Genomic DNA, 56,514 nt, shown 5'->3' with positions numbered 1-56,514 from the left:
TCTTCGGAGTGCTGTCGATCATCCGGCTCCGCTCCGACGCCGTCCAACACGAGGAAGTCGCCTACTACTTCACCACGCTCGTCCTCGGCCTCATCTGCGGTCTGCCGCGCCTCGGACTCGCCATGGCCGCCACGTTGAGCGCCGTACTGCTGCTTGTGGTCTACGCGGCCGACCACCCCCGGCTGTTCGCCCGGGCCCGGCGCACCGTCATCACGCTCGACACCGTCCACAGCAACCCCGCCGCCCTGCGGGCAGACCTCGCGCGGCGCCTGGGCGAGCCCCTGCACTGGACCGTCATGGAGATCGACTTCGTACGCGACCTGATGGTCGTGGACGTCCGCTACCGCGAACCCGAACCGAGGCCGGGCGTCGAACAGGCCGACACCGCCGAGGCGCTGCGCCCGGTCACGCCCGCGCTGGACGCCGCATGACCACTCGGACGACCACTCGGACAACCGGCCCGTCGGACCGCGGGGCATCGGCCGCCTCGTGCACCGCGCAACCGACCGCTCAGACGGCGCCGCCGGTCCCGCAAGCCGTACGAGCCGTCGGCGGGGCGGCGCACGCGGCCGACCCCATCTCGCTCACCGAGCTCAATGAGCGTTCCTCCCTGCTCACCCGCTTCGACCGCAGCTATCTGGTGCCCGCGCCCACCTTCCTGCGGGTGATCGGCCGGCTCACCGACGCCCAGCACCCCGGCGGGCCCTTCCGGGCCCTGGCCATCGACGGGCGCCGCGCCTTCCGCTACCACTCGGTGTACTACGACACCCCGGGGCTGCGCTCCTTCCACGACCACCGCCAGGGCCGACGGCTCCGTTTCAAGATCCGCGAACGTGTCTACGAGGACAGCGGCGAGCGGCAGTTCGAGATCAAGCTCAAGGGCGGCCGCGGCGACACGGTCAAACACCGCCGGGCGCTGACCGGCACGGACAGCCCGCTCGGCGCCGCGCATCGGGCCTTCCTCGCCGACACCCTGCACCGCGCCTACGCGATCGAGGCACCCACGTCGCTGCGTCCTTCCCTCGCCACGGACTACCTCCGCACGACGTTCGTGGCCGACGGGCAGCGCATCACCTGCGATGCCGGTCTGGTCTGCGTCGACCTGCGCAGCGGCAGCACCGTGCGCAGCCGCACCGGGCTCGTCCTGGTGGAGACGAAGTCCGCCGAGCACCTCACCGTGGCGGACCGGCTGCTGCACGCCCATCAGGTGCGGCCCGCCGTGTTCACCAAGTACTGCGGCGCGCTGGCCGTGCTGCGCCCCGGCCTCCCCGCCAACCGGTGGCGGCGCGCCGCACACCAGGCCTTCGGGCCGCACCACACCGACGACTTGGCACGGTGACCCCGGTCCGGTCGGCTCGTTCCGGTCGGTGGGACCACCCCGTCACCACATCGCCGGCCTCCGGCCACGCGCGGCACTTCTGCCCGCAACCGGGCCACCCGTATGGTGAGCCGTCATGTGTGTCCGGCCAGAGGGGAACTGATGGTGCGTAGAACCATGATCATCCGACCTGCCGCGACGTTCGCGGCCGCCCTGCTGCTCGGCGCCGGGCTCGCCCCGGCGGCCTTCGCCGACGGAACCCCGGCAGCGCCGAACCCGGTCGCGGCCGAGCTCGGCGCCTACTGGACCGCGGCCCGGATGACGGCCGCGCTGCCCGGCGATCCGGGCCGGGGCGCCGGTGCCGGGGCCCATGCCGCCTCCCCCGCCGTGGACGGGCCCCGGCCCGGCGAGCACATCCCACCGAGCCGCAGCTTCGACGGCATCCCGCAGGCCGGCACGTTCTTCTGGACCGACGCCTCCGGTACGGGACGCACGTGCAGCGGCTCCGTGGTGCGCAGCCCGGGCCACAACCTGGTGCTCAGCGCCGGACACTGCCTCAAGGGGTACTCCGGCACCTCCCCCAAGCGGCATCTGGGCTTCGTGCCGCAGTACCACGACGGGCTCAAGCCCTTCGGCATCTTCCCCATCAAGAGCAACGGCGTGTACGTCTCGCAGCGGTACTACGACCTGGGCGAGCACGCGGGAGCCGAGTACGACTTCGGGTTCGCCGTCACCGAGCCCAACCAGAACGGCACCCGGCTCCAGGACGCGACCGGCGGGGTGCAACTGCTCACTGGCACAGGGTACTTGCACGCCCCGGTGCGGATGATCGGGTACCCGGGCGGTGCGCAGAAGCCGCTGGAGTGCTGGAGCTTCACCACCAAGTGGGCCAGCGACGACCCGGCCGACCCGGGCACCTTCCCGCGCATCGCCTGCGACGCCTTCGTGGGCGGCACCAGCGGCGGGCCCATGCTGGTGCCGTGGCCGGACGGCTGGGCGGTGATCGGGGTCATCGGCGGCTACCACACCGGCGGCAACACCCCGCAGATCTCCTACAGCGCCTACTTCGGCGCCGCGACCGAAGCCCTGTACGACGCGGCGACCACGGGCGCCCCGCCCGCGCGACCCGCCTCCTGAACCTTCACCTGAAAGGGCGGGGCCGGGGCCGGATCCATAGGTGATTCAGAGGAAACTCAGAGGGCCCCGGTCGCCCGTGGGCGGGGCGCCCGGGGGATGCTGTGGGCACCATGGAAAACCCATCATCACCTCCCGTGCTGCGCAGGTCCGACGGCAGCCCCGTACGGATCCTCGTCGTGGACGACGAGCCCGACCTGACCGAGGTGCTGTCCGGCGCCCTGCGCTCCGAGGGCTGGGACGTCCGCTCGGCCGCCGACGGGGCGAGCGCGCTGAGCACGGCGTACGCCTTCCGTCCCGACGCGGTGGTCCTGGACTGGATGCTGCCCGACATGGACGGTCTGCGCCTGCTGCGCGAGATGCGGGCCGACCTGCCGGGCGTCTGCGTCCTGTTCCTGACCGCGCGCGATTCCGTCGAGGACCGCATCGCGGGCATCACCGCGGGCGGCGACGACTACGTCACGAAGCCGTTCAGCCTGGAGGAGGTGCTGGCCCGGCTGCGCGGGCTGCTGCGCCGGGCGGGCATGGCGCGCGAGCCCGGCGGGAACCGGCTCGTAGTCGGTGATCTCGTGATGGACGAGGACGCGATGGAGGTCAGCCGGGCGGGCCGGTTCGTGGACCTGTCCCGGACCGAGTTCGAGCTGCTGCGCTTCCTGATGCGCAATCCGCGCCGCGTGCTGTCCAAGGACCAGATCCTGGACCGGGTCTGGTCGTACGACTTCGGCGGCCGCGCGCACATCGTCGAGCTGTACATCAGCTACCTCCGCAAGAAGATCGACGCGGGCCGGACACCGCTGATCCACACGGTGCGCGGGGCCGGCTACGTACTGAAGCCTGACCCTTCGTGAAGCGGCGGGCCCTCCCCCGCACCCTGCGGGCCCGGCTCACCGCGGGCCTGGTCCTGCTCCTGGCGCTGGCCTGCCTGGCCGTCGGGGTGACGACCGTGCTCGCCCTCGAAGGCTTCCTCGTCAGCCGCCTGGACCAGCAACTCAGCGCGTCCGGCGGCCGGTTCGCGGCCAGCCTCGAACGCGGCGAGAAGCCGGACGCCGACAACCAGCCGGACACCCGTGGGCAGTCGAACGGCACGTTCGGCGCGCGGCTGCTGCGCGGCGAGACCACCCAGGCGGCCGTGGTGCACGACCAGGCCGACGCCGCGGTGCCGCTCACCGCCGCGGACCGCGCGTCCCTGGCGGCGGTGCCGGTGGACGGGCGGGGCCACGACATCCGGCTGTCGACGCTGCGCCACTACCGGGTGCTGGCGGTCCCGGGCGACGACCGCGACGTACTTATCACCGGTCTGCCGCTGGAGCCGGTGGAAGAGACCGTGCACCGTCTTGAGATCGTCGAGGCCGTCGTGTTCGGCGCGACCCTCGCCGCCACCGGCATCGCGGGTGCGTTGTGGGTACGCCTCTCACTGCGGCCGCTGCGAAAGATGGCGGCCACCGCGACCGAGGTCACCCGGCTGCCGCTGGCCAGCGGCGAGATCGCCATGCCCGCCCCGGTCCCCGACACCGATCCGGGTACCGAGGTCGGCCAGGTCGGCGCCGCGCTCAACCACATGCTGGGCCACGTCGGGGACGCGCTCGCCCAGCGGCAGGCGGGCGAGGAGCGGCTGCGCCACTTCGCCGCCGACGCCAGCCATGAACTGCGCACCCCCGTCGCCACCGTCCGCGCCCACGCCGAACTGGCGCTGCGGCACGGCGGGCCCGTCCCGGGCGAGGTGCGGCACGCGCTGGAACGCATCCAGTCCGAGACGCAGCGCATGACCGTTCTCGTCGACGACCTGCTCCTGCTCGCCCGCCTGGACGCCGGCCGGCCGCTCGCGCGGGAATCCGTCGACCTCACGCGGATCGTGCTGGACGCGGTCAGCGACGCGCAGGCCGCGGCCGCAGGTCACCGCTGGCTGCTCGACCTGCCGGAGGAGCCCGTCACGGTGACCGGCGACGAACACCGACTGCACCAGGTCGTCGCCAACCTCCTCGCCAATGCCCGCACGCACACCCCGACCGGCACCGAGGTCACCCTCAGCCTTGGCGAAAACGCCACCGGAGCACCGGAGTTGAGCGTGACGGACACCGGCCCCGGCATCCCCGAAGACCTCCTGCCCAAGGTCTTCCAGCGCTTCACCCGGGCCGGCCACAACCGCGCCAGGGCGGCGGGCGGTACCGGTCTCGGCCTGGCCATCGTCTTCGCGGTCGTCCACGCCCACGACGGAACCGTCGACGTCGTCAGCCGCCCCGGCCGCACCGCCTTCCGCGTGACGCTGCCCCGCTGATGCCGTTCCCGTGGCGGACCCGGTCCGGCCGATCCCCCCGAGGGCCGGGCCCGGTGCCTACACTGAGGGCGCGCCCGAGCACGATAGGTGACCGGGCCGGGACGGGAGGGCGGTCGGCATGGCAGCGGACAGCGGCGAGTTCACCGACCCGTCCGCCGAGGTCCTCAGGGACGCCGCCGCGACGTTCGGCCTGCTGGCCTCGCCCGCACGCCTGCACATCGTGTGGGCGCTCGCGCAGGGCGAGAGCGATGTGTCGGGCCTCGCGGAGCGGCTCGGCGGCGCGCTCCCCTCGACGAGCCAGCACCTGGCGAAGCTGAGACTCGCCGGCCTCGTACGGTCGCGGCGCGAGGGCCGTCGCCAGGTCTACTACGTGGACGACCAGGACATGGTCGCCGTCGTGCAGTTGATGGTGCGACAGTTGGACCGCGCCGCCGACCGGTTCCCCGAGCAGCGGCTGCGGCCCGTGGGAGCCTGAGGCCGCCCGTGGGACCTTGAGGCCGGGGGCCGTCACTCGACGGCGGTTCTCCTCAGGGGTGCGTGGGGCGGCTGGTGCCCGTACTCAGCTCGTACTCAGCGGGCTCGTGCTCAGCCGTACGAGAGGTTGGAGCACGGGTCGTCGTCGGCGGAGCGGGCGTCACCGGCCACACTGGTGGGCAGTGCGCTGGGCGCGGCCGAGGTGGTGGGTGCCGTCGACGCCCCGGGCTGGGGGGCGTCGGCGTACGTCTGGCCGAGGATGACGTTGATTCCGGCCGCCGCGGTCGCGGTGACTTCCGCGCCGGGGAAGACCTGGGCGGCCTTCTCGGCCTGGTCCTGCTGGCCGGGCCCGTACTCGATGACCGTCTTGGTCTGGGTGCGGACGATGGCCGTGGCGGTGCTGGTGACGGTGAAGCCGTGCTGCTTGAGCGCGTCGGCGGCGCGGGCGGGGAGCTCGGTGACGGTGGTGCCGTTGTACACGGCGACGGAGATGCCGGTACCGATGACCGGCACGGCGCCGCTCGGTGCGGGGGATGCCGCGTCCGCCTGCTCGTCGTGGTGGCTGCCCGCGTCCTGGCCGTCGAGGGTGCGGTCGGCCTTCAGCGCGGCCCACAGCGCTTCGGCGTCCGGGTGGACGATGGCCACACGTGCGCCCTGGTAGCGCCACGGCAGCGTGACGAACTTGGTGTTGTGCAGGTCGATGTCCTTCAGCGACATGGCGAACGAGATCAGTTTGTCGGCCGAGCCGAGACCGGGGTCCACGGTCAGGGACTGGGTGGCCGCGTCCGCGAGGGGGAAGAGGTTGGTGGGGGTCAGCCCGTCGCTCTTGACCTTCTTCATGAGGGAGGCGACGAAGGCCTGCTGCCGTTTGATGCGCCCTATGTCGGAGCCGTCGCCCAGACCATGCCGGATGCGCACGTAGTCCAGGGCCTGCTGGCCGGAGACGGTCTGCGGGCCCTTGGCGAAGATCTGGTCACCGCGGGTGGAACGGTTGGGGTTGAGGTTGTTCTGGTAGACGTCCTGGGGCAGGCAGACCTGGACGCCGCCGACGGCCTCCGTCATCTTCGCGAAGCCCTTGAAGTCGACCACGACCGTGTGATCGACGCGCAGCCCGGTCAGCTTCTCCACGGTGTTCTGGGTGCAGGCCGGGTTGCCCTTGGCGCTCTCGCCCACCGAATAGGCCGAGTTGAACATGGCCTTGGTCTGCGGCTCGGTCCAACTGCCGTCGGGGAGTTTGCACGACGGTATGTCGACCAGGGTGTCGCGCGGTATGGACACGGCGACGGCGTGCTTGTGGTCGGCGTATATGTGCATGAGAAAGGCGGTGTCGGAGCGCCCTATGTCGTTCTTGTCCCCGCCGCCCAGGTCGCTGTTGCCGTCGATGCGGGCGTCCGTGCCGATGACCAGGACGTTGGAGCCCTTGGTCGAGACCGGCGGACGGTCGCCGGAGATGCCGTCCGCCGTGAACGTGTCGATGTTCGCGTTGAGCCGCAGATAGGCCCAGCCCACACCCGCCGTCGTCAGCACGAGCACGGTGAGCCCGACGCCCATGCCGAGCCGGACACCGCTGCGCATGCGGCGCCGCCCGCGCACGGCGGAGTCGCCGTCACGGCCTTCGCCCACCTCTTCTTGACCGCCTGTCATCCGCACGCTCCCAGTCCGTCGGTACCTACCAAAAGAGACGGCCGGCCCCGCTCGATAGTTGTAATGGTTGCGCAATCTAGCAACCTTTTCAGAGAGCGCATCCTGGTCGGCGCCGCCCGACAACCCGGCCCGGCCCGGCGGGAGACGGCCCGGCCGGAGACGATCCCGGCGGAGCGGTCAGGCTCTCAGGGGCTGGCGATGTCGAATCCGTACCGCAAAGGCTCCTCGCGGCTGCGGTGGTCGCGGCGGTAGACGTACAGCGCCTCGGCACGGACGCCCGGCACCGGCGCCTCCAGCTCGCAGGGGTACGTCACCTGAACCACCGGCGGTCGGCCCTCGACATAGATCCGCAGTCCGTCCGCGGGGCCGCCCGACAGCACCGCGACTTCCTTGTGCGCCTCAATCTCCGTATCCACGCTGTCACTTTAAAGGTTGCGCAATAATTGAACTATGGTGAGGTCCATCACCCGCGCCGCACGGAACCTCCACCGGCCCTGGCCGTCTCACATCCGTACACATGTGGGCACAACACACACCGAGGGAGACATGAACCGTTCCGACGGGCTGCGTACGCAAGACGCGGAGGAGTTCGCACGTCTCCTCCAACTCGCCCTGGAATCACGGGAGATCAGGCGACTCCTGCGGCCGGTGGCCGCAGTGATCGACGCCGAACAGCTGCGCGTCCGGGCCCTGCGGGAACTCGGCTCCATCGCGGCAGCGGCTGCCGCGGAACACCGGGCCTTCCTCCGCGCGGCCACCACCGCCCAGGCGCGGACCGAGGTGCACCCGGGCCCGGATGACGCATCGGCGGATCCCGAGCCGGAGCGCGGCGGCCTGCTCGCCGTACTGGCCGTTCTCACCCCGGTCCTGGCCGCCATGGCCGCCGTCCTGTTCCTGCTCATCGGGTGCGCCCTGCAACTGGTGGGCTTCCACCCGCACCTGGCGCGGGCGCTGCGGAACTCGGGCTGGATGTTCACGGGCCTCGCCGCCCTCAGCGCGCTGCCCGGCCTGGCCGCGCTGCTGATCACCGCGGCCCGCAACCGCCCTGCGGCCCAGGCCGGGCCCGCCCCGGATCCGGAGGCTGCGCGAGCCTACGACCTGTGGCGCCGGGCCCTGCTGGAACGCGGCATCCTGCCCCATCTCCGCGAGCACATAGCGGCGGCACGGCACACATCCGACCCGGAACCCCCGCCGACGACCACAGGGTGAGCCACGATCCAACACTTCAGGGATTGCGCAACCGGGGAACCATAGTGTCCTGCCGGGCGTTCTCAACGAACGACGGATCCCGACCGCACCATCACGGAGGAAGAACATGGGCGTGAGCCTGGCCAAGGGCGGCAATGTCTCGCTGAGCAAGGAAGCCCCCGGGCTGACGGCCGTCACGGTCGGCCTGGGCTGGGACGTGCGGACGACGACCGGCACGGACCACGACCTCGACGCCAGCGCGCTGCTGTGCGGCGCGAGCGGCAAGGTGCTCTCCGACAGCCACTTCGTCTTCTACAACAACCTGACCAGCCCGGACGGTTCCGTCCAGCACACCGGTGACAACCTCACCGGCGAGGGCGAGGGCGACGACGAGACGATCAACATCGACCTCACCACCGTCCCCGGCCAGGTGGCGAAGATCGTCTTCCCGGTCTCCATCCACGACGCCCATGCCCGTGGCCAGAGCTTCGGCCAGGTGAGCAACGCCTACATCCGCGTGATCAATCAGGCGGGCGGCAGCGAACTGGCCCGCTACGACCTCAGCGAGGACGCGTCCACGGAGACCGCGATGGTCTTCGGCGAGCTCTACCGGCACGGCGCCGAATGGAAGTTCCGCGCCGTCGGCCAGGGTTACGCGTCCGGACTCGCCGGTATCGCCTCCGACTACGGCGTCAACGTCTGACCGGCCGCACACTCCCGCCGCCCACGCACCTCCCCGCACCGGGCGGCGGGCCCACTGGCCGAGCGGATGCCTCAGAGCCTGTGTCCCAACCCGCCCGGGTCCGCGGGTCAGACACGGGCTCTCAGTCCTTCAGGTCCCTCACGTCCCGGCCCGCCCGATCGAGAAGGTGGCTCCGGGCGCCGCGTGGTCGACCGGCCCGCCGTAGCGGGCCGAGGCACGCGCAACGGCTTCCCGCGGTGTGAGGAAGCGGCCGACGTGCGTGACGATCAGCCGGCTCGCCCGAGCGGCGCCGGCCGTGTCGCCGGTGTCCTCGGGGGTGTGGTGCACCTGCTCCCCCTCGGCCGGCCGCTGCGCGCTCTCGGCCTCGCACAGCAGCGCGTCACAGCCCTCGGCCAGTCGCGTGAGAGCGGCGCAGGGGGCCGTGTCCCCCGAGTACACCAGCGACCCGGCGGCCGCTTCGATCCGTACCGCGAAGGCCGGTATGCCGTGCGCCACCGCCCGGCTGGTCAGCGTGAGCGCACCGACCCGCGCACTGTGCCCGTCGTGCAGTTCATGGACGGCGAAGGCCGATTCGACCGGGCTCCGGCTCGGGCCGTTGGTGAGGAAGTGCGCCAGCCTGTCGGCGATGCCCGGCGGCCCGAACAGCGGGAGCGGCGTGGCTCTGCGCACATCGGCGAAGAGCAGCCCGTAGTAGGCGGTGAGCAGGTCGGCGCTGTGATCCGCGTGCAGATGCGAGATCCAGACGGCGTCCAAGTCGCCCAGGGAGACGTGCTGTTGCAGCTGCGCCAGGGTCCCAGTGCCCGCGTCCACCCATAGCTGGGTGGCGCCGCAGGACACCAGATAGCCGGAGCAGGGATTGTCCGTGCTCGGGTACGGCGTCGCGGACCCGAGCACGGTGAGCAGAAGAGGATCGATGGTCATCCGCGGAGTCTAGATCGCGCGATGCGGCCGCACCCGGGGCCCGGTCGTCGCCCGCTCCTGACTCGATGACGACCGTGCGCGGTCCCCACTCCTCCGATGATCACGGTTCTGGCGCGAGCGGGTGAAGGGCCCGTCGGCCGACTCGACTTGGCCCCTCGATACCCACTACGAAGATGACGCCAACCTTGCCGGTGCCCCCGACGGCGAGCGAGGACGGGAACGGGCCGCACCGACCCGGGCCTCCCCCGACCGCCCGCTGTGACCAGGAGGTTCCCCGCCGTGGAGTGGTTCTCGTCGTCGGCGTACTGGCTGAGCCGACTGGTGTTGCAACGGTCCCTGGCCGCCGTCTACCTGGTGGCCTTCCTCGCGGCGGCCCTCCAGTTCCGGGCCCTGATCGGTGAGGGTGGGATGCTGCCGGTGCCCGAGTTCGTCCGTCGGGTGCCGTTCCGCGACGCGCCCAGCCTCTTTCAGCTGCGCTACTCGGACCGGCTCTTCGCGTCCTGCGCCTGGTCGGGCGCCGTGCTGGCCGGGGCCGTCGTGGCGGGGGCGGCGGACGCCGTGCCGCTGTGGGCGGCGATGCTGTTCTGGGCGCTGCTCTGGGCGCTGTATCTGTCCATCGTCAACGTGGGTCAGACGTGGTACGGATTCGGCTGGGAGTCGCTTCTCCTGGAGGCCGGTTTCCTCGCGGTCTTCCTCGGCAACGACGAGGTCGCCCCGCCGGTGCTGCTGCTGTGGCTGCTGCGCTGGGTGCTGTTCCGCGTCGAGTTCGGCGCCGGCCTGATCAAGCTGCGCGGCGATCCGTGCTGGCGCGATCTGACCTGTCTGTACTACCACCACGAGACCCAGCCGATGCCCGGACCGCTGAGCTGGTTCTTCCACCACCTCCCCAAGCCGCTGCACCGCGTGGAAGTCGCGGCGAACCACTTCGTCCAACTCGTCGTCCCCATCGCCCTGTTCACCCCGCAGCCGGTGGCGAGCGTCGCGGGCTCCCTCGTCATCTGCACTCAGCTGTGGCTGGTGCTCTCCGGCAATTTCGCCTGGCTGAACTGGCTGACGATCGTCCTCGCCGTCTCTTCCCTGGACAGCTCGCTCGTCACCGGTCCGCGTTCGCTGCCCGGCCCTCCGCTCTGGTATGAAGTCCTGGTCCTGGCGGTCACCCTCCTCGTGCTGGTGCTCAGCATCCGCCCGGCCCGCAATCTCCTCTCCCACCACCAGCGCATGAACACGACGTACGAGTCCCTGCATCTGGTGAATTCCTACGGGGCCTTCGGCAGCGTCACGCGCGTCCGCCGCGAGGTGGTCATCGAAGGAACGGCGGACGAGGAGATCACCCCTGAAACGGTCTGGCTGGAATACGAATTCCATGGGAAGCCGGGTGATGTGCGGCGGCTGCCGCGCCAGTTCGCGCCCTATCATCTGCGGCTCGATTGGCTGCTGTGGTTCGTGGCGCTTTCACCGGCGTACGGATTCTCCTGGTTCGGCGCTTTCGTCGAACGGCTGCTGGTCAACGACCGCGACACACTGCGCCTGCTGCGGCACAATCCGTTTCCCGACACCCCGCCGGTATTCGTCCGTGCCCGCATCTGGCGCTACCGCTTCACCACCTGGCAGGAGCTCCGCAGGACGGGAGCGTGGTGGCACCGTGAAGCGCCTCGCGAATTCCTTCCTCCGACAACGCTGCGCTGAGGCGAAGCCGATGGGGCCGGGCGTCCCCCGGACCCGGCCCCTCCCGCTGCTACGCGGCGGGCTCGATGTTCTGGTTGGCGTGGAACAGGTTCTTCGGGTCGTAGACCCGCTTGATCGCGGCGAGGCGGTCGTAGTGGTCGCGGTAGGTGGCCCTGACGCGGTCCTGGCCCTCCCCCGCGCCGATGAAGTTCACGTACCCACCGCCCATGGAGTGCGGGTGCAGCTCGCCCCAGTAGTCGACACACCACTGGCGGACGGTTTCGGCGTTGGCCGGATCGGGGTCGACGCCGCCGATGATTCCGGACCAGACGGCGTCCCGGTAGGCCCAGGCCGTGTCCTTCTGGTGGACGCGGTGCGCGGCGCCGTCGACCGGGTAGAGGTGCATCGTCGACAGGCCGGTGGGGATGGCTTCCGCGTACTTGGCGTGCACGTCGATGGCAGCGTCCGTGATCCGGTCGAAGAAGTCCCCTCGCCAGTACCACTGCAGGCCGGCGGGGATCAGGTCGTCGAACATGGCCTGCAGCATGGGGTAGGGCATCGGTGTCGCGAAGTGGAAGGCCGGCGGGCCCGGTTCGTTGACCGGCTCGAAGGTCTTGTCGGCGGCGTTCGGATCGCCCGTCCAGCACCATACGATGCCGCACATCTTGTGCCCGTGGATCTCGTCGGGGAACGGCGGCTCGGGCGGAACGACCAGCTCGGCGAAGAAGCCGTTCAGGTCGTTGGGCGCCTGTGGCAGGAAGTCGCGGTACCACCGCAGGACGTCACCGAGGCGGTCCAGGGTCCACAGGGTCACCCCGAGCACCACGGTGTGCACGGGGTGCAGCCGGAAGGTGAAGGAGGTGACGACGCCGAAGTTCCCTCCGCCGCCGCGCAACGCCCAGAACAGGTCGGGGTTGTCCCGCTCGCTCGCGGTGACGAAGCTGCCATTGGCGAGCACCACGTCCGCGGCCAGCAGGTTGTCCACGCTCAGGCCGTACTTGCGGGTGAGGTGGCCGTGTCCACCGCCGAGCGTGAGACCTGCGACGCCCGTCGTCGACATGATGCCGGCGGGGGTGGCGAGGCCGAAGCCGTGGGCGGCGTGGTCGAGGTCGCTGAGCAGGCTTCCGCCACCGACCTGGGCGGTTTCGGTCACGGGGTCGACGCGTGCCCAGCGCATCGGCGACAGGTCGAGGGTGACGCCGTCGTCCACCAGGCACAGACCGGCGCCGCTGTGCCCGCCGCCCCGTACCGCGAGTTCGAGACCGTGATCCCTGACGAAGTCGACCGCGTCGATGACATCGGCGGCGTCCGTGCACCGCACGACAGCGCCCGGTTTCCGATCGATCATCGCGTTGTAGATCGTGCGGGCCCGGTCGTACTCCGGGTCCTGCGGGCCGATGACCGGGCCGCGCAGCACGGTCCGCATCGCCTCCAGCGTCGTGCCGTCCATGGCGATCTCCTTGCAGAGGGCACGGTACGGTCCGTATCCCGCCCGGCACTTCCCCTGCTGGGCCGCCGGTGGTCACGCGCGCGCCGGTACCCCGGCACCGTCATGGGCCGCAAGCGCAATCGGATGCCACAGGGCTGACCCTTCAAGCGTCCCGCCGCACCTGTGGGCGCGCAATCGCTGACCGGTCCCGACCCGTACCGACCGGTCCCTGGCGGTGAAGTGCGGGGATCCGGCGCCGGCGGGACCATGGGGTCATGGACCGTCGCATCGGTGACATCAGTCCACCGGGGCGTCTCGCCGAGCCCGCCGAGGGCATCAGCCCCGAGGAACTGGCGCTCGCGACCCGCAATCACGGGCTGCCCCTGGAGTGTCTGCGCCACGACATCACCCCTGCGGGACTGCACTACGTACTCGTCCACTACGACATCCCGGCCACGGACGCCACCACATGGGCGCTCACCCTGTGTGGCCGGGTGAGTACCCCGCTGACACTCGACATGGCGGCACTGCGGTCCTTCCCGGCCGTCACCCACCGGGTGACGATGGAATGCGCGGGCAACGGCCGGGCCCGGCTCACACCGAGGCCGGTGAGCCAGCCCTGGCTCGTCGAGGCGGTCGGCACCGCCGAGTGGACGGGCGTACCGCTGCGCACCCTCCTCGCCGAGAGCGGCGTGGCGCCGGACGCCGTCGAGGTGGTCTGCACCGGCGCCGACCACGGCCTGGAACGCGGCGTCGAACAGGACTACCGGCGAAGCCTGCCGCTGGAGGTGGCCACCGGCAGCGATCCCGAGGTCCTCGTGGCCTATGCGATGAACGGCGCTCCGCTGCCGCCGCAGCACGGCCACCCGCTGCGGCTCGTGGTCCCCGGGTGGTACGGCATGGCACACGTGAAGTGGCTGCGCGAAATCGCCGTCATCGACTCCCGGTTCACGGGTTTCCAGCAGCAAGTGGCCTACCGTTACCGGCAGTTGGCGCAGGAACCGGGCGAGCCGGTGACCCGGATCGCCCCTCGGGCGCTGATGATCCCGCCCGGCTTCCCGGACTTCATGTCCCGCACCCGTGTCGTACGGCCCGGACCGCAGCGCCTGGAGGGCCGGGCCTGGTCCGGCTGGGCCCCCATCGCCCGGGTCGAGGTGAGCACGGACGACGGGCACGACTGGTACGAGGCCGAACTCGCCGCACCGGACGGCCACGACTGGGCCTGGCGGCACTGGCAGGCACCCTGGACGGCGACGCCCGGCGCCCATGTCCTGAGCGTCCGGGCCACCGACGCCGAGGGCAACTCCCAGCCTCTGACCCAGCGTTGGAACCGCGGCGGCTTCGGCAACAACCTCGTACAGCGGGTGGAGGTGCTGTGCGCGGACGCGACCGCATCCGACGACGGCGCCCCGGACGCGGGTTGACGGCGTCGGCCGCGTCCGGGGCACGAGTCAGCGGACTATCTGGTCGCCGTCCGGGACGTCCTGGACCGTCACGATGTGCCGCGCACGACCGAGCCCGTCGGCCACCGCCCGCGCGAGCCCCTCGAAGTCCCGGCCGTTCGGGACCGGCACCGCTTCCCCGTCGCCATAGCTCTCGATGGCCTTCGTGAAGTAGCCCGGATGCCAGGCGCCGACCGCCCCCTTGACCTCGATCGCGCTCACCGGCCGACCGCCGACCAGAGACTTCAGGGCGGGCAGTATCTCGTCGGAGCGTAGCTCGCCGGGGACTTGGAACAGGCTGGCGTGCGCGCCGGCCAGACCTCCGTCGCGCAGGCGCACGGTCACGGTGAGACAGCTGGTCACACTCGGGTAGGTGATGACGCCGCCGGGAGCGACCTCCCTGACCTGCCCCTCGGTGACGGTGGCCGCGAGGGGCGCCTTCGGGCCGTGCGCGGCGGGCTGGGCGGCGGCGGTGTGCCCGCCCCGTACCGCGGCAGGCGTCCGCGCCTGAACGGGCGAGCCGACGGCGATCTGCAGCGCGAGCAGCACCACCGGGAGCGCCAGCGCCCCAGCCGCGGTGACCGTGCGCCTCATGGGGATGTGCGTATGGGGCTGCTGCGTTGAGGACACGGGAACTCCTGGCTGCTGAATGAGGGCCGGCCGCACGGGGCTGCCGACCAGTGGTCGGCCGACCACTGTACGCACGCCGCGCACGACCGCGTTCCGTGGCCGAATTCGCCCTGCTGATCCCTCCGTGTCACCCGGCTAACGTCACGTACGGGATCTCCGCGCGGGCGGATTCCGATACGGGCGAACGAACGAGCAGGGGCAGCAGCAATGAGCCATGAGAGCACGGCCGGTGCCGCCGAGGCGGCGCGACGCTACTACGACACGAGTGACGTCGACGGTTTCTACGCCGCGGTCTGGGGCGGCGAGGACATCCACACCGGGATCTACGCCCACGAGCGTGAGCCGGTCGCCGACGCCTCCCGGCGCACCGTGGAAACGGCGGCGGCGAAGATCGCCGAACGGCTCGGCCCGGACTCCACCGTGCTGGATCTGGGGTCCGGATACGGCGGTCCCGCCCGCCATCTGGCCGGCGAGTTCGGCTGCCGGGTCGTCGCGCTCAACATCAGTGACGGGCAGAACGACCGGCACCGCAAGACCAACGCCGAGCGCGGTCTGGACGGGCTCATCGAGGTCGTCACCGGCTCCTTCCAGGACATTCCCTACCCTGCCGAGCAGTTCGACGTGGTGTGGTCTCAGGAGGCGTTCTGCCACAGCGGCGACCGTAAGCGCCTGCTCAGCGAAGCCGTTCGCGTCCTCAAGCCGCAGGGCGCGCTCGTCTTCACCGATCTCATGGCGGCCGATGCCACACCACCCGAGGCGCTGCGGCCGGTGGTGGCCCGGCTGGGCGTGGAGGCGTTCGCCACTCCGTCCTTCTACCGTCGGGAGCTGGCCGAACTCGGGCTGAGCCACGTCGAGTTCGATGATTTCAGCGATCAGCTGCTCACCCATTACCTCCGGCTCACCGAGGAGACCCGGCGACGGGCCACGGAACTCCGTGACCTCATCAGCCCGGCCTATCTGGAGAGCCTGCTGGAGAATCTGCCCCGGTGGGTGGAAGCCTGCCGCCGGGATCAGCTCCGCTGGGGCATCTTCACCTGCCGTCGATAGTCAACTCGCCTAAAGGACAACCGAGTTGAGCAGCTCCAGCAGCGGCTCGTGCACCATCTCCACATGAGTCAGGGGCGGAGTGTGGCCCGCGCCGGGGACCGGCACGAAGGTCGCTGCGGGGAGGGCCGCCGCCAGTGCCCGGCCCGCGGCGGGCGGTATGGGCCGGTCGTCCGTGCCGTGCACGACCAGCGCCGGGGCCCGGACTTCGCCGAGGCGGGCGGTGAGGTCGTCCACGGCCATCAGCACGCCGACCGCGTCCGCCAGTCGTCCGTTCGGCTGACGCCGCCACTTCGCGAGCCACTCCGGGTACAACTCGGGTACTCCCAGGAGCAGTTCGAGCAGTGCGGGGCCGACGGTGTCCGGGCCGTGTGTGCGCAACCCGTCCCGTACGGCGGCCATGTCGGCGAGTGCCTCGGGCGGCCAGCGCACGGCGGCCGTGTCGATCAGGGTGAGCGAGGCGACGCGTGTGGGGGCGAGCAGTGCGGCGCGCAGCGAGGTGAAGCCGCCTTGGGAGTGGCCGACGAGGTGGGCGCGTTCGATGCGCAGCTCATCGAGCAGGGCGAGCAGGTCGGCTGCCGATTCCCAGTAGGTGTACGGGGCCCCGTCGTCCTGGGTCCGGCCGTGCAGCCGCGCGTCCCAGGCGACACACCGGTACGCGGGGGCGAGCCGCTTGATGTGTGGTTGCCACATGTCGGCGTCCATCAGGTTGCCGTGGCTGAAGACCACGGCCGGGCCGTCGCCTCCGGTGTCCGCATGGTGGATCAGACTGGTGCCGATCTTCGCCTTGGACATGGCCGTCCTCCTGGAGAGCTGGTCGACTTCCGCCTCCCGCCCGTGAGATGGGGCCTCACGTGGATCCAGGTCGGCGGCTGTATGAAGCCTCGCCGAGTGCACGTACGGCGGCCAGGTACGCTCGGGACCTGTCATGGTGAAAAACGGACAGCCTCGCCCGACACCGCAGCGGGCCCAGCCCATTCGCAGCGTCGCCTACCGCAGCCCGCAGGACGGGCCGCTGGGCGTGGAAGTGATGTCGTTCGCGCGGCTGAGGGCACTGGGGCCGGCGTCACGCAGGGCGGCACCGCAGCGCCCCGAGTTCCATGTGCTGGCGATGGTGCGGGGTGGCTGCGGCCATCACACCGTGGACTTCACCCGCCACCCGCTCGGTCCGGGCAGTGTGTTCTGGATTCGCCCCGGCCTGGTGCACCAACTCGACGGTGTCGAGGAACTCACCGGCCAACTGGTGTTGTTCCAGCCGGACTTCCTTTCACCCGGCACTCTCGCCCACACGGCCGCCGAGGACGTCTTCGGCCCGGTGTGCTGGACACCCGGGCGGCCCCGGCTCGCGGAGCGGGCGCTGGATCACCTGGGTGCGGAGTTCACCGACGGTGCGGACGCGCCCGCCGGAGCGCGCGCCGAGGTGCTCCGGCAGCTGCTCGCCGTCCTGGTGACCCGGCTGCTGCCGGTGGACGATCGCGCCGGGCTTCCGACGACGGACACCGTGTTCGCCCGGTTCCGGGCGGCGGTGGAGCGCGACTTCGTCCGGCTGCGCCAGGTCTCCGACTATGCCCGCGCGCTCGGCTACGCGCCGCGCACCCTGGCCCGGGTCACCCTCGCCGCGACGGGCATCGGGGCGAAGGAGTTCATCGACCGGCGCGTCGCCCTGGAGGCCAAGCGCCTCCTGGTCCACGGAGAGCTGCCCGCCGCGCGCTGCGCCGCACGCCTCGGTTTCGACGACGCGGCGAACTTCACCAAGTTCTTCCGGCGGTGCACGGGTATGACGCCGGGCGAGTTCCGCGCTGCCGCCCGGCCCCGTGGCCCGGGCGGCAGCCGCTGAGGTGCGGGGTTGCGCGGTTCAACCCCGCGTGCGGATGAGCTGCGGGAGTTCTGCCAGGCGGGCCCTGCCGTGCCAGGCGACGGCGAGCAGCGGCACCATGAGGATCAGCGGTGTGGCGGCGTTCTGGCCGTCCATGACGAGGATCTGGGTGACGAACGCGCCCGCCATGAGCGCGACCAGGGACAGGGCGGCCAGGCTGGACAGCGCGGGGATCAACAGCGCTACGGCGCCCGCGAGTTCCAGCGCGCCGATGGCATACATCCCGGCACTGCCCCAGCCCATCCGGTCGAAGACCGAAGTGGCCGCGGACAGGGCGAGCAGCTTCGGCAGGGCGCTGGCGATGCCGTAGAACAGCGCGAGCACGATCCGTACGGTCGCCATCGCCACGGTGGCACGGCGGTTCCGGGGAACGGCTGCGGTGTCCGCATACGTGGGTGCGACAGTCGTGGTGGCCTCGGACATGGTGGGCTCCTCCGTGAAGGGGGTGAGGCCGCCAGTCGGCCTTCAGGAGGAGAGACCGGGGCCGGTCCCGAAACTCATCGGCGGGGACGGACCGGATGTGCCCGCAAGGTCTGCGGACGCATCCGGCGGCGTACACGACTCAGTACCCGGGTACGGACCTGGTGCCCGGGTGCTCAGGAACCCTCAGGCGTGATCATCGCCGCGAGTACCGCGTGCAGGTCCTCGCCCGGCCGGGGGCGCAGGGCCGCGGACAGGCGGTCCGCGCGGTAGTGCCAGCGGTGGTTCAGGTCCGGGTGCACCGCGTCGTCCAGCGTGACGGTGCTGTCGCTGCGGAGCAGGGCCAGCAGCTCCGTTGTCAGGTCGGGCCAGGCCACATGTCCGCTGACCGCGTTGGCCACGCCGTGGACCGGTGCGTCGAGGCAGCTGGTCACGGCGCGGGCCAGGGCGGCGGCGTGCACCCAGGGCGCGCCGTACCAGTCGTGGCCGCCGGTACCGGGGGCCGGGAGGCTGATGGGCCTGCCGTTCAGGGCGGCCTGGTAGAGCAACCCCGTCGCGCCCCAGCGCAGTTGGTCGCGCAGCCGGTCGTGGGCGCCCCACACGATGGGCGAGCGTACGGCGCTGGCGCCGCCCCGCCCCCCGGTGCGGGCCGCCCGCAGCAGGAGCCGCTCGCAGTCGAGCTTGGCCTGGCCGTACGCGCTCAACGGCTGCTGGGACGGCGCCTCCTCGGCGACCCGCGCGGTCGACGGGTGGCCGTATGCGTCGACACTGCTGACGAAGACGAAGGGGCCGCCGCGCCAGGCGTCGACCATCGCCTCCATCGCCGCGATGTCCACCTCGGGGCGGGTGAAGGTGCAGGCGGCATGGATCACCGCGTCGGCGTTCTCGACCGCCGCGCGCAGGCTGTCCGGGTCGCTCAGGTCGCCCTCGATGACCTCGATGCCGTCGGCGGCCACCAGGTGGGCCGACTCCGGGCGGGCCAGCGCGAGCACCGGCCGTCCCCGGGCGGCCAGTTCGCGCAGCACGAACGCGCCGACGCCGCCGGTGCCGCCGGTCACCAGGACCGTGCCCGCACGGGCCCGGCGCGGACGTGCGACCGGCGGCGGTGCCGCGGCGACGGCCGCCGACCGCTCTGCCTCGCGCGCGTCCAGGAGGGCCGCGACGGCTCGTGGTGTACGGGACTGCAGGATGTCAAGGCCGGTCATCGGCACCTTGTGTGCGGTCCGCAGGCGTTCGGCGAGTTGGACGGCGGCCAGCGAGTGTCCGCCGAGCGCGAAGAAGTCGTCGTCCGGGGCGGGGCTCCGGCCGAGGAGACCCGCGAAGGCCGCCGTGACCGCTTCGATGCGGCGGCTCCTGGGCGGCGTGGGAACCGGCGCCCCGGGCAGGCGGGCGGCGTCCACCGTTCCGTCGGCGGTGCGCGGCATCGCGTCGAGCAGGGTGACGGCGGCTGGGACCAGTTCACGCACCAGCGTCTTGCGCAGCTGGGCGCGGAGCCGGGCCGGCGACGGGCCGCCGGTCCGGCGCAGCACGGCGTAGGCGAGCAGAGGCCCCTCGCCCAGGTCCGGCACATGTGCGTCGGCCACATCGGGGTGGGCCCGGAGGTGGGCTTCGGCCGGGTGTGCCGCGTCGTGCGCCGGTCGCGACGCCTCGCCGGGCAGCCGGGACAGCCGGATCGCGGGGTCGGCCGCGACGGCGGTCAGCAGCTCGGCGAAGCTCGCCCCGAGGCTCCGGCCGGTCTCGTCGGCCAGGGCCGTACGCCCGTACTGGACCAGGCTCGCGGGAGCATCCGTATCCATCAGGGCGAAGGTCAGGTCGAACTTGGCCTCGCCGACGCCCACTTCGACCGGGCGCGCCCGCAGGCCGGGCAGCCGCAGCGCGGTCGGCTCCCCCAGGACGTCCGAGGTGACGCGGACCAGGGCCGTGCCATCGTCGCCCCGGGCGGTGGCGCCGAGGCGTTCCAGGATCAGGTCGAACGGCACCTCTCGGTGCTGCTGCGCGTCCAGGAGCGCATCGCGGACGCGCTCCACGAGGGTGGCGAACGCGGGGTCGCCGGACAGGTCCACGCGCACGGGAAGGGTGTTGACGCACAGCCCGACCAGGCCGCGCATGGCCTGTCCCTCGCGGTGGGTGGCAGCGCAGCCGATGACGAGGTCGTCCTCGCCGGTGAGCCGGTGCAGCGCGGCGAACGCGGCGGCGAGCGCGACGGTGAACACCGTCGCGCGGTGCTGCCGTCCCAGCTCGCGCAGCGCGGGCAGCACCTGCGCACCAAGCGGGGCCGTGCGGGTGGCCGCCGGGTGCTCGGCCGCGTCGACGGGTACGGCGGCGGGCCGGGGCAGTCGCGGCGGGGTGGCTCCGGCGAGGCGGCGGGTCCAGTGGGCGAGGCCCTCATCGAGGCGGCCCGCGTCCGTGTGCTCGCGGCGCGCGAAGTCGGCGTACTGCGGCGGCTCCGGCTGGACACAGGGGCGGCCGTCCGCGGCGGCCCCGTACAGTTCGGCGAGTTCCTCGGCGACGGTCTCCAACGAGCCGCCGTCGATGGCTATGTGATGGAACGTCAGCAATACGGTGTGGTCCTGCGGTCCATGCCGCAGCACGAGGGCGCGCGGGACGGTGCCCGCCGCGAGGTCGAACGGCCGACGGGCCTCCTCGGTCAGAAGGTCGGCGCCGTCACCCTGGGTCTCGACCACCTTCACGGCGATCGTCTCCGGTGCGGGCACGGGCTCCTGGTACGGCTCTTCGCCGTGCCGGCCGTAGCGAGTGCGCAGGATCTCGTGGCGGCGTACCAGCGCGGTGAGCGCCGTGCCGAGGGCGGACACGTCGAGCGGGCCGTGCAGCCGGGTGGCGAACGGCACGCTGTACTGGGCGCTGCTCCGGCCGAGCCGTTCCATGAGCCACATGCGGCGCTGGGCGTGCGAGAGCGGGGCGGGGCCGAGGTCGCGGGCCGGGGCGGGCACCGGGGTGGCCGTTCGTCCGGCGGCTCGGGCTCGGGCTCTGCGCAGCAGTTCTTCCTGGAGGGCGGCGGTGTCAGTGGCCATTGGTGTCCTCGGGCGCGTCGGGACGCAGATCGGTGTGGGCGGCGAGCAGGGCGCGCTCGACCAGTGCGGCGTGTCCGGCCACCGTGGGGGCGGTGAAGAAGTCGGCGAGGGACAGTTCGACGCCGAGGTCCTCGCGCAGCTCTTCGGTGACGACGAGGGCGAGCAGGGAGTGGCCGCCGAGTTCGAGGAAGTCGGCGTCGGGCCGGGCCACTTCACAGCCAAGGGAGCGGCTCCACACGTCGGCGACGGCCTGCTGGAGCGGGGTGAGCGGCTCGGCGGCGCCGGATGCGGCCGCGGCGCCGAGGTCGGCGAGCGCCCGGCGGTCCACCTTGCCGGACGGGGTGAGCGGGAGGCGGTCGACAAGGGTCAGCTCGTCCGGGACGAGCTGTGCGGGCAGCAGGGCGGTGAGGCGGGCAAGCAGCGCATCGGAGTGGGGCACCGGTCCCGGTGCCGCGACCACGAAGGCGGCCAGGCGGGCGTCATCGGGGGTGGGGCGGCGCACCGTGACGGCCGCGTCGTCCACCTCCGGCTGTTCGCGGAGCACATGCTCGATCTCCCCCGGTTCGATGCGGAAGCCGCGCACCTTGACCTGGTCGTCGGTGCGGCCGTGGAAGTCGAGGACGCCGTCCGGGCGGGCCGAGACGAGGTCGCCGGTGCGGTAGACGCGGCCGAGCGAGGGGTGGTCGACAAAGCGTTCCGCGGTCAACTCCGGCTGCCCGGTGTATCCGTGGGCGAGCCGGGTGCCGCCGATCCACAGTTCGCCGCGCCCGCCGGCGGTGACCGGCAGTCCCGCCTCGTCGAGGATGTGGGCGGTCGCCCCGGCGACGGGCCGGCCGATGGGCACCGGTCCGTCGCAGTCGGCGTCGGTGACCCGGTGGGCGGTGGCGAACGTGGTCGTCTCGGTCGGACCGTAGCCGTTGACCAGCTCGATCCAGGGGAACGCGCGCAGCACCGCGCGGGCGTGCTGGGCCGCCATGGCTTCGCCACCCACGACGACCGTGCGCAGCAGTGTGAAGACGCGGGAGCGGCGGGCGGCGAGCTGGTGGAAGAGGGCGGTGGTGAAGAACGCGACGGTGACGCCGTGCCGCTCCACGTCCTTGGCCAGGTCCTCGAACGAGGGCCGTTCGGTGGTGCACACCACGACGGCCGCACCGTTGGCGAGCGCCGACCACACCTCGAACGTCGAGGCGTCGAACGTCGCCGGTGAGTGCAGCAGCACCCGGTCGCGCGCGGTGACAGTGACATAGGCCGGGTCGCTGACGAGGTGGGCGATGGCGCCGTGTGGGACGGCCACGCCCTTGGGGCGTCCGGTGGAGCCGGAGGTGAACATGATGAACGCGGTGTCGTCGGGGCCGGGCCCCCCAGTGGACATCTCCGCGCACGTCAGCTGCGCGTCGCCGGGCAGTGCCAGGGTGGCGCCCGTCCCCCCGGCCGTTTCGAGCAGTTTGCTGTCGCCGACGGTCAGGGTGGCGCCGGAGTCGGCGAGCATCGCCTCGGTGCGCGGCCTCGGATGCGCCGGGTCGAGCGGCACGCAGGCCGCGCCCGCCCACCACAGGGCGAGCTGCGCGACGACGGTCCTGGCCGAGCGGGGCATCAGCAGCGCCACGGAGTCACCCGGGCGTACCCCCTTCTCGTGCAGGTACGAGGCCAGGCGGCGGGCGGCGGAGACGAGCTGGGCGTACGTCAGTGTGGTGTCGCCGTCCGCCACCGCGAGGGCGTGCGGGGTCTGCTCGGCGTGCCGCGCCACCAGGGCGGGCAGGCCGGTCCGGGTGACGGGCACGGCGGTTTCCTTCCGGTGGCCGAAGAGGGGCTGCGGGGAGCGCGTCATGTCAGACCGCCTCGGTTCGTGCGGCGGTGCGGCGCTTGTCGAGTACGGCGGCGATCGCCCTCAGGTCGGGCTGTCGCAGCAACTCCGGTGCACGCAGCCTGACTTGGGCCTCCTTCTCCAGCACTTCCAGGAGCCGGGCCGCGAGCAGGGACGTGCCTCCGGCGTCGGTGAAGTTCTCGTCCAGAGCGGTCCCGGGGCGGCCGAGCAGGTCGCGGACCGTGGCAAGGACGAGCCGCTCGCTCGCGCTCGCGCCCTCCGGCAGGTCACCCACCGAAGCAGAACCGGTGGCGGTCTCGGTCTCGGTCTGCTTGAGGAGCGCGGCCCGGTCCACCTTGCCGTTGGCGTCCAGCGGGAAGGCGGCCACGATCCGCACGGCGGAGGGCACCGCCTGCTCGGGGAGCCAGGCCCGTACACCGGCCAGCAGGTCGTCCGCGGCGGGCGCGGCACCGGCGGACGGCAGTACGTGCGCGACGAGCCGGGCACGGCCCTCGGTGTCGCGGGGGGCGGTGACCACGGCGCTGCGGACCGCCGGGTTCTGCTCGAACGCGGCCTCGACCTCGGCCGGTTCGATGCGCACTCCGCTGATCTTCACCTGGTCGTCCAGGCGGCCGAGGAACACCAGCCGCCCGTCGTCCAGCATGCGCACCCGGTCGCCGGTGCGGTACATGCGGTCCACGCCCGGCAGTTCGCGCGGCGGGGCGGTGAAGCGCCGTGCGGTCAGGTCCGGGTCGAGGTAGCCGAGGGCCAGGCCGGTGCCGCCGATGCGCAGTTCGCCGTCCTCGCCGCGCGGCAGAAGGGTGCCGTCCTCGTCGGTGACGGCCACGGTCGCGCCCGCGATCGGGAGGCCGATGGGCGGCGCGGCGTCGACGTTCACGTCGGGGTCGCCCGCCCGCATGGCGTGGGTGGTGGTGACGACGGTGGCCTCGGCCGGGCCGTAGGCGTTGTGGACGGTGGCGGTCACGTCGGGGCCGGGGCGGCGGCGCATCCGGTCGCCGCCGACCATGAGGTGACGGAGCTTCAGATCCTGCGGCCAGGGCCGGTCCAGGAGCGGTTCGACCATGGGGGTGGCCGAGACGACGCACGTCACGGCGGCTTCGCGCCACCAGTCGGTGAGCGCGGCCGGGTCCCAGCGGACCTCGTCCGGTGCGGGCATGAGCGCGGCGCCGGAGGTCAGACCGGCCCACAGCTCCAGCAGGTGCGGGTCGAAGGCGACGCCGATGAGCAGGGACTGCCGGTCGCCGGGGGCGAGCCCGGTCTCCGCGCGGTACCAGTCGAGGAGGGCGGCCAGGGCCGGCTCGGCGACGGCGACCGCTTTGGGGCGGCCGGTGGAGCCGGAGGTGAGCACGGCGTACAGCGCCTCGGGCGGGGCCGTCCGCGCGCCCGGCGGGACGGGGGCGAAGGCCGCGACGACGGAGGCGGCGGCGTTCACACCTTCGCGCGGAAGCGGCAACTCGACGTGTTCGACACCTTCATGACGATTCGTCAGAAGCTCGGGGTCGCCTATGAGGCATACGACGCCGATGTCTTCGGTGACGGCGGCGATGCGGCGCTCCCCCGGGCGCGGGCCGAGCGGCAGGTAGACCGCCCCGATCCGGGCCAGCGCGATCGCGGTGGCCACCAGGGCGGCCGAGCGGTCCAGGCACACCCCGACCAGGTCGCCGGGCCGCACCCGGTCGGCCAGTACCTGGGCGACCTCGTCGGCCGCGCGGTCGAGTTGCTCGTAGGTCCAGCGACACTCCCCGTCGATCAGCGCGGGAGCCTGGGGCGAGCGGCGTACCCACTCCTCGTAGCGGGAGAGCACCCCGGGCTCGGCGGCCTCGGGAAGGGGCGCGCCGTGCAGGACGCTGAGAGTAGCGATCTGACGGTCCATCAACTGTTCGCTCATCACGACTCCTTCGGCGTGGTCGATGCGGCGGCGAGGACGGGGGTGGCGGTTCCGGCGAGCGCGCGGGCCTGGTCGGCGAGGACGGGGTTCTGGAAGAACAGGCGCAGCGACGGGCGGTCGCCGAGTCGCGGTTCCAGCCAGGCCGCGAGCTGTGCGGCCAGCAGCGAGTGTCCGCCGATGTGGAAGAAGTGCGAGCTCTCCTCGATGCGGTCGTGACCGAGCACCTCGCGCCAGCCCTCGGCGAGCAGCGCTACCGCGGGGTCGTCCGGCAGCGCGGTAACCGTCGCCGTGGCCGCTGCCTCGGCCGGGGCGGCGGGTGCGAGTTCGGCGGCCGTGCGAGCCAAGGCCACCCGGTTCGGCTTGCCGCCGGGCAGGGTCGGCATGGTGTCGAGGAGCACCCAGCGTCCGGGCACGAGCGCGCCGGGCAGGCGGCGGCTCAGCTCGGTGTGCAGCGCCTGCTCGTCCCACTCCTCGACTTCACCGGCGCGCTCGCGGAAGCCGACGAGGCGGGGGCCGCCGGCCGCTTCCCGGTCGAGGACGACGGCGCAGGACCGGCCGCCGAGCGCGGCCGAGGCGGCGGCCTCCACCTCTTCGAGTTCGATGCGGTAGCCGCGCAGCTTGATCTGGTTGTCCCGGCGGCCCAGGAAGCGCAGCAGCCCGTCCCGGCCGCGATAGCCGAGGTCGCCGGTGAGGTAGACGCGCTCGCCGCCGAGCGCGTCGATCGTGACGAAGCGGGCCGCGGTGGCCTCGGGGTTGCCGACGTACCCCTCGGCCAACCCGGCCCCCGCGACGGCCAGTTCACCGACCGCGCCGGTGGGCAGGGGTCGCAGGCTCGCGTCCAGGACGTGGACCCGCTCGCCGGGCAGCTCGCTGCCGAGCGGGATCTCCGCCCCTTCCACCAGGCTGTCCGGGGTGATCTCGTGCACGGTGGAGCTGATGGCCGCTTCGGTCACGCCGTACACGTTGAGTACGGAGAACCCCGTGTCGGTGCCTGCTCCGGTGTCGGCGAGGAAGGTGCGCATCGCGTCGGCCGGGATGCGTTCGCCGCCGAGCACGAGCAGCCTCGGCGTCCAGCGGCCCTCCTCGATCACCGGCCGCAGGTCCTCGCGGGCGGCGAGGAAGTAGCTGGTGGGCAGGTTGGCGACGGTGACCCGGGCGGCGGCCAGGAGCTCCGCCAGCTCGCCGCCGGTGGGCACGTCCGGCTCGGGTGCGACCAGGCAGGCGCCCGCGTACAGCGACGGCAGGACCTCTTCGAGGGCGACGTCGAACGACGGCTGGGCGAACAGGAGCACCCGGTCGCCGACCGCGAGCGCGAACCGCTCGGCCGCACCGGTCAGATGGTTCTCCAGGGCGGCCCGGCCGACCGCGACCGGCTTGGGTATGCCGGTCGAGCCGGAGGTGTGGATGATGTACGCCGCTCCCGGCACGGGGTCCGCCGAGCGTGCGGGAGGCAGTGTGACGGCGTCGGCGTCGGCACGGGGGAGGCCCTCGGGGATCCGGACCGGGCTGCCCTTGGAGGTGAGTACGAGCGCGGGGGCCAGCCGGTCGAGCAGCAGCTCAAGGCGGGCGGGCGGGTCGGACGGCGAGAGCGGGCAGTACACCGCACCGGTCCGCAGGCAGGCGAGCAGTGTCACCACCGAGTCGGCGCCGCGCGGCAGTACCGCGGCGACCGGCTGACCGGCCGTCACTCCCGCGTCACGCATCCGCCGGGCGAGGGCGGCGACCCGCGCGTCCAGGTCTCCGTAGGTGAGGATGCGGGCGCCGGTCAGGAGTGCGGGCCGGGACGGGTCGTGCGCGGCGGCGGGGTCGAGCGGGTCGCGGTCGGACGCGATCGAGGGGAGGGCTGCCGCTGCGTCCGTCACCGGGGGCAGCGCGAGGTCGGCGAGGACGGTGGCGGGCGCGTCGAGGTAGGCCCGCAGCAGGCCGAGGAACCGGTCGGCGAGCAGCGTCGCCACGTCCTCGCCGAACAGGTCGGCGTCGTAGTCCCACACCAGCGTCATCCCGGGGGCGCCGTGGCGGGGGCCCACCCCGCGCCGGTCGTCGGGCAGCAGCACCACATCGAGGTCGAAGCGGGTGGTGCCGGTGTTGAACCCCTCGAACAGGGTGATGTCCAGGCCGGGCACGTCGATTTCGGGCAGGGCCGCGTCGTGCGCGCTGAACATCACGCTGAACAGCGGGTTGTCGGCGCCCGAGGTGTGCAGTCCGAGGGCGCGGGTCAGTTCCTGGACCGGCACCTCCTGGTGCGGGAGCGCGCGGATGAGGGTGTCGGTCACCTCGTCCATGGTGTCCTCGGCGGGTGCGTCAGGGTCGAGGCTCAGTCGCAGCGGGATGGTGTTGACGAACATGCCGACGGCGTCCTCGTAGCCGCGCGGGCGGTTGCCGACGGCGGTGCCGACCACCATCTGCGAGCGTCCGCTGTGCCGGCGCAGCAGTTCGGCGAAGAGTCCGAGCAGGGTGGCGAACGGCGTCAGTCCGCGTTCGCGGGTGTGGGCGCGCAGCCGCTCGGCGAGGTCCGCGCCGATCGACTGGCGCAGCTGGCCGCCGTGGTGGCGGCGCCGCGCGCCGGGCCGGGCGAGACCCGGCAGCGGCATGTCGTAGGAGGCGTCGCGCAGTTCGGCGGTCCAGTGCTCCAGGCTCGCGCGCTGTTCGTCGGCCCGGGTGGCGGCCGTCTGGGCGCGCACATGGTCGGCGTACGAGGTCGCCGCCCCCAACTCCGCCGTTTCCCCCAGGACTTGGGCCCGGTAGACGGTGAAGACGTCGTTCAGCAGGATCGCGAAGGAGTGGCCGTCGTGGATCAGATGGTGTTCCACGTGGATGAGCCGGTGCTGGTCGTCGGCGAGCTTGACCAGCGTCCAGCGCAGCAGCGGGGCCTCGAAGGTGTCGAGGGGGGTCTCCGCCTCGGCGCGCAGCAGTTCCTCGAAGGCGGCTTCCGGGTCGGCTTCCCAGGTGATGTCCACGGTACGCAGCCGCGGCAGGCACACATCGGCGACCCGCTGGCCGGGCATCGCGCCCGCCACCGGCACGAGTTCCAGCCGCAGACCGGCGTGCCGGGCGAGCGTGGCGGCGAGTCCGCTGCGCAGGGCCTCGACGTCGAGGGTGCCCCACAGGTCGAGCGAGGCGGTGAAGTTGTAGGCGCGGCTGCCCGGCTGCACCTGTTCGTGCAGCCAGACGATCTCCTGCGAGGAGGAGAGGGGAAGCATGGGCGATCCCTTGGGTTGTCGGGTCGGTGGGTGCGGGGCACGGTCGTGCGCCCGCGCGGCGGTGCGCCGGCCGGTCCGCGGATCGCGCGGTACGGCCGGATGCTGGGAGTTGAGGGGGGGTACGCGATCGTGCGGCTGGGTTCAGCGGGCCGGGGCCGGGGCGGGCAGTGCTCCGCGCAGGGCCGCGAAGGCGTCTTCGGCCGCTCGGTCTTCGAGGACCGCGCGGTCCCACACCATGCGGAGGAGGAGTTCGGGGCCCTGGGTGGCGGAGACGGCGAAGGGGGCTCGCACCTGCCTGCCGTCGATGTGCACCTCGCGCCCTGCCACGGCGCCGAGCCGGAGCGGGGTGCGGTGGCGGGCGTCGTCCACGGTGAGCAGGCCGTCGAGCCGGCCCGACCACCGCGCGCCGCCCGAACGGGCCGCCCGCACCACTTCGTCGAACGGGGTGTCGGCCCGGTCCAGGTCGTCCCACCACTCGGTGGCGGTCATGTCGGGCATCCCCGTGTGGCTCGTGTCGGCGGGGAAGACCACGGTGTTGAGGAAGCAGCCGAGCGCGGGCTCGGCACCGGGTGGGCGTCCGCCCCACGGGTAGCCGATGGGTGACACCGCTGCCGTCCCGTAGAGGACCGCGGCCGCGGCGCGGCAGGCGTCGAGCAGCACCGGGAAGGGGACTCCGGTCGCAGGCGATGGGAGCGTCAACTCTATTGCTCCGGTGGGGAGTTCAGCGGTGGTCGGCCTCGTGCCGGGCAGCGGTGCCTGCTCGCGGACGGTGCGCAGCCGTGCCCCCCAGTACGCCAGTGCACGGGGTGAGCCCGCGCGTTCTTCGGCGTCGAGCTGGCGCAGGACGGCGTCCCGGTAGGCCGCGAGCTCCGCGGCCGCCTCGGCGGGCGGCAGATCGTCGGGGCCGAGGCTGTCGCGGTAGGCGGCGCCCAGTTCCTCGACGATGCGGGCGAGTGACTGGCCGTCGCAGGCGGTGTGGTCCAGGACGACGGCGAGGACTTCCTCGTCGGCGCCGGGGCCGGGCCGGGCGAGGAACAGCCGCAGCGGCGGACCGTCCGCGGCCCAGCCGGCCAGGGCGCGGCGCAGCGCGTCGTGGGCGTCCTCACCGGGCGCGCGGGCCACCTGGTGCAGCGGCACATCCGCCGGACCCTGCTTCAGTACGGGCGTGGCGCGCACCACGCACGGCCGGGAGCGCAGTGCGGGATGGCGGGCGGCCAGGTGGTTCGCCGCGGCCCGCAGCCGTGCCGGGTCGACGGTGCCGCGCGGGAAGGCGAAGAACATCGGGACGATGTCGGCGCGGCCGGCGGGATCCAGGGAGCGCACCAGTAAGAAGCGCCGCTGGGCGCCGGTGACGGGCAGTAGGCCCGCCGCGGGGTCACCCGCGCCGAGGCGCCGGTAGCGGGCCAGATACTGGCCCGTGATGCTGGGAAGCACGTGATCCTCTCTCGGGGGTTGGGATCTTTCATCGGGGTCGAACATGAACTGCCGTGTAAAACAAGGGCGTTGACCGGACAGGCTGCGGTCAGGCGACGGAAGCGGGCTCGTCGTGGCCGGGTGTCGCGTCCTGGTGGGCATCGTCCTCGGGGTGCGTGGTGGACGGGAGTTCGCGCATGGCGCGCAGCGGGGAGAGCAGGAGCGGCAGGGGGACGACGAGGAAGCCGAGGGCGCAGATCCACAGGGCTGCCCGCGCGCCGAGGCCGTCCGCGACGGCGCCGCCGACGAGCGCGCCGAGCGGCAGGGTGCCCCACATCAGGAAGCGCAGGGTGGCGTTCATCCGGCCCAACAGGCGTGGTGGGCACAGCGTTTGACGGAAGCTCACCTGGGCGACGTTGTAGACCACCGCGCCGAAGAAGACCACGGCGGAGGCCAGTGCGAAGAGCGCGGCGGCGGGGCCCTTGCCGGACAGCGGCCACAGCAGCGCGAAAGGCCCGGTGACCAGCGCCGAGAGCCAGATGATGCGCGCTTGGCCGAACCGCCCGGCCAGCCGACCCGCGCAGAGCGCTCCGGCGAGTCCGCCCACGGCCGACGCCGAGAGCATCACGCCCACGGCGGCGGGCGCCAGGTCGAGCACGCGTACCAGGAAGACGGTCTGGGTGGCCATCAGCATCGCGGTGAAGAAGTTGCCGAGACCGGTCGTGCCCGCGATGACGCGCAGCAGCGGGTGGCCGAGCACGAAGCGCAGGCCTTCCGCCACGTCCTTGCGCAGGGATGCGCCGGGCACCGGCTCGGGCCTGGTCTCGGGCTGCCGGATGCCCAGGAGGAACAGGGCGGACACGGCGTAGCCGATCGCGTCGGCCACGATCGCCAGATGCGCTCCGACCAGTTGCACGAGGCCGCCGCCGAGACCCGGCCCGGCCACCTGTGCCGAGGAACGCACCGTCTCCAGCGCCCCGTTGCCCGCCACCAGGCTTTCCCTGGGCAGCAGTTGGGGCAGATAGCTCTGGTGGGCCACGTCGAAGAAGACGGTGGCCACGCCGGTGATCAGGGCGACGACGTACAGCTGGGCCATGGTCAGTACGCCCGCGACGGCACCGAGCGGAACACTGGCCATGGCGACGGCGCGTACCGCGTCGGCCCGGACCATCAGCGACCGTTTGCGCATCCGGTCGACCCAGGCGCCCGCGGGGAGCCCAATGAGCAGGAAGGCGGCGGTCTCGGCGGCGGTCAGCATCCCCACCTGGAAGGCGGGCGCCTTGAGTTCGAGCACGGCCACCAGGGGCAGTGCGACCAGGGTGACCTGGGCGCCGGCCTGGCCGGCCGCGGCCCCGGCGAGCAGGAGGCGGAAATCGCGCATGCGGAGCAGGCCGCCGGCAGCGGTCCGGGACGAAGGGGACATAGACGCGACCTTCATCGCGGACCGATCAGGAGTCAAAACAAAGAGGACGTTTTCGGTCGTTTCTTTTACTATCTCGACACTGGATCAAGAAAATCTTCGGCCAGGTCAGGGCAACGGCCGGATGAATTACACGTGTTGGGGCTCTCGGCGGTGGGCTCGCCCACATGCGGGACGCGTTGCTCCGGGCGGGAGTGCACCTCCACACCCCATGCGTGGAGGTATGTCCGAAACTCACCGCCCGCACACTTGCGGAGGCAACCAGAACGCCGCTCAGACGTCGGGGGAGCGATCGGAACGCCGCCGCCCGCGCCCGCGTTCCTGGCGGACGCGACCGGCGGCGCTCGGCGATCCGGCACCGGACGGCGTCAGTTGGCGGCGGGACGCAGATCCAGTCCGTGGCGGTCGGCGGCGAAGACGACGGGCAGCGGCAGACCGCTGCGCGTGTCCAGCTGGAACAGGGTCGTCTCGATCTGGGCCGGTCCGGGCGTCAGCGGATCCCCGAAGGAGGGATTCTCCTGGTTGACCCAGGTGTGGTCGGCGCCGTCGCAGATCGCGACCGTGCCGCCGATGCCGTGCCCCACGGAGCCCCTCCGCACGGTGCTGGACACGAAGACGGGGCCGGGATCGGACGGCTTGGAACAGCGATAGGTGCCCGAGACGGTGACCGTGCCGTCCTTGGCGACCGTCCCCGTGGGGTTGGCGGACACCGATCGGGACACGGCGGCACCGGCCGGGACGGTGGCCGCGCCCAGCAGGGCTCCGGCAGCGGCAACGGCCCCGGCGGCAATAAGGCTTACTCGCACCCGCAGATCTCCTTCATCCGTACGTTCATGTGGCGCGCGAGTGCGGCGGAGTCCACGCCCGCTCCCGCGCCCCAAGGAATACCCCCATCCCGCCCGCCCGGCGGGGATTCCCCCCGGTCAGCGGCGTGTCCGTGCGAGCTCCGCGGCCGGTGCCCGAGGGGCGGCCGACGCGCGCGGGCACGGTGTGGGCACGGGGGCGGCCGGGGGTTCCGGTTCCCCGGGTGTGACCGAAAGAGGGCCCCCTCACCAGGAGTCGGGGAGGGGGCGAGCCGGGCATGCTGGTGCCCCCGGCCGTTTTCGTGCCGCCCGACCGGCCTCTGACAGCAAGGGAGCGTCATTTTGCGCACCGTAGGCGTGGAAGAGGAACTGCTCCTGGTCGATCCGGACACCGGGGAGCCGTGCGCGCTGTCCTCGGCAGTGCTGGCGCGTCTCGCCAAGTGCGCCGCCGAGGGCGGCGGAGCCTGCGAGGAGACGTTCGGCAAGGAACTGCAGGGCCAGCAGCTGGAGTTCGGCACCCGGCCGCAGACGGAGATGGACGAACTCGGCGCGGAGATAGTGCGCTGGCGGAGCGAGGCGGCCCGGCATGCCGCCGAGGCCGGGGTCGCGGTCGCCGCCCTCGCCACCTCTCCCCTGCCCTTCCGCCCCGCGCTCAACGTGGGCAGCCGGTACCACTGGATGGAGGAGCAGTTCGGGCTGACGACCCTGGAACAGCTCACCTGCGGGTGCCACGTCCATGTGTCGGTCGACTCGGACGAGGAGGGCGTCGCGGTCGTGGACCGGATCCAGCCCTGGCTGCCCGTACTCACCGCGCTGAGCGGGAACTCGCCGTACTGGCAAGGCCATGACACCCGCTACAACAGCTACCGGAGCCGGGTGTGGGGGCGGTGGCCCATGTCCGGGCCGACGGCCGTGTTCGGCTCGGCCGAGCGCTACCACACGCAGGTCGATGACATGGTGACCAGCGGGGTGCTGCGGGACCGGGGCATGATCTACTTCGACGCCCGCCTCTCCCACCGCTACCCGACCGTCGAGATCCGCGTCGCGGACGTGTGTCTGGACGCCACCACCACACTCCTCGTGGCGTGCCTGGGCCGGGCGCTGGTCGAGACCGCGGCGCTCGACTGGCGGGCCGGGCGGCCGCCGCTGGGCCACGGGGTGAGTCTGCTGCGGCTCGCCGCGTGGCGGGCCGCGCGCTCGGGACTCGACAGCGACCTGCTGCACCCGGTGACCATGCGGCCCGCCCCCGCACCGGTGGTCGTGCGGGCCCTGCTCGACCAGGTGCGGGACGCCCTGGACGACAGCGGCGATCTCGTCTGGGCCCGCAAGACGACGGCGGAACACCTCGCCCATGGCAACGGTGCCCGCATCCAGCGCGCGCTCCTCGCCGATACCGGAAGCCTGAGCGCGGTGGTCGCGGCATGTGTGCGCCGCACACAGGGCGAGCGCGAGCTGCGGTGCACGACATCGGAGTGAGGCTGTCGACCAGGAGGAGTGACGCCGGCGACCCACCATCGGACAGGTGTGCCGGGACCCCGCGAGGCGTCCCTTTCACGTGGGAGTGACGAGGCGGAAATGACCGTCATGCTTAGGGCGAGACATCACTCGATGTGCCCAACAGGGCTGTTGCTCCACAAGGAGCAATCACCCTGGGCGGTCCATCTACTGTCAAGTGGCTGCCCCAACACAGACGAGGCGCGTAACATCCGGCAGCAATCACGTAAGCACACACCCCGGAGGAACGACTCGTGCCGGACAGCACCACACTCCAGTCGCAGTACGCGACCCAGATCCAGAGCGATCTGCACAGCAACGTCACCGAACGCGAACACATCACCGCGCAGATCAGCACGCTCCAGGAACAGTTGAGCGTCCTGGAGGACAACCACGCCCTGCTCACCACGATGCAGCAGGCACTCGGCGACACCGCCGCGCCCGCGCCGGCCAAGGCGGCGAAAACGGCCAAGGCGGCCAAGGTGTCCAAGAAGCCCGCCGGGGCTTCGGGCCCGCGGGTCCCCAAGGCGCGTACGGCACCGAAGTCCGCGTCCGGTGCCGTGAAGAAGCAGGCACAGCCGGCTGCCACGACACGGGCGGCCGGGGGTCCCACGCTGCGGGAACTCGTCGCCGCCCACCTCGCACAGAGCGGTGAGCCGCGCTCGGCGGCCGAGATCACGGATGGTCTCACCACGGCGCACCCCGACCGGAACATCGCCAACACCGTGGTGCGCAACACCCTCGAAAACCTCGTGGCCAAGGGGCAGGCGCAGCGCACCCGGCAGAACCGTTCGGTCTTCTACACCTCGCCCGACGGCGCCGCCGAGCACACCTCCACGGGGTCGGCCGACACCGAAGTCAAGAACGAGGCGGACACCGTCACCCCTGCGGCCACCGTCTGACCGACGAGTGCCGCCGGCCCGGCGTCGACACTCCGCGACGCCCCGGCCGGACCGGTGACATGGCAGCCCCGTGCCTCACGCCACAGGGCTGCAGTCCGGGTGACCCCAGCCTTCCTCGCGCTTCATGATCTGGGTGCCCGCGGCGTACGGCTGGCCGCAGGGGCAGCGTCCGGGGAACTTCGCCTTGATGGTCCGCGGTTTGCCCGAGGAGGCCGGCTTGGCTCCGGCCGGCGCTGTGCGGGCGGTGCTGGTCCTGGCCCGTGACGGGGTGGCACGGGCCGGCGCCGGCACCGGCATCTCCTGGTCGCCCAGGGCGGTACCGGCGGGTCGCTGGGTGGCGGCCGCGTCGCTGGCGGCCTGGTCGGCGATCGCGTTCAGCGGGTCCCCGCCCACCTGGTGCGCGGGCACATGGACGAACTCGACATCCCGCTCGGTCAGCAACTGGTCGATGCTCTCGACGAGTTCACGGTTGGCGACCGGCTTGCCCGCCGCCGTCTTCCACCCGTTGCGCTTCCAACCGGGCAGCCACTGGGTGACCGCCTTCATGGCGTACTGGGAATCCATCCGCACCTGCATGCGGGTACCGGGATCAACGGCTTCCAGGAGCCGCTCCAGGGCGGTGAGCTCGCCGACATTGTTGGTGGCGGTGCCCAGCGGCCCGGCACCCCAACGCTCCGGCCGCCCCTGCGGATCGGCGATCACCCAGGCCCAGCCGGCCGGCCCCGGATTACCCTTCGACGCACCATCACAAGCGGCAACAACAACACGATCAGACATCGCCCCATCATCCCACCCGTGCCCCCCGCACCAGAAATCCCGACCCGCGACGTTCTCATACACCTCGGCGCGGGTGTGGCGGCCGGTCCCGGTGTGGACGCGCACCGCGGTGTGGACGCCCGGGGTGACACACCACGTCGGCGCCGCCGCAATGCATTCGGCCCCCCGACGCCGGGGCGTCGAGGGGCCGAATTTCCGTAGCGGGGACAGGATTTGAACCTGCGACCTCTGGGTTATGAGCCCAGCGAGCTACCGAGCTGCTCCACCCCGCGTCGATGTCCCCACCCTACGTCATGTGAGGCGGGGTTCCGACCACATGGGGCGGGGCCACAATGCGCCAGGCAGCCGCCCTCGTCGTGTCAGACAGCCACCTCGTCCTTCAGCATCGTCCGAACCTGCTCGCGCAGTTCAGGGGAGTCCGTGTGGCCGTGCACCGATGCGGCGTGCTCGGCGGCCGCCCGGACGACTTCCTCTTCCTCACCGGCGATCGTCAGGCTGCAATTCGATTCGCTGGGGTAATCCCGGCAGTCGGCAACTTTGCGCATGACACGCCTCCTCGCGGCGAATGTCTCCGTTCCAGGATCGCACCGTTTTCATCCCTTATGTACAGCTACTTCGCGTGACCGGGCCTTGCCTGACCGTTGCCCGGCCGATCGGGGGAATTCCACGGTCCGGAGCCGATGAATCCGCCCGGCAGCGGGAGTCTCCCCCTGCGACCGCACTTTCGAGAAGGTGGACCGATGACTGAGCTGCAGCACATCCTGGAGACGTACGTCGAGAAGGGAACGGTGCCCGGAGCGGTGGGCCTGGTCGCCCGCGGTGAGCGGGTCGAGGTGGCGGCCGCCGGCTCCCGCGACATCGCCGCCACCACGCCGATGACCAGGGAGTCGATCGTCCGTATCGCTTCGATCAGCAAACCCGTCACCGCGGCGGCGGTCATGACGCTGGTGGACGACGGCCGGATCGCGCTGGACGACGCGATCGGCACCTGGCTGCCGGAGCTGGCATCGCCCATGGTCGTACGCACACCGTCGGCTCCGGTGTACGACGTGGTTCCGGCCGCCAGGCCCATCACCGTGGGCGATCTGCTCACCTCGCGCGCCGGATACGGTTTCCCCTCCGAGTTCTCCCTTCCGGCAGTCACACCGCTGTTCAGCGAACTCCACCAGGCGCCCCCACGGCCCCAGTTGGTCCCCGCGCCGGACGAATGGCTCGCGCGGCTCTCCCGCATCCCGCTGCTGCACCAGCCCGGCGAGGCCTGGCTGTACAACACCTGCTCCGACCTCCAGGGCATCCTCGTCAGCAGGGTTTCCGGGCGTACGCTGCCGGAATTCCTGGCCGAGCGCCTGTTTGAGCCGCTCGGCATGGCGGACACCGGCTTCGCGGTACCGGCGGACCGGCTGGACCGGTTCACCAGCCTCTACCAGCCCCGGCCCGAGGGCGGCCTTCAGCTGGTCGACGCGCCCGACGGGCAGTGGAGCAGCCCGCCCGCGTTCCCGTCCGGCGCGGGCGGGCTGGTCTCCACCGTCGACGACGTGTACGCCTTCGCCCGGATGCTGCTCGCGGAAGGGACCGTGGGCGGCCGTCGGCTGCTGTCACCCGAATCGGTGCGGCAGATGACGACCGACTGGCTGACCCCGGCCCAGCGCGCCGCCAGCACCTTGTTCCTGGAGGGCCAGGGCTGGGGGTTCGGCGGTTCCGTCGACGTCGAGGCCATCGATCCATGGAACGTGCCGGGACGGTACGGCTGGGTCGGCGGCACGGGTACCGCGGCGTACATCGTCCCGTCCACCGGCGCGGTGACCATCCTGCTGAGCCAGGTGGAGATGACCAGCCCGACCCCGCCCGACCTGATGCGGGACTTCTGGCGGTACGGGGCCGACGCCTGAGGAGTGGCCATGCCCTGCGGGCTTCAGCCAGGTGAGGAGCTGCCACCACGGTGCGTAACCACACGCCATGCGGTGGGTGAGAAGGCGTGTCACGGTGGATGCGTTCGATCCCCCCCCACATGCAGGAGTGAAGCTCCATGGGCAAGGCCGAGAAGATCCGGGACAAGGCGAAGCAGGCTGCCGAGCAGGCCAAGGCGAAGGCGGACCGAGCCAGAGAAGAGGCTGCCGAGCGCGCCGGGGACCCCCGGCAGCAGAGCGAGGAGCAGTGGGAACGGGCTCAGCAGGCGCTGCGCGACGCCGGGACCGACCACAGCTGACCTGAGCGCGCGCGAGAGCCGGGGCGCCACCACCATGCGAGCGGCGCCCCGGCTCCGGCATGCGCCCCCGAGACGCATCCCCCAACGCCGGAATCTCGCGGGTTACGCCGGTACCTTGCCGTCCCGGGTCCAGGACAGCAGATCCTCCACCGGCCATGTGGTGACGACGCGCTCCGCCGGGACGCCGCACTCCTCCGCCCGGGCGCAGCCGTAGATCTGCCAGTCGAGCTGGCCCGGCGCGTGGGCGTCGGTGTCGATGGCGAACAGGACGCCCGCCCCGACGGCCCGCGTCAGCAGGCGGCGCGGCGGGTCGAGCCGTTCCGGGCGGCTGTTGATCTCCACCGCGGTGCCTGCCTCGGCGCATGCGGCGAAGACCGCATCGGCGTCGAACTCCGACTCGGGCCGCCCGGCGCCGGTGACCAGACGACCCGTGCAGTGGCCGAGCACATCCGCCAGCGGGTTGCTCACGGCGGCGACCAGGCGCCGCGTCATCGCGTCGGCCTCCATGCGGAGTTTGGAGTGCACGGAGACGACAACGACATCGAGTTGGCTGAGCAGTTCGTCCTCCTGGTCGAGGGAGCCGTCGGCGAGGATGTCGCACTCGATGCCGGTGAGCAGCCGGAACGGCGCCCAGCTCTCGTTGAGTTCGGCCACGATCCGCAGCTGGCTCCGCAGCCGCTCGGCCGTCAGGCCGTTCGCGACGGTCAACCGGGGCGAGTGGTCGGTGAGTACGGCCCATTCGTGCCCGAGCTCGGCGGCCGTGCGGCCCATGTCCTCGATCGGGCTGCCCCCGTCGGACCAGTCCGAGTGCAGATGGCAGTCCCCGCGCAGGGCGGCCAGGAGACGTTCCCCGCCCACGACGAGCGGAGCGGCCGCCTCATGTTCCGACTCAAGCCGCTGGAGATAGCCGGGCACCTCGCCGGCCAGCGCCTCGCGCACCACCTTCGCCGTCTTCGGGCCGATCCCCTTGACCGATTCCAGCCGCCCGGCCACCGCCGCGCGCGCCGCCACCTCGTCCGGCGTCATCGCGCCGATCGCCTCGGCGGCCGTGCGGAAGGCACGCACCCGGTAGGTGGCTCCCTGGCTGCGTTCGAGCAGAAAGGCGATCCGTTGCAGGGCGGCTACCGGATCCATGGACACCTCCTGCGGATGGGGCGACGGCACATGGCGGCGGGACCCGCCCTCCCAGCTTCCCTCAGCGGTCGGCCGCCCGCAGGTGCGCGGCATCCACGTCTCGGCGCATCACGTGTCCGCGCCCCACAAGTCGGCTCCCCATGTGTCGGCTCCCCCTGTTTTGAGCCCGGTTGGCCGTCGTGTCAGCACGGCAGGTGCAGGCGGTCGGGCCCTAACCTCTCCAAGGTGCTTATGAGACGAAATGCGCACGGTGGCAGGTGGCCGAAGGCTATGTTCGGCGCTGCCATGGGGGTTGTTCTGCTGATGACGGCGGTGGCGGTCGGCGCGCTGACGACCGGCCGGCCCCCGGTGGATGACGAGGCCGTGGCCGCGCACACCGGAGTCCCGGTCTCCTCGGCCCGCGTCACCGAACCGCTGGCCGGCCCGCCCGGCGCCACCACCGCTCACTACCTGGGCGCCTCCCCCACCGGTTCCGGGCTCGACACCGCCCAGTACCGCCCGGCCGCTCCGGCCACCCCCGCCCACCCGGAGCGGCCGACGTCGTGCGCCGCGATGCAACGCCGTCCCGAGCCGCACGATCTGCCGTCGCAGTGCTCGTACTCGGCGGTGGGGGTGTTCCTGCGCCCCGGCGGCAAGAAGTCCTGCACGGCCGGTGTGGTGGACAGCAGACACGGCGACCTGCTGGTGACCGCCGCACACTGCCTCCCGCTGGACGGGGCGTCGTTCGCGCCCGGATATCACGACGGGTCCGCCCCGCACGGCGAGTGGCCGGTCCTCGCGGCGCTGCCCGACCCCCGGTTCACCCAGGCCCAGCAAGGCGCCGACAACTGGCCGTACGACTGGGCGTTCGTCCGGGTGGCCCGGGTCGGTGGGAGGAGCGTCCAGGAGGCGGTCGGCCCGGCCTTCCGGGTTCCCGCGCGCCCGGAGCTGCTGCCCGCCGACCTGAGCCGGGTGACGCTCATCGGCTATCCGCACGACAAGCCGGGCCAGCACACCTGCACCGTGGACTCCCAGCCCGCGTACACCGATTACCGGCAGGCCCAGTGCGCCGGGTTCTCCAGCGGGGTGTCCGGCAGCCCGTGGGTGATCTCGGCGCAGGAGGGCGAGGGCATCGTGGTGGGGGTGCTGGGCGGCGCCGAGCGGGGCGGCGGCCTCACGGACGACCTCTCGTACACCGCGCGATTCGACGCGGGGCTGAGCTCGCTGTTCGCGACGGCGCAGGGAGCAGGGCCCCGGGATTCGCTGCTCGCGCAGTGATCAACCGGGCCGGGAGCAGCGCGAGTTGATGAGCGGCCGGCACCCACCGGTCATGCGCGGGCCGCCCGTCGGGGGGTTCGACGGGCGGCCCGGTCCTCAGAAGCCCGCCGTCACAGGGCTCTCACCTCGGCGCCGCGATCAGCACTCGCGAAGGCCGGGGGCCGGGTCCTGGCCGGTGCTCACGTCGACGGCCGGGACGTTGCCCCAGGCGCCGTTGTCGAGCTCGGTCCAGTACCAGATGTCGTTGCCGCCCGGGTGCGGGTCGCCGTGGCCCCAGCACTGGAACCAGCTGAACGTGCCGTTCAGGGTGCCGCGGGTCGCCGAACGGTAGGAGCGGTCGGCGTAGCCCTTCGCGCCTGCCTTGTTGCCGCAGTACAGCCGTCCGTCCGAGCGGACGCCGCACTCGGCGGCGGGCTTCGCGGGCTTGGCGGGCGCGGCGACGGCGGCGGGCAGCCCGGCCGCGGTCAGGCCCGCCGTCAGTGCGGTCGCGGAGACGAACAGGGCGATCTTCTTGCGTACGTTCACTGCGAACTCCTCGTCGATGTGCGGTACTTGGTACGTAGTCGGTGTGCGGTGCTCAGGCGCAGGTGGGGACGCCGTCCAGCCAGGCGGGGCCCTGGATGTAGATGTTGGTGATCCAGGCCTTGTAGTCGGGCAGGTAGGACCAGGCGTCGTTGCGGTAGCCGTCGGCCTCGACGAGCTGGGCGTGCTTCTGGCAGCTGATCTTCACTCGGGTCGGCCCGGCGAACTTGTTGACGCGGGCGCTCGTCGTGGACGGCTCGGCGTGCGTCCACACGTCGGTGCCCCAGGTGTTGAAGTTGCCGTCCTGGTTCGACCCGGCGCCGATGCGCACCGCGCCGTTGTAGTCGCCCCCGAGCCGGACGTCGCTGACCATCACATGGGTGCCGGACTGGCGGGCCTCGACCATCTTGCCCGCGCCCAGGTAGACGGCGATGTGGTGGATGCCGTTGTCGCCGCCCCAGGCCATCAGGTCGCCGGGCAGCAGCGGCCCGGTGCCCTGGGCGGCGCTGAAGCGGGCGGTGACGTGTGAGGAGTAGTACTGGCTGTTGGCGTTGCCGGCCAGGATGTCCCCTCCGGCCGCCTGGGCGTAGGCGTAGCGGACCAGGCCCGAGCAGTCGAAGCCGAGGCGCTCCGGGTCGTGGTTGCTGGCCGGGTCGGTGGGGTCCACCTCGCCGTAGGTCGCGCCGGGCTGCGGCCCGTGTCCGCCGCCCCACGTGTACCAGATGCCGAGCTGGGAGCAGGCCGCCCGGACCGCCGCTTCGGCGGTGGCGGAGGCGCCGGGCGCGAGCACGTCGCACCCTCCGGCGGCTGCGGCCCGAGTCGTCCCGGCGGTCAACTGGGGTGAGGCTGCCGAGAGTTGGGCGGTGGGCACGATGGCGCAGGCCGCGATGATGCCCGCGGCGGCGAAGGTGCGCCTCGCTCTGGCAAGGGTGTGCTGCATGTCCGTTTCCCCGTTTCGTGGTCCGTGTGCCGGGCGGCTGCCCGGCAGCTCGCCGGATGGTCCCCGCGGAAGGGGACGGCCGGCTGCGGTGCTTCGAGACTGTTCCGCGTCGAGGGCCGCTGTCGAGGAGTCAGGCGTCGCCTGTGCCGTCGGGAAACGGGAAACACCCGGGGAAACAGCCTGGCTCAGCAGGTCAGTCGGTCGCTGGGCACAGCGGTCTGTAGGGCAGGTCGGGCAGCAGGCGGGCCCAGCGTTCGGGTCCGGTGTCGCCCAGGAGGCGGCACACCTGGGCCTGTTGCCGGGGTACGTCGGTGCTCCACAGCCGCACGGTTCCGTCGTTGCTGCTGCTCGCCAGCGTGCCGGGCAGGCCGGGGTCGAAGGCGACGCCCCACACGGCGCCGGTGTGTCCGCTCAGGGTGGCGATCTGTTCGGCGCGGGCGGGGTTCCACAGTTTGACGCTCTGGTCGCTGCCGCTGCTCGCGAGGACCGTGCCGTCCGGGCTGTAGGCGACCGCGCGGACCGAGCCGCTGTGTCCGGCGAGGGTGCCGGCTGCCGCGAGGTGCGCGAGGTCCCACAGGCGGACGGTGCCGTCGTTGCCGCCGCTGGCCAGGGTGCGCCCGTCGGGGGCGAACGCGACGGAGCGTACCGAGCCGGTGTGGCCGCGCAGCACGGCGCGCGCTCCGCGGCCGGGGTCGTCCACGTCCCACAGACGGACCGTCAGATCGTCGCTGCCGGTGGCCAGGGTGCGGCCGTCCGGGCTGAACGCGACGGCGTTGACGAAATCCTCGTGGCCGCGGAGCGTGGCGTGCGGCCGGTGGGTGGCGACGTTCCAGAGGGTGACGGTCTTGTCGGCGCTGGCGGAGGCGAGCAGGCGGCCGTCGGGCGAGAAGGCGACCGCGAACACCGAACCGTCGTGTCCGGTGAGGGTCGCCTCGGGCCGGCCGGTCGCCGCGTCCCAGAGTCTGACGGTGCGGTCGGCGCCCGCGGAGGCGACGAGGCGCCCGTCGGGCGAGAAGGCGACGGCGAACACCGAACCGTCGTGTCCGGTGAGGGTGGTGCGCAGCCGGTGGTGGGCCAGGTCCCAGAGACGGACGGTGCGGTCGGCCTCGGCCGAGGCCAGCACGCTGCCGTCCGGTGAGAACGCCGACTGCCACGCCTCGGTGAACGGGCGGGCGGTGAGCGCCGAGCGGCCCGGGTCCCACAGCACCACGGACTGGTCGAATCCGGCGGTGGCCAGCCGTTCGTCGGGTCCTGCGGCGACGGCGAGGACGTAGTCGGTGTGGCCGGACAGGGTGGCTACCACTCTGCGGTTGTCGGCGTCCCACAGTTTGACCGTGCCGTCGCCGCTGGCGCTGATGACGGTGTCGCCGGTGCGGGTGAAGGCCACGGCGTTCACGTCGTCGCTGTGTCCGGTGAGGACGCTGCGCGTGGTGCCGTCGGGCAGGTTCCACAGGCGGACGGTGCGGTCCGCGCCGCCGGATGCGAGGGTGTGGCCGTCGGGGCTGAAGGCCACACCCAGCACCTGGTCGCTGTGGCCGGTGAGGACGAGCGGCGGCTGACTGCCCGTCACATCCCATACGCGTACGGTGCGGTCGGCGGCCGCCGAGGCGACGCTGTGCCCGTCGGGGCTGAAGGCGACCGCCATCACCGCGTCGCTGTGCCCGGTGAGGACCGCGCGCGAGGTGTTCTCGGGCAGGTTCCACAGCCGTACGGTGTGGTCGACGCCGCCGGATACCAGGGTGTGGCCGTCGGGGCTGAACGCCACGGAGCGCACGGCTCCTTGGTGGCCGGGCAGGGTCGCGGTCATGCGGTGGGTGGTGGCGTCCCAGAGCCGGACCGTTCCGTCGTCGCCCGCCGTCGCCAGGCGCGTGCCGTCGGTGGTGTAGGCGACCGCGGTGACCGCTCCGGTGTGGCCGGTCAGGGTGGCGGCCACCTGGCGGGTCCCGGTGTCCCACAGCCGTACGGTCCCGTCCGAGCTGGCCGAGGCGAGGGTCTTGCCGTCGGGGCTGAACGCCACCGAGTTGACCGGCCCCGAGTGCCCGCGCAGCCGTCCGTCGAAGTACTGCGCCTGCGTGCTGAGCAGGGCGCCGCGCGCCTGCGGGGTGCGGTCGGTGCGGTAGGCGTCGGCGGCAAGCAGCATGGAGGCCTCCGGCTGGCCCGCGGCCAGCGCCCCGGACCGCACGGCCATGGCCTGCGACTGGGCGGTGCGGCTCTGGTCCAGGGCCCGGGAGCGCTGCTGGAAGGCGAGTGCCCCGGCCGACAGCGCGACGGCGAGGAGTCCCGCGAGGGTGCCGAGCAGGGCGCGGCGGATCCGCCGCTGGCGCCGTGCCACGCGCTGCCCGCGCCCCTCCTCGGCCTCGCAGGCCGCGATGAACTCCCTTTCGACTGGCCCGAGTTGGGCGCGGTCGGAGGCCTGCTCGGACCAGTCGCGGACGGCGGCGAGCCGGGTGCCGCGGTAGAGCAGGCTCGGGTCGCGTCCGCCGCGTACCCACTCCGTACCGGCGTCGGAGACCTGCTGGCGCATGACGAGGCCGGCCAGGTCCGCGTCGATCCACCCGCGCAGCCGGGGCCAGGCGTGCAGCAGGGCTTCGTGGGTGATCTCCACGGACTCGCTGCCCGCGGTGACCAGCCGGGCGCGCACGAACGCGTCGAGGGCCCGGGCACCCGACTCGGGTTCGGTCAACTGGCGTATCAGCAGGGTGCGTTCGACGGGTTTGCGGGTCTGCGCGGTGTCGTCGGCGACATGGACGAGGCGGACGAGGAGCTGGCGGGCCGCGAGTTGTTCCGCCGCGTCGAGGCGGGCGTGGACGGATTCGGCGGTGCGGGCGACCGCGCCGTGGATGCCGCCGGTCGTCTCGTAGCCCGCCACGGTCAGGGTCCGGCTGGTGCGCTGCTGCCAGGTGACGAGCAGGGCGTGGGCGAGGAGGGGCAGCGAGCCCGCGGAGGCGGCCGAGTCGGTTCCGAGATCCCTCAACAGCAGTTCCACCAGGCCGGGTTCGAGGCTGAGCCCGGCGCGTTCGGCGGGTCCCGTGATGGCCTGGCGCAGTTGCGTGCCGGACATCGGGCCGAGCGCGAACAGGCCGTGGGTGAAGACTTCCACGAGGTGCGGGTGGTCGAGGCAGCGGCCGCAGAAGTCGGCGCGCAGGCCGACCACGACGGCGGTGCGGGCCGTACCGCCCGGAGTGTCGCGCGCGGTGGCGAGGGTGTGCAGCACGGCGACGAAGTCGCGGCGCTCGCGCTCGTCCTCGCACAGGGTGAAGGTCTCCTCGAACTGGTCGACCAGGAGCACGAGTCCGGGTCCGCGGCCGTGCGCCGCCGAAGCGTCGAGCAGGGCTCCGGGCCGGGCGGCCAGCGCCTCGGGGGTGATCTCCGCACCCGCCGCGCCGAGCACGTCCGCGGCGCAGCGCAGGAGTTCCTTGAGCGGATGTGCGGTCGGCGTGCACACGACGACCGGCCACTGGTCGGAGCCGGGTACGGGCAGCGCGCCGCGGCGCAGCGCGGGCAGCAGTCCGGCCTGTAGGAGCGAGGACTTCCCGGCGCCCGACGGGGCGACCACGGCCAGCGGTCCGCGGCCGACGCGTTCGGCGAGCCGCCCGGTCAGCTCGGCCGTGGCGCTCTCGCGGCCGTAGAACCACTCGGCGTCGTGCGGCCCGTAGGCGGCGAGGCCCCGGTAGGGGCAGACGGCCGTCTCGGCGGGACCGCCGTGCCCGGTGCGCGCCGAGGGGATGCCGGTCTGTTTCGGTACGAGGCGTACGAGTGCGCCGTCGGCGCCGAGCACGTCGTCGCAGCGCCGGGCGACGTCGAGGGTGGGCGGTTTGCTGCCGTTCTCGATCTTGCTGAGGTAGCCCTTGCTGTAGTGGATCGAGCGGGCCAGTCCGGTGAGGGACATCTTGCGCAGGCCTCGCAGGCGCCGCAGCTCCGCAGCGAATCCGTCGGCCGTTTCGTTGTCCGTTGACACGGGGCCTACCTTTCCGTGACGGACGTGACGTACGCCGGAAAAGGATGAACTTCGTCCCGTTCCGGTCCGCAACAGGTGTACGAGGCGGGCCGCTTGGGCGGGTACGGGCGCCGCGGCCGGCCGTCGCGCGGGATCCGCGCGGGCGAGGCAACCTTCCGGCCCGGTCTCGCATCTGCCCTGGTGCGAGGGGAGTTGGACACCTTCCGGCCATCCGCGCCGGGGGCATTTGTTAAATCTGGGTTCCGAAGGCACAGAACTCGATCATCACTATTTACATGTCCATGCCAGGCATAGCAGGGTTTCAGGCGGGACCACACGGTCCCCGCGGTGCTCAACAGCACCGTGCGTACGGGTGGTTGTTGAGCCGACCGCCCCCGCACCTGTAAGGACCCTCCACCGTGCGTACACCCCACATACGCAGCCTCGCGATATCCCTGGCCGTCACCACGGCCATCACCATCACCGCGGGGGGCGGGGCCACGGCCTTCGCCGCCCCGGGGGCCACCGCCCCCGCCGCGAACGTCGCTTTCCAGCCGGTCGTGAACGCCGCCCGCACCGCGGCCCTGGCCCACTCCTCGGCCACCGGCGTCGGCAAGGACGACACGCTGAGCGCCACCGATGTACTGATCGACGCGGACGGCAAGCAGCACGTCCGGTTCGTCCGCTCGCACCGCGGCCTCCCGGTCCTCGGCGGCGACCTCGTCGTCCACCTGGACGCCAGATCCGGCTACCTGGGTGTGACCCGGGCGCTGCGCCACCAGGTCGAGGTCCCCACCACCAGTGCCAAGCTGACGGCCGGACAGGCCCAGGCGAAGGCCGCCGCCACCGCCAAGGGCAGCGCGGGCGCGGCCCAACTCGTTGTCGACGCCCGCGCCGGGCGCTCGGCGCTCGCGTACCGGATCCAGGTGACGGACAGCGCCGCCGCCGAGTCCGGCGCCCGCACCGTGGTCGTCGACGCGGCCACCGGCAGCGTGCTGAGCAACACCCCGGCCAACGACGCGTTCCTGTCGCCCGGTGTCCAGGACAAGCTCCGCAAGAGCGGGCAGAAGCTCAGCCCCGCGCTCGGGACGGCCTCGCCCGCTCCGTTCGCCTCCTCCGCCGCGTCCGGCTTCCCCGCGCCGGCCACCGGCACCGGTTCCTCCCTGTTCGTCGGCAGCGTGCACCTGACCACCACGCAGACGGCGAAGAGCGCCTTCACGCTCAAGGACCCGGGCCGCGGCGACACCGAGACGCGGGACGCCGGAAACAAGGAACTCCAGCAGTTCACCGACGGCAAGGCGTTCACCAGCACCACCAACCGCTGGGGCACCGGCTCGGCGAGCAACCGCGCCACGGCCGCCGTCGACGCGCAGTACGGGATCACCAGCACCCTCGACTTCTACAAGAAGACCCTGGGCCGCAACGGGATCAAGAACGACGGGGCGGGCGCCCACGCCCTGGTGCACTTCGGGAGCAAGGTCGGCAACGCCTTCTGGTCCTCGGACTGCGGCTGCATGCTCTACGGCGACGGTGACGGGAAGACCTTCGCGCAGCCCCTCGTCGTCCTCGACGTCACCGGCCACGAGCTCACCCACGGCGTGGTGGACGCGACCGCGAACCTCCAGCCGACCCGCGTCGACGCCAACGACAACCAGTTCGGCGAGCCCGGCGCGCTCAACGAGTCGCTGGCCGACATCTTCGGCACCGCGGTCGAGTTCGCGACGAACAACCCGAACAACCCGCCCAACTACCTGATGGGCGAGAAGCTCGGCCTTCAGCAGAAGTTCCTGCGCCGTCTCGACAAGCCGTCCCTCGACAAGCTGGAGGGCACGGTCGACTACTGGTCGAAGGCGTCGTACGACACCGAGGTGCACGCGGGTTCCGGCGTCTCCTCGCACGCCTACTACCTGCTCGCCGAGGGCAGCGGCAAGAAGACCATCAATGGTGTGGCCTACGACTCGCCGACGTTCGACGGCTCGACGGTGGCCGGCATCGGACGGGACAAGGCGACGGCGATCTTCTACCGGGCGCTCACCCGGTACATGGTCTCCACGACCGACTTCCACGACGCCAGGACCGCCACGCTGAGCGCCGCCGCCGATCTCTACGGCGCGAGCAGCACGGAGTACAAGACGGTGGACAAGGCCTGGGCCGCCGTCAACGTGACCACGGCCAACGCCCCGGCCCGCGGCTGATCCAGCGGTACGCTGCCGCCCCGCGCGATGCGGGGCGGCAGCGGCATGTGCGGCACGGTCACACAGCGGGCACCAGGGCGTCGAGCGGGGTCGCCACCACATCGCTGGTGGGACGCGACAGGTGCAGCGCCGTGTGGAAGTAGCCGCTGGACTCCTTGCCCTCGGGGTCGTTGCCGGTCGCGGTCACCGCGTCGACGGCGTAGCGCTGTTCGCGTGCGCTGGTGAAGCGGCGCTGCGGGAAGGTGGGCACGGCCTGCTCGGTGGCGAGGCCGAACGAGGCGAGGCACTCGGCGATCGCCCGGTAGGGGCTGGTGCGCAGCACGAACGCAGCGACCCACACCGGGCCGTTCGCCGCGGACAGCAGGGGCCTGAAGGTGCGGGCGGACAGGAAACTGGTGCCGCCCGTGACGGTGATCAGCCGGGCCTGGCGTACCGCTCGGCGCAGTTCGGGGCTGGGCGGCGCGGTCTCCAGGTTCTCGGCGAACCCCTGCGCGAGGAGGCCGACGGCACGCCCGTAGGCGACGGCGTTGGAGGCGATGTCGAGCCCGACCACGCGGACCGCGTCGGAGCGGCGCCGTGCGGTGAAGAACTCCCGGTCCCACTCGGCCAGTTCGGCCGTGCTCATCCCGGCGGCCTCGTGCGAGGTGTAGCGCGCATACAGCTCGTCCAGCGTGACGTCGTGGTTGAGCAGGGCGGCGTTGACGCCGTACGAGCAGCAGATGTCGAGCACCGTCATGGGCTCGGCGGTGCGGCCGCCCGTCCGCAGGGCGCGCCGCAGCCGCCTGAAGACGTGCTGGGCATGGCCGGGCGTCTGGTATTCGAGCGGGCCCAGCGCCCGGAAGTAGGCCCGGGGATCGGGCTGGTCGTAGGTGCGGTCGAACCGGGTCATGCCCCGTACGGCCGCCACCACCCCGGCCGCGCCGGCCGTGGCCGCTACCGGGCCGTTGTGCTGAGCGTCGGTCATGGTCCGTCCCCTCTCGCGCGACACCGCTTCCCGGCAGAGCATGGGCAGCGCGGCGGCCCTTGGGAACCCGGCCCGCTCGAATCAGGCCACCGTCAACTTCCCTACGGCATAGGCCAGTTGGAGGGGACTGGGTCCGGCTGGAGGGAGCGCCAGATGCGTTCGGGCAGGACCCGGGCGGCCTGGGCGAGGTCGATGTCGTACGTACTGGACAGCCAGCGGCGCGCGGTCTCGGCGACGGGACCGAGCAGCAGCACTTCGAGCAGCGGCTCGGGGAGGGGCGCGATCTCCCCGGCCTCCATGCGCGGCCCCAGCCACTGCGCGATCGGCCCCAGCTTGGCGACTTTGGCGGCGCGGATCTGGTCCGCGTGGGCGACGAGGTAGCCGGAGTAGGCGGAGGCGTGCAGGAAGAGCGCCGCCTCGGGACGTTCCTCGGTGAACCGCAGATAGGCATGCACGACGGCGCGGATGCCGGTGCGGGCGGTGCGGGTCCGGTGCAGCGCGGTGACCATCTCGTCGAACAGCTCCTCCATGCACCGGGTGTACAGCGCGGCGGCGAGGCCGTCGAAGCTGCCGAAGTGGTGGTAGAGGCTGCCGAGGCTCACTCCGCTGGCCTTGGTGACGGCGTGCACCGTGAACCCCTGCTGGCCCGATGCGGCGAACACCTGGAGCGCGGACGTCAGGAGGCGGTCGATCGTGGCCGCGCCACGCTGCTGCCTAGGCGACATGGCCCGGCGCCACCGGTACGGGACCCGGAAGGTGCCGCTGACCTGCGGTGCCCGCGGGGGCGCCCGACTTGGTGCTGTCCGTCATGGCGGTCAGGGTATCCCAGCCGCGAGTAGAACCTCATTCTAGAAAGGCACTCCACAGAATCCACCGCACCCATCACACTGGACACATGACCGGTCGCACCTCCTCCGGCCCGGCCGGGTCAGGGCCCCGTACCGGGAAATCCGTACGCACAACCGCAGTTGGGCGCCTGCGGTCGCGACCCTCGCGCCGACGGGCGGGGCACGGACCCGCGTGCGGTCAGTGGCGCGGGGCCGCCGCCTTGGCGAGGTCCGGGGCGAGGTCCTGGGCGAGCGGGTGCGGAGCGGCGGGGGCGGGCGGCTTGCCCGTGCCGCACAGCGCCTGCCCGTAGAACGCGTAGATCGCGGCGTCGATCGGACTGGGCTCGAACTTCCCGTCAGCACCGACTTTCTGATACTTCATCAAGTTGTAGGCGAGGGACATCTGGCGCTTGCCGTCGGGGCTGGACAGGACCGTCGTCCCCGCACCGAACACCGCTCCGTCGTGCCCCCAGAACCGCCCGCACCCCAGGTCGACGTTGAACACGCCGAGCCCGTAGTCCATCACCACCTTGCCCTTCTCGTCGCGGACCGGCACCGTGGTCTGCATCTGGCGCAGCTGCGCGGGGGCCAGCAGACGGCCGCCGAGGAGCTTGCGGTAGAAGTCGTCGAGGTCGGCGGTCGTGGAGACCAGCGCACCCGCCGTCCCGCCCCAGGACATGTCGTACACGCTGTAGTCGCGCGGCGGGTCGATCAGCCCGTAGAACGACTCGTACATCTTGCCGTGCGGTCCGTCGATGTACGGGGTGCGCGGGAAGTAAGTGTGGTGCAGCCCGGCCTTGTCGATGACCTCGCGGGTGATGTACGACTGCGGGTCCTCGCCGGTGACCTTGTGGAGCAGCAGCCCGGCGATGATGTAGTTGGTGTTGGAGTACGACCACTTCTCGCCGGGCTTGCCCGTCGGCGCGGCCTGGAGGCCCAGGCGGACCAGTTCCTGCGGCCGGAAGTGGTGGAAGCGGTTGTCGTCCAGACTCTGCGTGGACCCCTTGGCCAGCGAGGGGAACGCGCCCACGATGTAGTCGCCGATGCCGCTGGTGTGGTTGAGCAGCATCCGCACCGTGATCGTGCGGCCGCGCTCGCCGGGGACGACGTCGGGGAGGTATCGGCCGATCGGGGCGTCGAGGTCGATGCGGCCCTTGGCGACCTGCTGGAGCACGGCGACCGAGGCGAACGCCTTGGTGACGCTGCCCACGCGCTGCTGGAAGTCGGGCCGCATGGGGCGCCCGGTGGCGACGTCGGCGACGCCCGTGGCGCCCCGCCACTCGTCCTTGCCGTCCCTGACATCCGCGTACGCGCCGTACATGCCCGCCGCGTGGACCGCGTCGAGCGAGGCGCCGAGCGCCGCGCGGTCAAGCCCCGTCGCGGCATCGGCGGCCGCACCGAACGGCGAGGCGGCGGTGGGTGCGGCGTGCGCCGGAACCGCGGTCACCAGCAGAGCCAGCGCGAGGGTCGCGGTGGCTGAGGCGACGCGTGCGCGGCGACGGCCCGGGCGGGTTGACAGCATGGGATGTCCCTTCCGATGAGCGAACTGGCCATCAACTCTCGCAAGGGGCCCGGGTCCAACCATCCTCCCCGGGAACGATCTTCGTACCCGCCGCGCTGCACCGTACGGACGATCTGCTTCCGGCCGACGCGGCAGGCTTAATGTGTTCCTGCTGCGGGTGAGGCAGGAAGCGACGAGATGTGTTCCCGCTGCGGGTGAAGCAGGAAGCGACGAGGAACGGCGGGCGTACGTGATCAGGCTCCGTGAGCACCAGGTGGACGCGAAGACGCGGATCCTCGCCGAGTTCGGCTTCCCCGCGCGTACCGGGGTGCCGGAGCGGGAGGCCCGGGCCACCGTCGTGTCCGCGACGGGCAGCGGGAAGACGTACACCACCGCGTCGGCCGCGCTCGACATGTTCCCGCGCGGCCGGATCCTGGTGCTCGTGCCCACCCTCGACCTGCTGGTGCAGACCGCCCGAGCCTGGCGTGCGATCGGCCACCGCTCCCCCATGGTCGCGGTGTGCTCCCTGGAGAAGGACGACGTCCTGGAGGAGCTGGGCGTGCGGTGCACGACGAACCCCATCCAGCTCGCCCTGTGGGCCGGGAGGGGTCCGATCGTCGTGCTCGCCACCTACGCCTCGCTGGTGGAGCGGGACGACCCCGACGACCCGGCCGGCCGGGCGACGGTCCCCGGCCCCGTCGAACTGGCGCTGGCGGGCGGGGAGTTGATGTACGGGCAGCGGCTCGACCCGTTCGACCTCGCGGTCGTCGACGAGGCGCACCGCACCGCGGGCGACACCGGCCGGCCCTGGGCGGCGGTGCACGACCAGACCCGCATCCCGGCGGCCCGCCGGCTCTACCTCACGGCCACCCCGCGCATCCTCGCCGCGCCCCGGGCGCCGCGCGGGCGGGACGGGCGGGAGCTGGAGATCGCGAGCATGACCGCGGACTCGGCGACGTACGGTCGGCAGATCGTTCAGCTCGGGCTCGCGGAGGCGGTCGAACGCGGCATCCTGGCCGGTTTCGAGATCGACGTCCTGGAGATCCGCGACCCCGCGCCGCCGAGGCCGAGGGCCTCCGAGGACGCGCGGCGGGGCCGGCGCCTCGCGCTGCTCCAGACCGCGCTCCTGGAACACGCTGCGGCACATGATCTGCACACCGTGATGACGTTCCACCACCGGGTGGAGGAGGCGAAGGCCTTCGCCGCCAAACTCCCCGGCACAGCCGCCGAGTTGTACGCGAGCGAGGTCGGCAGGCGGGCGCTGCGGCGGGCCGCGCGGCTGCCCCCTTCGCAGGGCGAGCCGTACGACCTGGAGCCGCATCGCCACGTCCCGGCGGACCGGGTGTGGGCCGAGTGGCTGTGCGGGGACCATCTGGTGGCCGAACGGCGGGAAGTGCTGCGGCAGTTCGCGGACGGCACCGACGGCGCGGGCCGCCGCGTCGACCGGGCGTTCCTGGCGAGCGTACGGGTGCTCGGCGAGGGCGTGGACATCGTGGGCGCACGCGGTGTCGAGGCCATCTGCTTCGCCGACACGCGCGGCTCGCAGGTCGAGATCGTCCAGAACATCGGCCGCGCGCTGCGCCCCAACCCGGACGGCACCACCAAGACCGCCCGGATCCTCGTGCCCGTCTTCCTCGCCCCCGACGAGGACCCGGACGACATGATCGCCTCCGCCAGTTACGCGCCGCTGGTGGCGGTCCTGCAGGGGCTGCGCTCGCACGACGAACGGCTCGTGGAGCAGCTCGCCTCGCAGGCGCTCACCCGCCGGGCCGACAGCGGCCACCACGTCCACGTCCGCCGCGACAGCCGGGGCCGCATCATCGACGAGGAGGGTGAGAACGCGCTGCTGCGCTTCTCCACCCCGCGCGACCCGGCGACCATCGCCGCGTTCCTGCGCACCCGGGTCTACCGGCCCGAGTCGCTGGTCTGGCTCGAAGGTCTGGGCGCGCTGCGCCGCTGGCGCGCCGAACACGGCCACACCGGGCTCGTGTCCGTCCCGTACGACACCGAAGTCGCCCTGGGGGTCACTCAGTTCCCGCTCGGGCGGTGGATCGCGCAGCAGCGGCACGCACTCAGGACGGGCGAACTGGACGAGCACCGAAGGCTCCAGCTGGACGAGGCGGGGATGGTGTGGGAGCCCGGCGACGAGGCGTGGGAGAGCAAGCTCGCCGCGTTCCGCGCCTTCCACCGCGTCCACCACCATCTCGCGCCGCGGCAGGACGCGGTCTGGCTGGACGAGCCCGTCGGGCAGCACCTGGCCAATCTGCGCAGGAGGGGCGGGCTCGGCAAGGACCCCGACCGGGCCGGGCGCCGGGCGGCCCAGCTCGCCGCGATCGACCCCGACTGGAACTGCCCCTGGCCGCTGGACTGGCAGCGCCAGTACGCGGTGCTGCGCGACCTGGTGGCCGCCGACGGCGTCCTGCCCGACATCCGGCCCGGGGTGACGTTCGAGGGCGACGACCTGGGGCGCTGGGCGGAGCGTCAGCGTCAGGACTGGCGCGCGCTCACCGATGCGCAGCGCGGGAGGCTGTCCGCACTCGGCATCGGCCCCGCCGAGCCGCCCGCGCCCGAACCGCGAGGCGCCCAGGGCAAGGTGTCGGCGGCGTTCACCCGGGGTCTCGCGGCTCTCGGCCAGTACGTCCGGCGGGAGTCCGGCGCGGCCGTGCCGCGCGGGCACGAGGAGACGCTGCCGGACGGCACGGTGGTGAAGCTGGGCGTCTGGTACTCGAACACGAAGACCCGCCGGGCCAAGCTCACCCGCACCCAGCGCAGCGCGCTGGCCGAGCTGGGCGTCGACTGGGCGTAGCGGCCGGGTTCAGCGCAGGCGGCGGTCGGCCTCATCGATCGGCAGATCGTTGATGCTGGCCTCGCGGCGGCGCATCAGCCCGGCCGCGTCGAACTCCCACTGCTCATTGCCGTGGCTGCGCCACCACTGGCCCCGTACGTCGTGCCACTCGTAGGTGAAACGCACCGAGATGCGGTTTCCGGTGTACGCCCACAGCTCCTTGCGGAGCCGGTAGTCCAGCTCGCGCGCCCACTTCTCGGTGAGGAAGGCGCGGATCTCCGCGCGGCCGGTCAGGAACCGGTCGCGATTGCGCCAGACCGAGTCCTCGGTGTAGGCGAGCGCGACCCGCTCGGGGTCCCGGGAGTTCCAGGCGTCCTCGGCGGCCTGGACCTTGGCGCGGGCGGTCTCCTCGGTGAACGGGGGAACGGGCGGGCGTACGTCGGCGGTCACGGCGACTCCGATCGGAGAGGGGATCTGGAGGGAGATCTTGAGGGACGGAGATGGCGAGAACGTACGTTCTCGCCTCGGTATCCGTACCGTAGAGAACGCACGTTCTCCGCGCAAGCCATACTGGGGCCATGGATGACGACGAGGCGAGGGTCCGGCTGCTCGACGCGGCCGAGGCGCTCTTCTACAGGTACGGGGTGCAGGCGGTCGGGATGGATCGCATCCGCGCCGAGTCGGGGGTGCCGCTGAAGCGGCTGTACCGGGTCTTCCCGGCGAAGGAGGCCCTGGTCGCGGCGTATCTCGACCGCCGCGACCAACGCTGGACCGCCAGTCTGCGCGGGCACGTCGAGGCCGCGGGGGGCGAGCCGCGCGGACAGGTGCTCGCGGTCTTCGACTGGCTGGCCGAGTGGTTCACCGAGCCCGCCTTCCGGGGCTGCGCTTTCCTCAACGCCCTCGGGGAGCTCGGCGACACACCGGCCGCCGTGGACGCTGTCGTACGCCGCCACAAGGCGCGGCTGCGGGAGCTCCTGGGCACGCTGGCGGCGGCCGCGGGCGCGCCCGCCGGGCTGGGGGCCCAGCTGATGATCCTTGCCGAGGGGGCGACGGCGGTGGCGGCCCTCGACCCCGGCCCGGCCCCGGCCCGCCAGGCCCGCTCCATCGCCGAGACCCTCCTGGAGCAGGCCGTGCGGTGAGCGGGCGCCGGTCGCGCCTCGGGTCACCTTCGGCGGGTGCTCCGCATGCGTGGGCGGGGTACCGGTGGCAGTGTCGGAAGGCCGGGGCGTCCCGGCGTCCGCGGCCGCGCAGCCGGGCGCGGCCCGACACGGATGAGGAGCAGACAGTGCGCCACCGAATCGTTGCCGAGCGACTGCCCGACGGCAACATCCTCAAGGAATGGCACATGGCCCGCGGCGACGAGGAACAGGCCATGTGCGGACGCGACTTGGCCGAGAACGCGGAGGAACTCCCCGACGACGCCTGGGGCACGGACCGCGCCCGCCCCTTCTGCCACACCTGCGGCGCGCTGTACCTGCGCGAAGTCCCGTAAGAGCCGGTGTCCAACCGGCACCGGCCGGGCGGGGCCGCACCCCGGGGCACGGGCGGGAGTATGCCCGGTGGTCGCCGGGGACTCGTGTCCGGCGGGTCCGGTTTCGGGTGGCGGCGGCAGGAGGCAGTTCCATGAGCAGTGCGGCGCAGGGCCCCGGGCCGGGGCACCATCACCACCGCCGTACCGGCGAGGCTCGACCGGCTGCCCTGGTCGAGCTGGCACTGGATGATCGTGATCGGCCTCGGCACCGTCTGGATCCTGGACGGCCTCGAAGTCACCGTCGTCGGGAACATCGCGAGCCGCCTCTCGGAGCCCGGCAGCGGACTCGCCATCACCGACGCCCAGGTCACCGGCCTGGGCGCCGCGCTCTATGTGGCGGGGGCCTGCTCCGGGGCACTGTTCTTCGGCTGGCTGACCGACCGGTTCGGGCGCAAGAAGCTCTTCCTCATCACCCTCGCGGTCTATCTGGCCGCCACCGCGATGACCGCCCTGTCCTTCTCGGCGTGGTGGTTCTTCCTGTTCCGCTTCCTGACCGGGTTCGGTATCGGCGGCGAGTACGCGGCCATCAACTCCGCCATCGACGAACTGATCCCGAGCAGGTACCGCGGCCGGGTGGACCTCATCATCAACGGGAGTTACTGGCTCGGCGCGATGGGCGGGGCGCTGCTCTCCGTCGTGGCGCTCGACACCGGCATCTTCCCCAAGGACGTCGGCTGGCGGGTCACCTTCGCGCTCGGCGTGGTGCTCGGACTCGTCATCCTGTTCGTGCGGCGGCAGGTACCGGAGAGCCCGCGCTGGATGTTCATCCACGGCCGCGAGGAGGGCGCCGAGCAACTCCTGGACGACCTGGAGCGGCAGGTGGAGGAGGACACCGGCGAGCAACTGCCGCCGCCGGGACGGTCGATCACCATCGAGCAGCGCGAGAGCGTGGGCTTTGTGGAGATCGCCCGGACCCTGTTCCGTGCGTACCCCAAGCGCGCGGTACTGGGCTTCGCCCTCTTCGTCGGGCAGGCGTTCCTCTACAACGCGATCACGTTCGGGTTCAGCTCGATCCTGGTCAGGTTCTTCGCCGTGTCGAGCGGCGCCACCGGCTACTTCTTCGCCGTCATCGCCTTCGGCAACTTCCTGGGACCGCTGCTGCTCGGCAGGTTCTTCGACACCGTGGGCCGGCGCAAGATGATCGCCGGGACGTATGTGCTGTCGGGTGTCCTGCTCTTCGTCACCGCGTGGCTCTTCAGCCAGGGACGGCTCGGCGCGACCACGATGACGGCGTGCTGGTGCGTGGTGCTGTTCTTCGCCTCGGCGGGCGCCAGTTCCGCGTACCTGACCGTGACATCGCCGCCCCGCTGTCGGCCCGACCGGCCGGGGCGGGCGAGGCCGCGACCCCGCCGGCGGCACCGGCGGGGTGAACCCGCGCCAGGGGGTGTCCGTCACCCCGGACCGGACCGCTACTCGATGACGATCTCGAACGGGATGTTGCCGCGGGTCGCCTTGGAGTAGGGGCAGGCCGCGTGGGTCAGCTCGACCAGCTTCTCGCCGCTCTCGCCTTCGAGGTGCTCGGGGAGCTCGACGCGCATGACGACGCCGATGCCGAAGCCGCCGTCGGCCGGGTCCTTGCCGATGCCGACCTCGGCGGTCACCGAGACGTCCTTGATGTCGAGCTTCAACTGGCGGGCGACCTGGCCCATCGCGCTGGCGAAGCAGGCCGCGTATCCGGCGGCGAAGAGCTGCTCGGGGTTGGTGCCCTGGCCGTTGCCCCCGAGGGCCGGAGGGAAGGCGAGGGGCAGGTCGATCTGGCCGTCGGAGCTGACGGTGCGGCCTTCGCGGCCGTTGGCGG

47 protein-coding genes and 1 tRNA gene (2 of these 48 cut by a window edge) are annotated in these 56,514 nt (G+C 72.3%); 22 read left to right on the top strand and 26 right to left on the bottom strand.

The window, feature by feature from the left end:
* The 6 genes from ACIBK6_RS09765 to ACIBK6_RS09740 form a co-directional block, all read left to right on the top strand.
* Positions 1-431, top strand: the 3' portion of a protein-coding gene (locus ACIBK6_RS09765) for a DUF4956 domain-containing protein (RefSeq protein WP_399050357.1). Its footprint begins 202 nt before the window's first position; the window shows 431 of its 633 coding nt (coding positions 203-633); its start codon lies beyond the left edge, outside the window; it ends in the stop codon at positions 429-431.
* The gene (locus tag ACIBK6_RS09760; RefSeq protein ID WP_399050355.1) at positions 428-1,339 is read left to right on the top strand and encodes a polyphosphate polymerase domain-containing protein; all 912 of its coding nucleotides are present in this window, start codon (positions 428-430) and stop codon (positions 1,337-1,339) included. Before ACIBK6_RS09765 ends, ACIBK6_RS09760 begins: the two co-directional genes overlap by 4 nt.
* A gap of 156 nt (positions 1,340-1,495) precedes the next feature.
* Entirely contained in the window at positions 1,496-2,455 is a 960-nt protein-coding gene (locus ACIBK6_RS09755; RefSeq protein ID WP_399050353.1) for a trypsin-like serine peptidase, read from the top strand.
* Between the two features lie 110 nt (positions 2,456-2,565).
* Positions 2,566-3,300 carry a response regulator transcription factor gene (locus tag ACIBK6_RS09750; protein WP_399050352.1) on the top strand — a complete coding sequence of 245 codons (735 nt, stop codon included), beginning with the start codon at positions 2,566-2,568 and terminating at the stop codon, positions 3,298-3,300.
* Positions 3,297-4,727, top strand: a complete 1,431-nt coding sequence (locus ACIBK6_RS09745; protein WP_399050350.1) for a sensor histidine kinase — start codon at positions 3,297-3,299, stop codon at positions 4,725-4,727. The genes ACIBK6_RS09750 and ACIBK6_RS09745 overlap by 4 nt, the downstream gene beginning before the upstream one ends.
* A gap of 118 nt (positions 4,728-4,845) precedes the next feature.
* A complete protein-coding gene (locus ACIBK6_RS09740; protein ID WP_399050348.1) occupies positions 4,846-5,202 on the top strand; it encodes an ArsR/SmtB family transcription factor in 357 nt (118 codons plus the stop codon).
* A 110-nt stretch (positions 5,203-5,312) separates the two neighbouring features.
* Here the strand turns inward: ACIBK6_RS09740 and ACIBK6_RS09735 are convergent, their stop codons facing one another.
* Both ACIBK6_RS09735 and ACIBK6_RS09730 read right to left on the bottom strand, forming a co-directional pair.
* A complete protein-coding gene (locus ACIBK6_RS09735; RefSeq protein ID WP_399050347.1) occupies positions 5,313-6,845 on the bottom strand; it encodes an LCP family protein in 1,533 nt (510 codons plus the stop codon).
* Positions 6,846-7,030: 185 nt separating this feature from the next.
* Positions 7,031-7,261 (bottom strand): hypothetical protein, encoded by a 231-nt coding sequence (locus ACIBK6_RS09730; protein WP_399050345.1) that lies wholly within the window; start codon positions 7,259-7,261, stop codon positions 7,031-7,033.
* 130 nt (positions 7,262-7,391) lie between these two features.
* Between ACIBK6_RS09730 and ACIBK6_RS09725 the strand changes: the two genes are divergently transcribed.
* A complete protein-coding gene (locus ACIBK6_RS09725) occupies positions 7,392-8,054 on the top strand; it encodes a hypothetical protein (protein WP_399050343.1) in 663 nt (220 codons plus the stop codon).
* Positions 8,055-8,160: 106 nt separating this feature from the next.
* Positions 8,161-8,736: a TerD family protein gene (locus tag ACIBK6_RS09720; protein ID WP_399050342.1), complete on the top strand. Its 576-nt coding sequence runs from the start codon at positions 8,161-8,163 to the stop codon at positions 8,734-8,736.
* Positions 8,737-8,874: 138 nt separating this feature from the next.
* Here the strand turns inward: ACIBK6_RS09720 and ACIBK6_RS09715 are convergent, their stop codons facing one another.
* Entirely contained in the window at positions 8,875-9,657 is a 783-nt protein-coding gene (locus ACIBK6_RS09715; protein ID WP_399050341.1) for an MBL fold metallo-hydrolase, read from the bottom strand.
* Between the two features lie 279 nt (positions 9,658-9,936).
* Here ACIBK6_RS09715 and ACIBK6_RS09710 point away from each other — a divergent pair, with 279 nt between their 5' ends.
* A complete protein-coding gene (locus tag ACIBK6_RS09710; protein WP_399050339.1) occupies positions 9,937-11,343 on the top strand; it encodes a lipase maturation factor family protein in 1,407 nt (468 codons plus the stop codon).
* Positions 11,344-11,392: 49 nt separating this feature from the next.
* Here the strand turns inward: ACIBK6_RS09710 and ACIBK6_RS09705 are convergent, their stop codons facing one another.
* On the bottom strand, positions 11,393-12,772 hold the full coding sequence (locus tag ACIBK6_RS09705; RefSeq protein ID WP_399050337.1) for an FAD-binding oxidoreductase: 1,380 nt from the start codon (positions 12,770-12,772) through the stop codon (positions 11,393-11,395).
* Positions 12,773-13,026: 254 nt separating this feature from the next.
* Between ACIBK6_RS09705 and ACIBK6_RS09700 the strand changes: the two genes are divergently transcribed.
* A complete protein-coding gene (locus tag ACIBK6_RS09700; protein ID WP_399050336.1) occupies positions 13,027-14,175 on the top strand; it encodes a sulfite oxidase in 1,149 nt (382 codons plus the stop codon).
* Positions 14,176-14,202: 27 nt separating this feature from the next.
* On the opposite strand, the gene ACIBK6_RS09695 is transcribed toward ACIBK6_RS09700, so the two are convergent.
* Positions 14,203-14,787, bottom strand: coding sequence for a hypothetical protein (locus ACIBK6_RS09695; protein ID WP_399050334.1), 585 nt, complete (start codon positions 14,785-14,787; stop codon positions 14,203-14,205).
* 243 nt (positions 14,788-15,030) lie between these two features.
* Here ACIBK6_RS09695 and ACIBK6_RS09690 point away from each other — a divergent pair, with 243 nt between their 5' ends.
* A complete protein-coding gene (locus ACIBK6_RS09690; protein ID WP_399050333.1) occupies positions 15,031-15,870 on the top strand; it encodes an SAM-dependent methyltransferase in 840 nt (279 codons plus the stop codon).
* A gap of 9 nt (positions 15,871-15,879) precedes the next feature.
* Here ACIBK6_RS09690 and ACIBK6_RS09685 read toward each other — a convergent pair whose 3' ends face one another.
* Positions 15,880-16,662, bottom strand: coding sequence for an alpha/beta fold hydrolase (locus ACIBK6_RS09685; RefSeq protein ID WP_399050331.1), 783 nt, complete (start codon positions 16,660-16,662; stop codon positions 15,880-15,882).
* Positions 16,663-16,795: 133 nt separating this feature from the next.
* On the opposite strand from ACIBK6_RS09685, the gene ACIBK6_RS09680 reads away from it, so the two are divergent.
* A complete protein-coding gene (locus ACIBK6_RS09680; RefSeq protein WP_399050330.1) occupies positions 16,796-17,704 on the top strand; it encodes a helix-turn-helix domain-containing protein in 909 nt (302 codons plus the stop codon).
* Positions 17,705-17,722: 18 nt separating this feature from the next.
* On the opposite strand, the gene ACIBK6_RS09675 is transcribed toward ACIBK6_RS09680, so the two are convergent.
* The 8 genes from ACIBK6_RS09675 to ACIBK6_RS09640 form a co-directional block, all read right to left on the bottom strand.
* On the bottom strand, positions 17,723-18,166 hold the full coding sequence (locus tag ACIBK6_RS09675; protein WP_399050328.1) for a DoxX family protein: 444 nt from the start codon (positions 18,164-18,166) through the stop codon (positions 17,723-17,725).
* A 173-nt stretch (positions 18,167-18,339) separates the two neighbouring features.
* The gene (locus tag ACIBK6_RS09670) at positions 18,340-21,195 is read right to left on the bottom strand and encodes a condensation domain-containing protein (protein WP_399050326.1); all 2,856 of its coding nucleotides are present in this window, start codon (positions 21,193-21,195) and stop codon (positions 18,340-18,342) included.
* Positions 21,185-23,023, bottom strand: coding sequence for an amino acid adenylation domain-containing protein (locus tag ACIBK6_RS09665; protein WP_399050324.1), 1,839 nt, complete (start codon positions 23,021-23,023; stop codon positions 21,185-21,187). Before ACIBK6_RS09665 ends, ACIBK6_RS09670 begins: the two co-directional genes overlap by 11 nt.
* Position 23,024: 1 nt before the next feature.
* Positions 23,025-24,908 (bottom strand): non-ribosomal peptide synthetase, encoded by a 1,884-nt coding sequence (locus ACIBK6_RS09660; protein ID WP_399050323.1) that lies wholly within the window; start codon positions 24,906-24,908, stop codon positions 23,025-23,027.
* Positions 24,908-28,108 carry an amino acid adenylation domain-containing protein gene (locus tag ACIBK6_RS09655; protein ID WP_399050322.1) on the bottom strand — a complete coding sequence of 1,067 codons (3,201 nt, stop codon included), beginning with the start codon at positions 28,106-28,108 and terminating at the stop codon, positions 24,908-24,910. The genes ACIBK6_RS09660 and ACIBK6_RS09655 overlap by 1 nt, the downstream gene beginning before the upstream one ends.
* A gap of 141 nt (positions 28,109-28,249) precedes the next feature.
* Positions 28,250-29,542, bottom strand: a complete 1,293-nt coding sequence (locus ACIBK6_RS09650) for a condensation domain-containing protein (RefSeq protein ID WP_399050321.1) — start codon at positions 29,540-29,542, stop codon at positions 28,250-28,252.
* Between the two features lie 88 nt (positions 29,543-29,630).
* On the bottom strand, positions 29,631-30,944 hold the full coding sequence (locus ACIBK6_RS09645; protein ID WP_399050319.1) for an MFS transporter: 1,314 nt from the start codon (positions 30,942-30,944) through the stop codon (positions 29,631-29,633).
* 365 nt (positions 30,945-31,309) lie between these two features.
* Positions 31,310-31,747, bottom strand: a complete 438-nt coding sequence (locus tag ACIBK6_RS09640; protein WP_399050318.1) for a DUF6299 family protein — start codon at positions 31,745-31,747, stop codon at positions 31,310-31,312.
* A gap of 339 nt (positions 31,748-32,086) precedes the next feature.
* Between ACIBK6_RS09640 and ACIBK6_RS09635 the strand changes: the two genes are divergently transcribed.
* Together ACIBK6_RS09635 and ACIBK6_RS09630 are read left to right on the top strand one after the other, a co-directional pair.
* Positions 32,087-33,220: a glutamate--cysteine ligase gene (locus ACIBK6_RS09635; protein ID WP_399050317.1), complete on the top strand. Its 1,134-nt coding sequence runs from the start codon at positions 32,087-32,089 to the stop codon at positions 33,218-33,220.
* A 272-nt stretch (positions 33,221-33,492) separates the two neighbouring features.
* Positions 33,493-34,140, top strand: a complete 648-nt coding sequence (locus ACIBK6_RS09630; protein ID WP_399050316.1) for a hypothetical protein — start codon at positions 33,493-33,495, stop codon at positions 34,138-34,140.
* A gap of 75 nt (positions 34,141-34,215) precedes the next feature.
* On the opposite strand, the gene ACIBK6_RS09625 is transcribed toward ACIBK6_RS09630, so the two are convergent.
* The 3 genes from ACIBK6_RS09625 to ACIBK6_RS09615 all read right to left on the bottom strand — a co-directional run bounded on the left by ACIBK6_RS09625 (position 34,216) and on the right by ACIBK6_RS09615 (position 35,462).
* A complete protein-coding gene (locus ACIBK6_RS09625) occupies positions 34,216-34,917 on the bottom strand; it encodes a ribonuclease H (RefSeq protein ID WP_399050314.1) in 702 nt (233 codons plus the stop codon).
* A gap of 198 nt (positions 34,918-35,115) precedes the next feature.
* Positions 35,116-35,189: transfer RNA gene (locus ACIBK6_RS09620), tRNA-Met, on the bottom strand.
* An 87-nt stretch (positions 35,190-35,276) separates the two neighbouring features.
* Positions 35,277-35,462, bottom strand: a complete 186-nt coding sequence (locus ACIBK6_RS09615) for a DUF1059 domain-containing protein (protein WP_399050312.1) — start codon at positions 35,460-35,462, stop codon at positions 35,277-35,279.
* 195 nt (positions 35,463-35,657) lie between these two features.
* Between ACIBK6_RS09615 and ACIBK6_RS09610 the strand changes: the two genes are divergently transcribed.
* Positions 35,658-36,806 (top strand): serine hydrolase domain-containing protein, encoded by a 1,149-nt coding sequence (locus ACIBK6_RS09610; RefSeq protein ID WP_399050310.1) that lies wholly within the window; start codon positions 35,658-35,660, stop codon positions 36,804-36,806.
* Between the two features lie 137 nt (positions 36,807-36,943).
* Complete coding sequence (locus tag ACIBK6_RS09605; protein WP_399050308.1) at positions 36,944-37,123, top strand: hypothetical protein; 180 nt, start codon at positions 36,944-36,946, stop codon at positions 37,121-37,123.
* Positions 37,124-37,225: 102 nt separating this feature from the next.
* On the opposite strand, the gene ACIBK6_RS09600 is transcribed toward ACIBK6_RS09605, so the two are convergent.
* Entirely contained in the window at positions 37,226-38,257 is a 1,032-nt protein-coding gene (locus ACIBK6_RS09600) for a PHP domain-containing protein (RefSeq protein ID WP_399050306.1), read from the bottom strand.
* A 285-nt stretch (positions 38,258-38,542) separates the two neighbouring features.
* Here ACIBK6_RS09600 and ACIBK6_RS09595 point away from each other — a divergent pair, with 285 nt between their 5' ends.
* Positions 38,543-39,514, top strand: coding sequence for a trypsin-like serine peptidase (locus ACIBK6_RS09595; protein WP_399050303.1), 972 nt, complete (start codon positions 38,543-38,545; stop codon positions 39,512-39,514).
* Positions 39,515-39,652: 138 nt separating this feature from the next.
* Here ACIBK6_RS09595 and ACIBK6_RS09590 read toward each other — a convergent pair whose 3' ends face one another.
* The 3 genes from ACIBK6_RS09590 to ACIBK6_RS09580 form a co-directional block, all read right to left on the bottom strand.
* Entirely contained in the window at positions 39,653-40,039 is a 387-nt protein-coding gene (locus ACIBK6_RS09590) for a hypothetical protein (RefSeq protein WP_399050301.1), read from the bottom strand.
* Positions 40,040-40,091: 52 nt separating this feature from the next.
* Positions 40,092-40,976 carry a C40 family peptidase gene (locus ACIBK6_RS09585; protein WP_399050300.1) on the bottom strand — a complete coding sequence of 295 codons (885 nt, stop codon included), beginning with the start codon at positions 40,974-40,976 and terminating at the stop codon, positions 40,092-40,094.
* A 193-nt stretch (positions 40,977-41,169) separates the two neighbouring features.
* On the bottom strand, positions 41,170-44,934 hold the full coding sequence (locus ACIBK6_RS09580) for a helix-turn-helix domain-containing protein (RefSeq protein WP_399050298.1): 3,765 nt from the start codon (positions 44,932-44,934) through the stop codon (positions 41,170-41,172).
* A 398-nt stretch (positions 44,935-45,332) separates the two neighbouring features.
* On the opposite strand from ACIBK6_RS09580, the gene ACIBK6_RS09575 reads away from it, so the two are divergent.
* Entirely contained in the window at positions 45,333-47,108 is a 1,776-nt protein-coding gene (locus ACIBK6_RS09575) for a M4 family metallopeptidase (protein ID WP_399050297.1), read from the top strand.
* 58 nt (positions 47,109-47,166) lie between these two features.
* On the opposite strand, the gene ACIBK6_RS09570 is transcribed toward ACIBK6_RS09575, so the two are convergent.
* From ACIBK6_RS09570 to ACIBK6_RS09560, 3 genes are all read right to left on the bottom strand, one after another.
* Positions 47,167-48,072 carry a hypothetical protein gene (locus ACIBK6_RS09570; RefSeq protein WP_399050296.1) on the bottom strand — a complete coding sequence of 302 codons (906 nt, stop codon included), beginning with the start codon at positions 48,070-48,072 and terminating at the stop codon, positions 47,167-47,169.
* Positions 48,073-48,173: 101 nt separating this feature from the next.
* Positions 48,174-48,797: a TetR/AcrR family transcriptional regulator gene (locus ACIBK6_RS09565; protein WP_399050295.1), complete on the bottom strand. Its 624-nt coding sequence runs from the start codon at positions 48,795-48,797 to the stop codon at positions 48,174-48,176.
* Between the two features lie 301 nt (positions 48,798-49,098).
* Entirely contained in the window at positions 49,099-50,421 is a 1,323-nt protein-coding gene (locus ACIBK6_RS09560) for a serine hydrolase domain-containing protein (protein ID WP_399050293.1), read from the bottom strand.
* 229 nt (positions 50,422-50,650) lie between these two features.
* Between ACIBK6_RS09560 and ACIBK6_RS09555 the strand changes: the two genes are divergently transcribed.
* Positions 50,651-53,206, top strand: coding sequence for a Helicase associated domain protein (locus ACIBK6_RS09555; RefSeq protein ID WP_399050291.1), 2,556 nt, complete (start codon positions 50,651-50,653; stop codon positions 53,204-53,206).
* A 9-nt stretch (positions 53,207-53,215) separates the two neighbouring features.
* Here ACIBK6_RS09555 and ACIBK6_RS09550 read toward each other — a convergent pair whose 3' ends face one another.
* Complete coding sequence (locus ACIBK6_RS09550; protein ID WP_399050290.1) at positions 53,216-53,635, bottom strand: DUF1348 family protein; 420 nt, start codon at positions 53,633-53,635, stop codon at positions 53,216-53,218.
* A 128-nt stretch (positions 53,636-53,763) separates the two neighbouring features.
* Between ACIBK6_RS09550 and ACIBK6_RS09545 the strand changes: the two genes are divergently transcribed.
* The 3 genes from ACIBK6_RS09545 to ACIBK6_RS09535 all read left to right on the top strand — a co-directional run bounded on the left by ACIBK6_RS09545 (position 53,764) and on the right by ACIBK6_RS09535 (position 56,177).
* Positions 53,764-54,324: a TetR/AcrR family transcriptional regulator gene (locus ACIBK6_RS09545; RefSeq protein WP_399050289.1), complete on the top strand. Its 561-nt coding sequence runs from the start codon at positions 53,764-53,766 to the stop codon at positions 54,322-54,324.
* 146 nt (positions 54,325-54,470) lie between these two features.
* Positions 54,471-54,677 carry a hypothetical protein gene (locus ACIBK6_RS09540; protein ID WP_399050287.1) on the top strand — a complete coding sequence of 69 codons (207 nt, stop codon included), beginning with the start codon at positions 54,471-54,473 and terminating at the stop codon, positions 54,675-54,677.
* A gap of 138 nt (positions 54,678-54,815) precedes the next feature.
* Entirely contained in the window at positions 54,816-56,177 is a 1,362-nt protein-coding gene (locus ACIBK6_RS09535; protein ID WP_399050286.1) for an MFS transporter, read from the top strand.
* On the opposite strand, the gene ACIBK6_RS09530 is transcribed toward ACIBK6_RS09535, so the two are convergent.
* Positions 56,126-56,514, bottom strand: partial view of an organic hydroperoxide resistance protein gene (locus ACIBK6_RS09530; RefSeq protein ID WP_399050284.1) — the 3' portion only. It continues 28 nt past the right edge of the window; the window shows 389 of its 417 coding nt (coding positions 29-417); its start codon lies off the right edge, out of view — the gene reads right to left on this strand; the stop codon is at positions 56,126-56,128. The two genes, ACIBK6_RS09535 and ACIBK6_RS09530, sit on opposite strands and share 52 nt — an antisense overlap.

This window comes from Streptomyces sp. NPDC050485, assembly GCF_044458185.1.
Lineage (GTDB): Bacteria > Actinomycetota > Actinomycetes > Streptomycetales > Streptomycetaceae > Streptomyces.
Note: the sequence above shows the minus strand (reverse complement) of the source record. Positions and strands in the feature narration are given on the sequence as shown.

Bases quoted from the DNA above. Each gene is read 5' to 3' on its own strand.
- ACIBK6_RS09760 (WP_399050355.1), top strand. From the start codon at position 428: ATGACCACTCGGACGACCACTCGGACAACCGGCCCGTCGGACCGCGGG.
- ACIBK6_RS09755 (WP_399050353.1), top strand. From the start codon at position 1,496: ATGATCATCCGACCTGCCGCGACGTTCGCGGCCGCCCTGCTGCTCGGC.
- ACIBK6_RS09750 (WP_399050352.1), top strand. From the start codon at position 2,566: ATGGAAAACCCATCATCACCTCCCGTGCTGCGCAGGTCCGACGGCAGC.
- ACIBK6_RS09740 (WP_399050348.1), top strand. From the start codon at position 4,846: ATGGCAGCGGACAGCGGCGAGTTCACCGACCCGTCCGCCGAGGTCCTC.
- ACIBK6_RS09735 (WP_399050347.1), bottom strand. From the start codon at position 6,845: ATGACAGGCGGTCAAGAAGAGGTGGGCGAAGGCCGTGACGGCGACTCC.
- ACIBK6_RS09725 (WP_399050343.1), top strand. From the start codon at position 7,392: ATGAACCGTTCCGACGGGCTGCGTACGCAAGACGCGGAGGAGTTCGCA.
- ACIBK6_RS09720 (WP_399050342.1), top strand. From the start codon at position 8,161: ATGGGCGTGAGCCTGGCCAAGGGCGGCAATGTCTCGCTGAGCAAGGAA.
- ACIBK6_RS09715 (WP_399050341.1), bottom strand. From the start codon at position 9,657: ATGACCATCGATCCTCTTCTGCTCACCGTGCTCGGGTCCGCGACGCCG.
- ACIBK6_RS09705 (WP_399050337.1), bottom strand. From the start codon at position 12,772: ATGGACGGCACGACGCTGGAGGCGATGCGGACCGTGCTGCGCGGCCCG.
- ACIBK6_RS09700 (WP_399050336.1), top strand. From the start codon at position 13,027: ATGGACCGTCGCATCGGTGACATCAGTCCACCGGGGCGTCTCGCCGAG.
- ACIBK6_RS09695 (WP_399050334.1), bottom strand. From the start codon at position 14,787: ATGAGGCGCACGGTCACCGCGGCTGGGGCGCTGGCGCTCCCGGTGGTG.
- ACIBK6_RS09690 (WP_399050333.1), top strand. From the start codon at position 15,031: ATGAGCCATGAGAGCACGGCCGGTGCCGCCGAGGCGGCGCGACGCTAC.
- ACIBK6_RS09685 (WP_399050331.1), bottom strand. From the start codon at position 16,662: ATGTCCAAGGCGAAGATCGGCACCAGTCTGATCCACCATGCGGACACC.
- ACIBK6_RS09680 (WP_399050330.1), top strand. From the start codon at position 16,796: ATGGTGAAAAACGGACAGCCTCGCCCGACACCGCAGCGGGCCCAGCCC.
- ACIBK6_RS09675 (WP_399050328.1), bottom strand. From the start codon at position 18,166: ATGTCCGAGGCCACCACGACTGTCGCACCCACGTATGCGGACACCGCA.
- ACIBK6_RS09670 (WP_399050326.1), bottom strand. From the start codon at position 21,195: ATGGCCACTGACACCGCCGCCCTCCAGGAAGAACTGCTGCGCAGAGCC.
- ACIBK6_RS09665 (WP_399050324.1), bottom strand. From the start codon at position 23,023: ATGACGCGCTCCCCGCAGCCCCTCTTCGGCCACCGGAAGGAAACCGCC.
- ACIBK6_RS09660 (WP_399050323.1), bottom strand. From the start codon at position 24,908: ATGAGCGAACAGTTGATGGACCGTCAGATCGCTACTCTCAGCGTCCTG.
- ACIBK6_RS09655 (WP_399050322.1), bottom strand. From the start codon at position 28,108: ATGCTTCCCCTCTCCTCCTCGCAGGAGATCGTCTGGCTGCACGAACAG.
- ACIBK6_RS09645 (WP_399050319.1), bottom strand. From the start codon at position 30,944: ATGTCCCCTTCGTCCCGGACCGCTGCCGGCGGCCTGCTCCGCATGCGC.
- ACIBK6_RS09625 (WP_399050314.1), bottom strand. From the start codon at position 34,917: ATGTCTGATCGTGTTGTTGTTGCCGCTTGTGATGGTGCGTCGAAGGGT.
- ACIBK6_RS09615 (WP_399050312.1), bottom strand. From the start codon at position 35,462: ATGCGCAAAGTTGCCGACTGCCGGGATTACCCCAGCGAATCGAATTGC.
- ACIBK6_RS09610 (WP_399050310.1), top strand. From the start codon at position 35,658: ATGACTGAGCTGCAGCACATCCTGGAGACGTACGTCGAGAAGGGAACG.
- ACIBK6_RS09605 (WP_399050308.1), top strand. From the start codon at position 36,944: ATGGGCAAGGCCGAGAAGATCCGGGACAAGGCGAAGCAGGCTGCCGAG.
- ACIBK6_RS09600 (WP_399050306.1), bottom strand. From the start codon at position 38,257: ATGGATCCGGTAGCCGCCCTGCAACGGATCGCCTTTCTGCTCGAACGC.
- ACIBK6_RS09595 (WP_399050303.1), top strand. From the start codon at position 38,543: ATGGGGGTTGTTCTGCTGATGACGGCGGTGGCGGTCGGCGCGCTGACG.
- ACIBK6_RS09585 (WP_399050300.1), bottom strand. From the start codon at position 40,976: ATGCAGCACACCCTTGCCAGAGCGAGGCGCACCTTCGCCGCCGCGGGC.
- ACIBK6_RS09570 (WP_399050296.1), bottom strand. From the start codon at position 48,072: ATGACCGACGCTCAGCACAACGGCCCGGTAGCGGCCACGGCCGGCGCG.
- ACIBK6_RS09565 (WP_399050295.1), bottom strand. From the start codon at position 48,797: ATGTCGCCTAGGCAGCAGCGTGGCGCGGCCACGATCGACCGCCTCCTG.
- ACIBK6_RS09560 (WP_399050293.1), bottom strand. From the start codon at position 50,421: ATGCTGTCAACCCGCCCGGGCCGTCGCCGCGCACGCGTCGCCTCAGCC.
- ACIBK6_RS09545 (WP_399050289.1), top strand. From the start codon at position 53,764: ATGGATGACGACGAGGCGAGGGTCCGGCTGCTCGACGCGGCCGAGGCG.